The sequence below is a fragment of the Pseudomonas lundensis genome, assembly GCF_001042985.1.
GTDB classification, from domain to species: Bacteria; Pseudomonadota; Gammaproteobacteria; order Pseudomonadales; family Pseudomonadaceae; genus Aquipseudomonas; species Aquipseudomonas lundensis.
Map to the genome: position 1 here is coordinate 225801 of NZ_JYKY01000003.1, position 55957 is coordinate 281757.

At 59.8% G+C, this 55957-nt stretch carries 46 protein-coding genes and 1 pseudogene (1 of these 47 running past the window's edge); 30 read left to right on the forward strand and 17 right to left on the reverse strand.

Annotated elements, in window-relative coordinates; translation table 11 throughout:
• A protein-coding gene (locus TU74_RS04080; protein WP_048375220.1) for an ABC transporter permease crosses the window boundary here: on the reverse strand, positions 1-170 show its beginning. It extends 1429 nt beyond the left edge of the window; 170 of the gene's 1599 nt are visible here — the first part of the coding sequence; the start codon lies at positions 168-170; its stop codon lies beyond the left edge, outside the window.
• Positions 171-478: 308 nt separating this feature from the next.
• Here TU74_RS04080 and TU74_RS04085 point away from each other — a divergent pair, with 308 nt between their 5' ends.
• Together TU74_RS04085 and TU74_RS04090 are read left to right on the forward strand one after the other, a co-directional pair.
• Positions 479-1501 (forward strand): ABC transporter substrate-binding protein, encoded by a 1023-nt coding sequence (locus tag TU74_RS04085; RefSeq protein ID WP_047296431.1) that lies wholly within the window; start codon positions 479-481, stop codon positions 1499-1501.
• Positions 1502-1543: 42 nt separating this feature from the next.
• Positions 1544-2449 carry a TauD/TfdA dioxygenase family protein gene (locus TU74_RS04090; protein WP_047296429.1) on the forward strand — a complete coding sequence of 302 codons (906 nt, stop codon included), beginning with the start codon at positions 1544-1546 and terminating at the stop codon, positions 2447-2449.
• A 57-nt stretch (positions 2450-2506) separates the two neighbouring features.
• On the opposite strand, the gene TU74_RS04095 is transcribed toward TU74_RS04090, so the two are convergent.
• Together TU74_RS04095 and TU74_RS04100 are read right to left on the reverse strand one after the other, a co-directional pair.
• Entirely contained in the window at positions 2507-4114 is a 1608-nt protein-coding gene (locus TU74_RS04095; protein WP_048375221.1) for an alkaline phosphatase family protein, read from the reverse strand.
• 110 nt (positions 4115-4224) lie between these two features.
• Positions 4225-5172 carry a LysR family transcriptional regulator gene (locus TU74_RS04100; protein WP_048375223.1) on the reverse strand — a complete coding sequence of 316 codons (948 nt, stop codon included), beginning with the start codon at positions 5170-5172 and terminating at the stop codon, positions 4225-4227.
• A gap of 155 nt (positions 5173-5327) precedes the next feature.
• Here TU74_RS04100 and TU74_RS04105 point away from each other — a divergent pair, with 155 nt between their 5' ends.
• From TU74_RS04105 to TU74_RS04160, 12 genes are all read left to right on the forward strand, one after another.
• Entirely contained in the window at positions 5328-7700 is a 2373-nt protein-coding gene (locus TU74_RS04105) for a TonB-dependent receptor (RefSeq protein WP_047296424.1), read from the forward strand.
• A 19-nt stretch (positions 7701-7719) separates the two neighbouring features.
• A complete protein-coding gene (locus TU74_RS04110) occupies positions 7720-9063 on the forward strand; it encodes an aryl-sulfate sulfotransferase (RefSeq protein WP_048375225.1) in 1344 nt (447 codons plus the stop codon).
• An 18-nt stretch (positions 9064-9081) separates the two neighbouring features.
• A complete protein-coding gene (locus TU74_RS04115) occupies positions 9082-9885 on the forward strand; it encodes an energy transducer TonB (RefSeq protein WP_048375227.1) in 804 nt (267 codons plus the stop codon).
• Positions 9886-9920: 35 nt separating this feature from the next.
• Positions 9921-10634 carry a MotA/TolQ/ExbB proton channel family protein gene (locus TU74_RS04120; RefSeq protein WP_047278925.1) on the forward strand — a complete coding sequence of 238 codons (714 nt, stop codon included), beginning with the start codon at positions 9921-9923 and terminating at the stop codon, positions 10632-10634.
• Between the two features lies 1 nt (position 10635).
• Entirely contained in the window at positions 10636-11037 is a 402-nt protein-coding gene (locus tag TU74_RS04125; RefSeq protein ID WP_048375229.1) for an ExbD/TolR family protein, read from the forward strand.
• A 135-nt stretch (positions 11038-11172) separates the two neighbouring features.
• On the forward strand, positions 11173-11754 hold the full coding sequence (locus TU74_RS04130; protein ID WP_048375230.1) for an alpha/beta hydrolase: 582 nt from the start codon (positions 11173-11175) through the stop codon (positions 11752-11754).
• Between the two features lie 50 nt (positions 11755-11804).
• A complete protein-coding gene (locus tag TU74_RS04135) occupies positions 11805-12701 on the forward strand; it encodes a sigma 54-interacting transcriptional regulator (RefSeq protein WP_048375232.1) in 897 nt (298 codons plus the stop codon).
• A 159-nt stretch (positions 12702-12860) separates the two neighbouring features.
• Positions 12861-13643, forward strand: a complete 783-nt coding sequence (locus TU74_RS04140; protein ID WP_047278933.1) for a MetQ/NlpA family ABC transporter substrate-binding protein — start codon at positions 12861-12863, stop codon at positions 13641-13643.
• A 146-nt stretch (positions 13644-13789) separates the two neighbouring features.
• Positions 13790-14914 (forward strand): RHS repeat-associated core domain-containing protein, encoded by a 1125-nt coding sequence (locus TU74_RS23045; protein ID WP_053069957.1) that lies wholly within the window; start codon positions 13790-13792, stop codon positions 14912-14914.
• Between the two features lie 239 nt (positions 14915-15153).
• Positions 15154-16245, forward strand: a complete 1092-nt coding sequence (locus tag TU74_RS04150) for an efflux RND transporter periplasmic adaptor subunit (RefSeq protein ID WP_048375234.1) — start codon at positions 15154-15156, stop codon at positions 16243-16245.
• Entirely contained in the window at positions 16242-17309 is a 1068-nt protein-coding gene (locus TU74_RS04155) for an efflux RND transporter periplasmic adaptor subunit (protein WP_048375236.1), read from the forward strand. The genes TU74_RS04150 and TU74_RS04155 overlap by 4 nt, the downstream gene beginning before the upstream one ends.
• The gene (locus TU74_RS04160) at positions 17306-20371 is read left to right on the forward strand and encodes an efflux RND transporter permease subunit (protein WP_048375238.1); all 3066 of its coding nucleotides are present in this window, start codon (positions 17306-17308) and stop codon (positions 20369-20371) included. The genes TU74_RS04155 and TU74_RS04160 overlap by 4 nt, the downstream gene beginning before the upstream one ends.
• 428 nt (positions 20372-20799) lie before the next feature.
• On the opposite strand, the gene betT is transcribed toward TU74_RS04160, so the two are convergent.
• The 6 genes from betT to hemF form a co-directional block, all read right to left on the reverse strand.
• Entirely contained in the window at positions 20800-22761 is a 1962-nt protein-coding gene (gene betT / locus TU74_RS04165) for a choline transporter BetT (RefSeq protein WP_088500180.1), read from the reverse strand.
• 436 nt (positions 22762-23197) lie between these two features.
• On the reverse strand, positions 23198-23602 hold the full coding sequence (locus tag TU74_RS04170; protein WP_143517933.1) for a hypothetical protein: 405 nt from the start codon (positions 23600-23602) through the stop codon (positions 23198-23200).
• 190 nt (positions 23603-23792) lie between these two features.
• On the reverse strand, positions 23793-24359 hold the full coding sequence (locus TU74_RS04175) for a lipid II-degrading bacteriocin (protein WP_241485539.1): 567 nt from the start codon (positions 24357-24359) through the stop codon (positions 23793-23795).
• A gap of 400 nt (positions 24360-24759) precedes the next feature.
• Positions 24760-25086 carry a DOPA 4,5-dioxygenase family protein gene (locus tag TU74_RS04180; RefSeq protein ID WP_048375244.1) on the reverse strand — a complete coding sequence of 109 codons (327 nt, stop codon included), beginning with the start codon at positions 25084-25086 and terminating at the stop codon, positions 24760-24762.
• Between the two features lie 40 nt (positions 25087-25126).
• Positions 25127-25948 (reverse strand): shikimate dehydrogenase, encoded by an 822-nt coding sequence (gene aroE / locus TU74_RS04185; protein ID WP_047296409.1) that lies wholly within the window; start codon positions 25946-25948, stop codon positions 25127-25129.
• Between the two features lie 22 nt (positions 25949-25970).
• Positions 25971-26885 (reverse strand): oxygen-dependent coproporphyrinogen oxidase, encoded by a 915-nt coding sequence (gene hemF, locus TU74_RS04190; RefSeq protein WP_048375246.1) that lies wholly within the window; start codon positions 26883-26885, stop codon positions 25971-25973.
• Between the two features lie 160 nt (positions 26886-27045).
• On the opposite strand from hemF, the gene TU74_RS04195 reads away from it, so the two are divergent.
• Complete coding sequence (locus TU74_RS04195) at positions 27046-28023, forward strand: NADPH:quinone reductase (RefSeq protein ID WP_048375248.1); 978 nt, start codon at positions 27046-27048, stop codon at positions 28021-28023.
• Between the two features lie 62 nt (positions 28024-28085).
• Here TU74_RS04195 and tsaC read toward each other — a convergent pair whose 3' ends face one another.
• Positions 28086-28643, reverse strand: coding sequence for an L-threonylcarbamoyladenylate synthase type 1 TsaC (gene tsaC, locus TU74_RS04200; protein ID WP_047278952.1), 558 nt, complete (start codon positions 28641-28643; stop codon positions 28086-28088).
• A 36-nt stretch (positions 28644-28679) separates the two neighbouring features.
• Positions 28680-29786: a DNA-processing protein DprA gene (dprA, locus tag TU74_RS04205; protein WP_048375250.1), complete on the reverse strand. Its 1107-nt coding sequence runs from the start codon at positions 29784-29786 to the stop codon at positions 28680-28682.
• Positions 29787-30353: 567 nt separating this feature from the next.
• On the opposite strand from dprA, the gene def reads away from it, so the two are divergent.
• From def to TU74_RS04230, 5 genes are all read left to right on the forward strand, one after another.
• The gene (gene def, locus TU74_RS04210; RefSeq protein ID WP_047278956.1) at positions 30354-30860 is read left to right on the forward strand and encodes a peptide deformylase; all 507 of its coding nucleotides are present in this window, start codon (positions 30354-30356) and stop codon (positions 30858-30860) included.
• A gap of 156 nt (positions 30861-31016) precedes the next feature.
• The gene (gene fmt, locus TU74_RS04215) at positions 31017-31982 is read left to right on the forward strand and encodes a methionyl-tRNA formyltransferase (protein ID WP_048375252.1); all 966 of its coding nucleotides are present in this window, start codon (positions 31017-31019) and stop codon (positions 31980-31982) included.
• Positions 31979-33289 carry a 16S rRNA (cytosine(967)-C(5))-methyltransferase RsmB gene (gene rsmB, locus TU74_RS04220; protein ID WP_047278958.1) on the forward strand — a complete coding sequence of 437 codons (1311 nt, stop codon included), beginning with the start codon at positions 31979-31981 and terminating at the stop codon, positions 33287-33289. Before fmt ends, rsmB begins: the two co-directional genes overlap by 4 nt.
• A 21-nt stretch (positions 33290-33310) precedes the next feature.
• Positions 33311-34687, forward strand: coding sequence for a Trk system potassium transporter TrkA (trkA, locus tag TU74_RS04225; RefSeq protein WP_047278959.1), 1377 nt, complete (start codon positions 33311-33313; stop codon positions 34685-34687).
• 12 nt (positions 34688-34699) lie between these two features.
• Positions 34700-35005 (forward strand): hypothetical protein, encoded by a 306-nt coding sequence (locus TU74_RS04230; RefSeq protein WP_047279624.1) that lies wholly within the window; start codon positions 34700-34702, stop codon positions 35003-35005.
• A gap of 49 nt (positions 35006-35054) precedes the next feature.
• On the opposite strand, the gene TU74_RS04235 is transcribed toward TU74_RS04230, so the two are convergent.
• On the reverse strand, positions 35055-35942 hold the full coding sequence (locus TU74_RS04235; RefSeq protein WP_047279215.1) for a lysophospholipid acyltransferase: 888 nt from the start codon (positions 35940-35942) through the stop codon (positions 35055-35057).
• Positions 35943-36031: 89 nt separating this feature from the next.
• On the reverse strand, positions 36032-36589 hold the full coding sequence (locus TU74_RS04240; RefSeq protein WP_048375254.1) for a DNA-3-methyladenine glycosylase I: 558 nt from the start codon (positions 36587-36589) through the stop codon (positions 36032-36034).
• Between the two features lie 81 nt (positions 36590-36670).
• On the opposite strand from TU74_RS04240, the gene glyQ reads away from it, so the two are divergent.
• The 4 genes from glyQ (at position 36671) to TU74_RS04260 (ending at position 41067) form a co-directional block, all read left to right on the forward strand.
• Positions 36671-37624 carry a glycine--tRNA ligase subunit alpha gene (glyQ, locus tag TU74_RS04245; RefSeq protein WP_003437964.1) on the forward strand — a complete coding sequence of 318 codons (954 nt, stop codon included), beginning with the start codon at positions 36671-36673 and terminating at the stop codon, positions 37622-37624.
• Positions 37621-39675, forward strand: coding sequence for a glycine--tRNA ligase subunit beta (gene glyS / locus TU74_RS04250; protein ID WP_047279626.1), 2055 nt, complete (start codon positions 37621-37623; stop codon positions 39673-39675). The genes glyQ and glyS overlap by 4 nt, the downstream gene beginning before the upstream one ends.
• Positions 39676-39685: 10 nt before the next feature.
• Positions 39686-40219: a D-glycero-beta-D-manno-heptose 1,7-bisphosphate 7-phosphatase gene (gene gmhB / locus TU74_RS04255; protein WP_047278969.1), complete on the forward strand. Its 534-nt coding sequence runs from the start codon at positions 39686-39688 to the stop codon at positions 40217-40219.
• 77 nt (positions 40220-40296) lie between these two features.
• Positions 40297-41067: a lysophospholipid acyltransferase family protein gene (locus tag TU74_RS04260; RefSeq protein ID WP_047296403.1), complete on the forward strand. Its 771-nt coding sequence runs from the start codon at positions 40297-40299 to the stop codon at positions 41065-41067.
• A 178-nt stretch (positions 41068-41245) separates the two neighbouring features.
• Here TU74_RS04260 and TU74_RS04265 read toward each other — a convergent pair whose 3' ends face one another.
• Positions 41246-42868 carry an MFS transporter gene (locus TU74_RS04265; RefSeq protein ID WP_048375255.1) on the reverse strand — a complete coding sequence of 541 codons (1623 nt, stop codon included), beginning with the start codon at positions 42866-42868 and terminating at the stop codon, positions 41246-41248.
• Between the two features lie 90 nt (positions 42869-42958).
• Complete coding sequence (locus TU74_RS04270; protein ID WP_048375257.1) at positions 42959-44620, reverse strand: GMC family oxidoreductase; 1662 nt, start codon at positions 44618-44620, stop codon at positions 42959-42961.
• Between the two features lie 137 nt (positions 44621-44757).
• On the opposite strand from TU74_RS04270, the gene TU74_RS04275 reads away from it, so the two are divergent.
• The 6 genes from TU74_RS04275 to TU74_RS04300 all read left to right on the forward strand — a co-directional run bounded on the left by TU74_RS04275 (position 44758) and on the right by TU74_RS04300 (position 55304).
• Entirely contained in the window at positions 44758-45645 is an 888-nt protein-coding gene (locus TU74_RS04275; RefSeq protein ID WP_047278977.1) for a LysR family transcriptional regulator, read from the forward strand.
• Between the two features lie 175 nt (positions 45646-45820).
• Entirely contained in the window at positions 45821-48790 is a 2970-nt protein-coding gene (eprS, locus tag TU74_RS04280) for an autotransporter serine peptidase EprS (RefSeq protein ID WP_048375259.1), read from the forward strand.
• 133 nt (positions 48791-48923) lie between these two features.
• Positions 48924-51959, forward strand: coding sequence for an autotransporter domain-containing protein (locus tag TU74_RS04285; protein ID WP_048375261.1), 3036 nt, complete (start codon positions 48924-48926; stop codon positions 51957-51959).
• Between the two features lie 747 nt (positions 51960-52706).
• Complete coding sequence (locus TU74_RS04290; protein ID WP_153428583.1) at positions 52707-53108, forward strand: hypothetical protein; 402 nt, start codon at positions 52707-52709, stop codon at positions 53106-53108.
• A gap of 81 nt (positions 53109-53189) precedes the next feature.
• Positions 53190-54587: a hypothetical protein gene (locus TU74_RS04295; protein WP_223296393.1), complete on the forward strand. Its 1398-nt coding sequence runs from the start codon at positions 53190-53192 to the stop codon at positions 54585-54587.
• Positions 54588-54776: 189 nt separating this feature from the next.
• Complete coding sequence (locus tag TU74_RS04300) at positions 54777-55304, forward strand: hypothetical protein (RefSeq protein ID WP_012269855.1); 528 nt, start codon at positions 54777-54779, stop codon at positions 55302-55304.
• Between the two features lie 101 nt (positions 55305-55405).
• Here TU74_RS04300 and TU74_RS04305 read toward each other — a convergent pair whose 3' ends face one another.
• Both TU74_RS04305 and TU74_RS24085 read right to left on the reverse strand, forming a co-directional pair.
• Positions 55406-55729 carry a hypothetical protein gene (locus TU74_RS04305; protein ID WP_010951457.1) on the reverse strand — a complete coding sequence of 108 codons (324 nt, stop codon included), beginning with the start codon at positions 55727-55729 and terminating at the stop codon, positions 55406-55408.
• Between the two features lie 101 nt (positions 55730-55830).
• A pseudogene (locus TU74_RS24085) lies at positions 55831-55957 on the reverse strand (IS5/IS1182 family transposase); the annotation flags it as partial.

Consider the following 55957-nt stretch of genomic DNA (forward strand, 5'->3'; position numbering starts at 1 on the left):
GGCAGGATTTGCTCGCTCATCCATTGATTGCGGCTCGCCAGCCACCACAACGCCAGCAAGCTGAACGGCACAATCCAGGGCAATACCCGTTGATTGAAAGGGGGTGACCACACCTTGAACCCCAGCGGCGGGGCGGTCATCGGTGAATTGAGCAGCGAAGCCTTAGTCATCGCAGACCTCCGTTGTCGGCTGTGTGGGCGTTATCAAACCGGTTGTAGATATTTCCGTCTGATCTATAAAACGCTCAAAAGCTGCCTATCGGTGATAAGCACTGCTCTTTATGGCCTGTCTTTGCGCAGGCTTCCAATGCAATGCATGAATATTTTCAGTGCGATTCATGCATACCGGGCCAGCACCCGCAGGCTGCAACGCTTATTCCTTTTGGTTACTAAGTTGTGAACTCTTAGTATTTATTGTCCTGAAAATCTTCTGCCTACTTTTTGCTCCTCAAAGCCCGCCGCCTTCAGGAGCTGCAACCATGCCCATCCCGTTCAAACGCACTTTGCGCCGCCTCGCCGCCCCCACACTCATTGGCGTGCTGGGCTACTTGCCCTGGCTGGCGCAGGCTGAGGACCTGAAACACATCCGCATCGCCGTGCCCGACCTGAGCGCTGGCGCGCAACACAGTGGTGGCGGTATCAGCGACGTCCTGCGCAGCCAGCAACTGCTGGAAAAAGCCTTTGCCGAAGACGGCGTCACCATCGACTGGAAATACTTCAAAGGCGCAGGGCCGGTGATCAACGAAGCGTTCGCCAATGGCCAGGTCGACTTCGCTTACCTGGGCGATCTGGCGGCCATCATCGGCAAAGCCAATGGTCTGGACACCCGCCTGTTGAGCGCGGCGGCACGGGGCAACAAGCAATACCTGGCCGTGGTGCCAGGCTCGGGGATCAAAACCCTGCACGACCTCAAGGGCAAACGTGTCGGCCTGTTCCGAGGCACCGCGACCCAACTGTCGTTCGACGCCGCGTTGGCCAGCGTGGGCCTGAGCGAGAAGGACCTGAAAGTCATCAACCTGGACTTCAACGCCGCCGTGGCAGCCCTGGCCGCCCAACAGATCGATGCCTCGTGGGGCGGCTCCAACCTCAGCTCGCTGCAGGCCAAAGGCCTGGCCGAGATCCCGTTGACCACCAAAGATTTAAACAACGCAGGCAGCGTCCAAAGCGTACTGGTAGGCGCGGGCGCGTTTGTCGATGCGCACCCGCAAGCCGTGGCCAAACTGCTCAAAACCCAAGAGCAAGCGGTGCAATGGCTGACCAACGACGCCAACAAACCGGCCTACATCCAACTGGTTTCGGGACTGGCCAGCTACCCGCCGCAGATCCTTGAGCAAGACCTCAAGGACCAAACCTTCAGCGAGGTTTTCCCGTCGCAACTGGACCCGGTATTCCTGGCCACCCTGCAAGACTCAATCACCCTGGCCGCTCAACAGCGGCTGATCCGCAAAGCGTTTCACGTCAGCGACTGGGTTGCCCCGCCGCTGGCCGCCGCCACCCGCTAATCCCTTCGCCCCACCACCGTCAAACACGATGAGGTTCTTACGATGAGCACTGCCGCATTAGCTGTGAAAACTGACGTACACGCCTTGGACATCCATCCGGTCGCGGGGCGCATCGGCGCTGAAATCCGCGGGATAAAACTGTCCGGCGACCTCGACCCGGCCACCGTGGACGCCATTCAACAGGCGCTGCTGACCCACAAAGTGATTTTTTTTCGCAACCAGACCCACCTCGACGATCAACGTCAGGAAGCTTTCGCCCACCTGTTGGGTGAACCCATTGCCCACCCCACCGTGCCGGTGCGTGACGGCACCCAATACCTGATGGAACTGGATGGCGCTCAAGGTCAACGTGCCAACTCCTGGCACACCGACGTCACCTTCGTGGATGCCTACCCAAAAGCCTCGGTGCTGCGCTCGGTGCTGGCCCCGGCGTCGGGAGGCGACACCGTGTGGGCCAACACCGCCACGGCTTACGCCAAGCTGCCCGCAGACCTGCAAGAACTGGCTGACAAACTCTGGGCGGTTCACAGCAACGAATACGACTACGCCAGCGCCAAACCCGATGTCTCGGCAGAAAAGCTCGAACGTTATCGCAAGGTCTTTACCTCGACCGTGTATGAAACCGAACACCCCGTGGTGCGCGTTCACCCGGTGAGCGGTGAGAAAAGTCTGGTGCTGGGGCATTTCGTGAAACGTATCAAAGGGTATTCACAGGCCGACTCGGCGCACCTGTTCAACCTGCTGCAAAGCCACGTGACCCGTCTGGAAAACACCGTGCGCTGGCGCTGGAACACCGGCGACGTGGCCATCTGGGACAACCGCTCGACGCAGCACTACGCCATTGACGACTACGGCACTCAAGAGCGCATCGTGCGCCGCGTGACCCTGCGAGGGGATGTGCCGGTGAGCGTACAAGGGCACCGCAGCCAGACCACTAAAGGCGCCTGACCCGTTGCCATTCTTCCAACCCTCTCCCGATGGGAGAGGGTTTTTGTTTGCCCGGCGTTACCACACGCCGATCTGCACCACCTTCTGCGCCTGAGGTTCGCCATACCGAAAGCTCTCAGCGCGACGGTCCACTTCCTGATGGCTGATGGTGGTCCTGCGCTTGAGCCCGCGCAGCCAGTCGAACAAATACCCCGCATGCTGTTCACGCACCGCCGCATACGCCGGGTCAGCCCCCAGGTCGTTCAGCTCCTGCGGGTCGTTTTCCAGGTCAAACAACTGCGCTCGAAAGCCGTCATACGCCAAATACTTCCAGCGTTCGCTGCGCACCATGGTCATGCGGCAACGATCGATCGGCTGACCCAGCCGTTCGCGGGCCGGTGCCTGAAACGCGTAGTCATATTCGCTGATCGCATAGTCGCGCCATACGGGGTTCTGGCCGTGCAACAACGGAATCAACGAACGCCCCTCCAGACGATGCTCCGCTCCAGTCACCCCCAGCGCCTGCAAAAAGGTCGGCAACGCGTCGATGGTTTCAGCAAGTCGCGCGTCCACCGTGCCCCGCGTGACATCTGCGGCGGCCCGAGGGTCGCGCACAATCAACGGCACACCCACCGCGGGCTCCAGCAAAAACTCCTTTTCGCCTAACAAGTGATCACCCAAAAAGTCGCCGTGGTCACTGGTGAACACAATCAGCGTGTCGTCCCAGCGGCCCGTGCTGTGCAGCAGGTCGAACAGGCGTCCCAGTTGATCGTCGACCTGTTTGATCAGGCCCATGTAGGTCGGAATCACGTTCAGGCGCACGTCCTCGCGGGAGAAATTCAGGCTTTCCTCGTGCTGTCGAAACGCCGTGTAGACCGGGTGATCGCTGGGCGTTTGAGCACGGATCGGCGCCAGCACCTGCGCAGCGCCATACAGCGCGTGATAAGGCGCCGGAGCGATGTAGGGCCAGTGCGGTTTGATGTAGGACAAATGCAGGCACCACGGCTGCTCACCTTGCTCCTGAATGAAGTCGATGGCGCGGTCTGTGGTGAAGACGGTTTCGGAATGTTGCTCCAGCACACGGGCCGGCAGGTGGGCGTTGCGCATTTTCCAGCCGCTCAGGATCTCGCCCGTGGGCCCGGCCCCGGCATTGGCCCAGTCATGCCACGGGTTTGCACCGTCGTAACCCAGGTCGCGCAGGTAATGGGTGTACGGCGCCGCGTCACGCTTGTCATCGAACAGGGGGCTATCAGGGTAAATCCCGTCATGGCGCGCGTAGGCTTCAAAGCCCACCTCATTAAAGGCTTCTGCCTGCTGGCTGTCAGGGTCGATAGCCAGCCGCTGTAAGGCATCGACATTGGCCGTGGCGTGGGTTTTACCCACAAGAGCAGTGCGAATGCCGTGCGGACGCAGGTAATCCCCCAGCGTCAGTTCTTCCAGAGGTAATGGCACAGCGTTCCACGCCACTTGGTGGCTGCTGACGTAGCGCCCGGTGTAGGCCGACATGCGCGACGGCCCGCAGATCGTACCCTGGGTGTAGGCACGGCTGAAACGAACGCCCGCCGCGGCCAGCCGGTCGATGTTGGGCGTGTGCAAGTGCGGGTGGCCGTAGCACGACAAATAATCGCGACGCAGTTGGTCGCACATGATGTAGAGCACGTTTTTGACAGGTTGCAGCTGTGGCATGGGGGTTCACCTTTTGACAGATCAGGTGACCGATTTCGCGCGAGCACGGCGCCAGCGACAAGCGCATTTGGTGAATGGCATTGATGCACGGCGCGCATGCCCCGGCGGGCTCAGATGGCGAAATTCTCCAAGCCGCACACATCATGGTCGTCGCTGTCATCCAGCGCCTTGATCTGTTCGATCATGGCCTGGGCCAGTGGCGACAGGCGCACCGATGCACGACTGACGATACCGTAGCGGGTGTAAAGCGCGTCCTGATCGTCTGTCAGCTCATCGACGGCGATACGCACCAGATCGCCTTTGGCGTACAAAAAAACATCGCTGTACGCACCGCAAATACCGATGGCGTCGCTGCTCAGCACCACGCTCATCAGGCTGAACGGGCTTTCGCATTCCACATTCGGTGCGTAGTCGAGACGGCCACTGAGTTGCACCAGCACTTTGCGCAGGTTTGGCGGGCGGATGGTGACCGCCAGTGGATAACTCAACAGCTCGGCGGCACTGACGCTGTGGCGCCCAGCCAACGGGTGCCCCGCCCGGCAGCAGAAATGCCAGCGGCGCGGCCGTAAGCGCTGAGTGATGTAAGCCGGATCGGCCTCGAAATTGCGCGTATCTGCGACGAAAAACTCAAACTCTTCATCCTGCAAACGCTTGCTCAGGCGTTGCCAGTCGTCGACCTGAAAATGCACCCGCGCCTTGGGATAACGCCCGATGAAGCGTCCGATGGCGCGCGGTACCAGGCCAGACGCAGGCGCCGGGCCGCAGCCGAAATGCAGCTCACCCGCCTCCAGCCCATTGAACTGATTGATCTCATTGGCCATTTGCCGGGCGCCGCTGACCAGTCTGCGGGCGTGCTCCAGCAACACCTGACCCTGTTTGGTGGGCGCCAGGTCTTTACGCCCGCGATCCACCAGCGGGCAACCAACGCTGTGTTCCAGCGCCTGAATGCTCCGGCTGAACGCCGATTGCGACAGGTTTACCGCCTGCGCACCCGCAACAAAACTGCGCTGCTCAGCGAGGGCAATGAAGTGACGAAGTTGGCGCAGGTCGATATGCATTTTTCACATCAAAAATACCCGGGAAATGCATTGGCTATGCATTAGGTCGGTTCCTTATAAAGGCAATCTCTTATGCAGTAAATATCTGTCAAAACATAAACAAATAACTTTTAGGAATATGCAGTTGTGTGTATTTCGCCCCACAGGAGCCGTCCATGCGCCCATCCCCACTCGCCCTGCCGTTACCTTCGAGGCCTTTCAAGCGCTTGCCGCTGGCGTTGTTCATGGCGGGCTGTGCCAGCGGCTCGATGACCTGGGCGGCGGATGAAACCCCTGCGCCAGACGCCTCCCCTGCGATCAAGGCAAGCCCTGCCCACGCCGATGGCAGCCAGTTGCAAACGGTGACGGTCACGGCGCGGCGCCGCGAGGAAAGCGCGCAAAACGTGCCCACGCCGATGAGTGTGATCAGCGGCCAGACCCTGGAGGCGCAGCGCATCTACCGCATTCAGGATTTGCAGCAACTGGTGCCCAGCGTGAACGTGGCCTACATGCACGCCCGCCAGTCCAGCGTGTCGATCCGCGGCCTGGGCAACAACCCGGCCAGCGATGGCCTGGAGGGCAGCGTCGGTTTGTACATCGACAACGTCTACCTCGGGCGTCCCGGCATGGCCGTGTTCGACCTGATGGACATTGAACAACTGGATGTCCTGCGCGGCCCGCAAGGCACGCTGTTCGGCAAGAACACCACCGCCGGGGTCATCAACATCAGCACCCGCGCACCGAGCTTCACCCCGGAACGCAGCATCGAAACGTCGGTAGGAGAGCAGGGTTACTTTCAGACCAAGGGCACGATTTCCGGGCCGCTGACCGATGAGCTGGCCGGGCGCTTTTCGGCGTACCGCACCCGCAGTGACGGCGACATCAAAAACGAATTCGACGGCAACAAGCTCAACGGCGGCTCCCGTGAGGGCTTTCGCGGGCAACTGCTCTACAAACCGAACGAACATTTCAACCTGCGCTGGATCGGTGATTACAACGAAGAAGACTCCAGCGCCGGTACCCGTACGCTGTTCAGCACCGGGCCGACCATCAATGGGGTGAACCCCTACTCAGCGCGGGCCGCCGCCGTGGGCGCGACACTGGTCAACGGTTCACACCGCAAGGTCAACCTCGACAGCCAACAAGCCGTGACCGTGTTTCAGGGCGGCACCTCGCTGGAAGCCAACTGGACGCTGCCCAACGACTTCACCCTGACGTCGGTCAGCGCTTACCGCTGGTGGGATTTCACCCCCCGCAACGATGACGGCCTCGATGTGCCGGTGGCCTACAACGCTGGCGTTTCGGTGAAGGACAAGCAGTGGTCGCAGGAATTTCGCCTCGCGTCGCCGACCGGCGGCTTCTTCGATTACGTGGTCGGCGCGTACTACTTCGGCTCTGATCTGGATAACAAATCCTTCAGCTACTACGGGCCCAAGGCGGACATCTGGAACGGTACGCCGACGGGCGCGCTGGCCAATGTCTCGACCCTGGGCAAAGGCCATATCGACACCAACAGCTTTGCGCTGTTTGCCCAAGGCACCTGGCATTTGACCCCCAAGCTGGATTTCACCGCCGGGCTGCGCGGTACCTATGAGGAGAAAAGCGCTTCGGTGGAACGCAACGCGCCAGTGGGCGGGGTCGCCGTGACCGGGGCCGCTGCCACGGCCCGCCGGGCGAGGGTCGGCGCTTACGACTCCGGGGGCTTGAACCAGTACAGCACCAGCCCGTCAGGCTTGCTCAACCTCAGTTATCACTTCAACGACAACCTGCTGGGTTACGCGACCCTGAGCCACGGCGAGAAATCCGGCGGGGTCAACCTGACCGTGGGTTCGGCGCCCACGGCCGGGGCCGATTCGCTGTTGATCGGCGCCGAACGCGCCAACAATGCCGAGCTGGGTCTCAAGAGCACGCTGTGGGACCGCCGCCTGCAACTCAACGCCAACCTGTTCTGGACGCAGGTCAACGGCTACCAGACCACGGCCTATGACGACGCCACGCGGGCGCAATACCTGACCAACGCCGGGTCGGTGCGCTCACGCGGGGTCGAGTTCGAAAGCACCTTGATCCCTGTGCGCGGGCTGACATTGAACGTCAACGGTTCTTACAACGACGTGCGCTACCTCTCGTACAAGGACGCCCCGTGCCCGCCAGAAGTGAGCTTGCGTCCGGGGGCGCCTGCGTCCTGCGACCTGAGCGGGCATCAGGTGGTCGGCGCGTCGAAATGGATCGGCAACGTGAACGGCGAATACAAGTGGAACCTCAACGACGGACTCGAAGAGTACGTCACCGCCAGCTATGCCTATCGCTCCAAAGCCGTGGGTACCGTTGAAGACTCGGCCTACGCACAAATCCCGGGCTATGCCGTCGTCAACTTATCCACAGGCCTGCGGGGCGATTTCCACCAAGGGCAGTGGGACGTTTCGCTGTGGCTGAAAAACGCCTTCGACAAAACCTATTACACCACCCTGTGGAGCGCGGGCAACGGCGGCTATGAAGGCCTGCTGGGCTCGCCGCGCACCTTGGGCGTCACCGGCCGTTACGACTTCTAACTGACTCAGGACATTCATGATGAAAACCCTCTCTTCTGTGGTGTCGTTGTTAATTGCCGGCAGCTTGCTCAGTGCTGTCGCGCACGCCGCGCCCAGCGTGTACCCCACCGGCGTAACCCGTTATGACCCGGCCAAAGCCTACAACCAGTACGTCATTTTCAGCGGTGCCGATAAGCAAACGCACCTGATCGACATGAACGGCAACGCCGTGAAAACGTGGCCACACGCGGGCTTTCCCTCTGCGATCATCGACCCGACATTGGTGGGCGGCGAGCGCGGCCATGTGTTGTTGCAACTCAGCGACAAGGCCCCCGGCGCGCTGGGCTCGGCTGGCAACGGGCTGGGCAACCGCAGCGTGGGCGAGCTGGACTGGCACGGCAACGTGATCTGGCAGTGGGGCGATAAGGCCCCCGGTGGCGCGGCGCAGCAGCATCACGATCAACGGCGCTTGAGCAACGGCAACACGTTGGTGCTGGCAAACAAGGTGCATGCGGTGGCCGGGTTCAAGGTGCCACAGGTGATTGACGACGCGATCTATGAAGTCAGCCCCGACGGGGAAGTGACCTGGCAATGGCTGGCGTCCGAGCATTTGAATGAGTTTGGCTTCACCCCCGAACAGTTAAAACTGGTGTACGCCACGCCCAACCCAGACTACCTGCACATCAATAACCTGAGTGTCGTTGGCCCCAACAAGTGGTTCGACGCCGGCGACAAGCGCTTCGCGCCCGATAACCTGCTGATCGACTCACGCAACGCCAACTTCATCGCCATCCTCGATAAATCCAGCGGCAAGGTGGTGTGGAGCCTCGGCCCGAACCTGCCTGCCATCAACCCCAAAACCAGTCAGGCACTGCCTCGCCCGGTGGACCAGTTCGTCGGCCAGCATGACGCGCACCTCATCCCGGCCGGGCTGCCCGGCGCGGGCAATGTGCTGGTGTTCGATAACCAGGGATCGGCGGGTTACCCGTCTGCCACGCTGGGCCTTATCAGCGGTTCGCGGGTGCTGGAAATCGATCCTCAAACCCGAGAAATCGTCTGGCAATACACCGCGGCCGATTCCACACAGCCGGGCTGGGCGTTTTACAGCTCGTTCATCAGCAGCGCGCGTCGCTTGCCCAACGGCAATACGTTGATTGATGAGGGCATGAACGGGCGGTTCTTTCAGGTCACGCGCCACGGGGACATCGTTTGGGAGTACGTGAGCCCTTACCTGGGCAAGGCACCGGGCAGCGAAGCGATCAGTAACTGGGTGTACCGCGCCTTGCCGGTGAATTACGACTGGGTGCCACAAGGCACGCCGCGCGAGCAGACCGCCGTGCTTGCGCCCTCGGCCGTGCTGCAACCGACCAACGCCAGTCGCTAAGCGCGCAGGAGTCAGACCATGGGCAATCTCCAGACCGCCGAACAGACGTGGCCAACGGTGCCCGGCGCCGAGCTGCTGAACCTGGGTCGGGCGTACCGGCGGCCGTTGGGCCAGTTGCGTTTGCAGCGTGCGCCCACGGCAGTGCTGCGCCGTCGAGAAGCATGGGCCCTGGCGGTGGTGGCGCTGTTGCTGCACGGCGGGGTGCTGCTGTGGGTCAGCCTGAACCCCGCGCCTGCGCTGCCGATTGTGCCGCCCGAGGTGCCGCCGATGACGATTGAGTTTTCCCGACCGGCGCCACCGGTGGTACAGCCAGCACCGCCCGAGCCCGCGCCCGCGACACCGGTGGTTGAACCGCCGCCGGTGGAAGACGCACTGGCGAGCAAACCGCCACCGCCCAAACCGCTGCCAACCCCTCAGCCCAAACTCAAACTCAAACCCAAACCGGTGGCCAAACCCGTTGTTGCGCCTGCAACGCCCGCGCCGCAAACACCACAGCCTGTCGCGCCGCCATCACCGCCCGCTCCCCCGGCGCCTGCACCGGTCACGCCGGCCTCGGCCAACGCCGGGTATTTGAAAAACCCGGCGCCCGAGTACCCCTCGCTGGCGTTGCGCCGTGGCTGGGAAGGCACAGTGTTGCTACGGGTTCAGGTGTTGGCCAGCGGAAAACCGGGCGAGATTCAGGTTCAGAAAAGCAGCGGGCGCCAACAGCTCGATGACGCTGCGCTGAACGCCGTTAAACGCTGGAGCTTTGTCCCGGCCAAGCAGGGCGATGTCGCTCAGGTTGGCTGGGTCAGCGTGCCGATTGATTTCAAGATTCATTGATTGCCTGTCCCCCTTTTTTAGAGAGCGTATCGACCATGACCTTATTGGCATCCCCCCTCGCATCGATTGAAAGCGCCGTCATTTGGCTGTTGGTGATTTTTTCGCTGGCCACGTGGGGCCTGGCGTTGATTAAAGGCGTGCAGTTCTCACGGCTCAAGGCCCAGGACCGTGCCTTCCATAAGCGATTCTGGGCCGCTTCAAGCCTGGAGGCGGCCGCCGAACTGAGCGAGAGTTATCCCGGCGCGGCGGCCCGCGTGGCGCAGGCCGGTTATGCGGCTATTCAGGTGGGCGAGGGCGCTCAGGTCGACGACCTGAGCCACGCGATCAACCATCAGGACCGCCTGGAACGCGCACTACGCCAACAAATCGTGCGTGAACGGCGCTCGCTGGAAAGCGGCCTGGCGATAGTGGCCAGCATCGGCAGCACGTCGCCGTTCGTGGGGTTGTTCGGCACCGTGTGGGGGATCATGGAAGCCTTGAAAGGCATCAGCATCGCGGGCTCGGCAAGCCTTGAAACCGTGGCCGGGCCAATTGGTGCGGCGTTGGTGGCGACCGGCGTGGGGATTGCCGTCGCCGTGCCTGCGGTGCTGGTTTACAACTACTTTTTGCGACGCCTGAAGCTGACGGCGGCCGACCTCGACGACTTCGCGCACGACTTCTACAGCCTGGCGCAGAAAAGTGCGTTCCGGGTGCTGATTCATCCGGCAGCCCGCAAAACGGCCGCGCACCCTGTGAAGGAGGCCTCCTGACATGTCTTTTTCAACCCAGGACAACGACGAAGTGCTGAGCGAGATGAACGTCACGCCGCTGGTGGACGTCATGCTGGTGCTGCTGGTGGTGTTCATCGTCACCACGCCCATGCTGACCAACGCCATCCCGATCAACCTGCCCAAGACCGACGCCGTGGCCCCGGCGCCACAAAAAGACCCGGTGGTAGTGAGCATCAATGGCGCGGGGCAACTGTTCATCGACAAAGACCCGGTTGAGCCCGCGCGGTTAGAGTTCAACCTGCAAGGCGCCAAGGCCCGAGACCCTGACATCCGCGTGCAGTTACAGGCCGATGAAGGGGTGAACTACGGCGAAGTGGCGCGGGCCATGGCCTCCATTGAACGGGCGGGCATTACCAAAGTGTCGGTGATAACGGCGCGCTGAAATCCGTGCACAGCGCAGCAAAACGCGCCTGCTAAGCAGTTTTAGTTATTAATAAATAGCTTCTTATTCCTTAGCGAATCTAAAAGCCGTCCCTATACTGACCCGGTAACACACCCAAGCAGGAGGCGCACACCCATGGGCAACGAGTCGATTCGCTATCTGATAGTGCCGGGCTGGCAAGGTTCGTCCGACGATCATTGGCAAACCCACTGGCAGAACAGCCTGCCCAACGGTGCCCGTGTGGAACAGGCTGACTGGTTGACGCCACGTCGCGAAGACTGGATCGCGGCGCTGGCCGAAGCGATTGCCGCCGACAGCACGCCGGTGATTCTGATTGCCCATAGCCTGGGTTGCATCACCGTGGCGCATTGGGCCGAGCGGGCACCTGCCAGCCTGTTGAGCCAGGTGCGTGGCGCGCTGCTGGTGGCGCCGGCCGATGTCGAACGCCCGGCCTGTGCGCCCGCCCTGCGTAACTTTGCACCGATTCCAACGCGGCCTTTGCCGTTCCCGAGCCAGATCGTCAGTTCCGATAACGACCCGGCCGTGAGCGCCCCCAGGGCGATGGAGTTTGCCCGCCAGTGGGCCGCGGAGATCGGGATCATCAGCGGCGCCGGGCACATCAACGTCAAGTCCGGGCATCAGCGCTGGGAGCAAGGTTTCGCCTTTTTGTATCGCCTGCAAACCCGCATAGAGCACGACGCCCTGCGCCGCGCATGATTTTTCTGTAACGCCCGCGCCCTCCCTGCGGCGGCGGGCGGGAGCCTGCCATGAGCCTGCATGAAACTTTCGGTCAGCCGCTGCTGACGTTTCCCGACGCTGAAAAAAGCCCGCTGAGCATTCGCGCCAAGGCGCTGGTGTTTGTCGACCCGCGCTCACGCCAATTGCGCAACGACCTCGAACTGTTGGCGCCGCGCTCGCTGCCCGTGCTGATCCGGGGCGAGACCGGCACCGGCAAGGAACTGCTGGCCCGCCACATCCATCGCGCCAGCGACCGCACCGGTTTGTTCGTGTCGGTGAACTGCGGCGCAATCAGCCCGACCTACGCCGACGCCGAGCTGTTTGGTTACGCCGCCGGGGCCCACAGCAGTTCTGCCAGCAGTCGCGCTGGGTGGTTCGGGTCGGCCAATGGCGGCACCTTGTACTTGGACGAGATCGGGGATTTGCCGCTGGCGATTCAGATCAAACTACTGGCCGCGCTGGAAAACCACGAAGTCACCCGCGTGGGCGCGCATCAACCCAACCCGGTGGATGTGCGGCTGGTGGCCGCCACCAGCATCGATCTGGCGCAGGCGGTCACGGCGGGCAAGTTCCATGAACGGCTGTATCACTATTTGAGCGAAGGACGGCTGGACTTGCCGGCCTTGCGCGAACGGCCGGGGGATATTCTGTCGCTGGCCGAATACTTTTTAGGCATCTACAGCCAGCGGCTGAACCTGAGCGTGCCTTTTATCAGCGACAGCACACAGCGTGTACTGGAGCGCCACAGTTGGCCGGGCAACACCCGCGAGCTGGAGAACGTGATCCATTTTGCGTTGCTGGTGAGTGCCGGTGAGGAGATCCAGCCCGAGCATTTGAACCTGCCGGATGCGCTGAGCCAGATCGAACGGTTCATCAAGGGCGCCACCGAACAGGAACGGGCGGCGCTCAAAGAGTGGCTGCGGTAGGGCCAGCGCCGCCGCGTGCCTCAACCGAGACTGTAAATAACCAATTGATATAAGCGCCAGATTAAAAATTATTATTAGGGAATAAAGAATCTCGGTATTGTCGGCTCCGTCATCCAAATCAAGCCGTCATTCGAACGGCCACGTACGTAGGGGCATTGCATGAAAAAGGTTCTGTTGTTTACCGCATTGGCGGCTGCTTTGACGGCAGGCCTGGCACAGGCTGGCGAGAAACTGGTGGTGGCTGCAACCCCGGTTCCCCACGCCGAAATCCTTGAACTGATCAAACCGGCCCTCGCCAAAGAAGGCGTGGACCTGGACATCAAAGTCTTCACCGACTACGTGCAACCCAACGTGCAGGTCGATCAGAAGCGTCTGGACGCCAACTATTTCCAGACCCTGCCGTACTTGCAGAGCTTCAACGAAGGGAAAGGCACTCACCTTGAAACCGTGATCGGCGTTCACGTTGAACCGTTTGGCGGTTACTCAAAGAAAGTTAAATCGCTGGCCGAACTCAAAGACGGCGCAACCATCGCGATCCCTAACGAAGGCAGCAACAGTGGCCGTGCGTTGATCCTGCTGCAAAAGGCCGGCTTGATCGAACTCAAAGACCCGACCAACGCCGTCGCGACGCCGAAAGACATCGCCAAAAACCCGCACAACTTCAAGTTCAAAGAGCTTGAGTCCGCCATGCTGCCGCGGGTGCTGGATCAGGTCGACCTGGACATGATCAACACCAATTACGCACTGGAAGCAGGCCTGAACCCGGCTAAAGATGCCTTGCTGATTGAAGGTTCAGACTCGCCTTACGTGAACTACCTGGTGGCACGCCCTGACAACAAGAACAGCGAAGCGATCCAGAAGCTGGCCAAAGCCCTGACCAGCCCTGAAGTCAAAGCGTTCATTGAGAAGAAATACAACGGTGCCGTGCTGCCCGCGTTTTAACCCGCGCCGCGTCACCGCAAACGCCGACGGCTTGCACAGCGTCGGCGTTTTTTATGGTTTGTCACACACCCTAGCAACATCGATAGGTAGGCGACGTGTGTTTTAAGGTGAATGCTGCAGGTCTTTAAAACAAGCCAGCACACCCTATGACCTGCGTCCGCTATCGCTACGATCCTCTGGATCGCCTGATCACCAACCAAGTGGACACCACCCCGTCCGTGCAGCACTTTTATAACCGTGAGCGTTTAAGTACGCGGCTGCAGGGCGACCAGGGTCAGTCGGTCTTTCACTATCAAAACCAACTCTTGGCAACGGCAGACACCACCGGCGCACAACTGCTGGCGACCAACGTGCAACGCAGCGTTTTGCACACGCTCAGTGCTGGCGGCAGTCACGCGTCAGGGTATGGCCCTTATGGCTATCCATCAGCTCAACATGGCCAGCAGAGTCTGTTGGGGTTTAACGGAGAATTGCCTGACCCTGTTACCGGGCACTATCTGCTCGGCAATGGCCATCGGGCCTACAACCCCGTGCTCATGCGCTTCAACAGTCCGGACCGGTTAAGCCCGTTCAGTGCGGGGGGGATCAACGCCTATGCCTATTGCAAAGGGGACCCGGTGAATCGGGTAGACCCCAGCGGGCGAATGCCCCTGGACGCTATTCTTTCTATAGCACTCGGAACACTCGCCTTGGGTAACGGCATCAATGGGGCCGTGCCCGGTATCGGGTTTTGGAGCGCACTCAAAAACCTGAAAAAGAAACCCATCTCTGTCGCTGCCGTGGCGAAAGTCACCGGTACAACAGTGGGAATAATAGCCAGTGCCATCGGTTTGAGCCGGCAGGTGGTGACATCCAAGGGGGAGGGGGATGACGATAATGCACTGCTTTGGGCAACGCTGGGCCTCTCGGCACTGGGTTTAGCGGCAGGTATTGGTGCTAACGCGTTCGGCTGGAAAGCGATGCGCCAACAGGCCAGACAGGCCAGACTGGCAAAAGCCAAGGCGGCCTATGTGGATACCCTCGATGATCTTAATGAAATCCAACAGGGCTTCGGAACCCGATCATCCGTGTCTAACAGCGCTACGCCCGCCTCATCAGCAAGCGTCTCCAGATCCTCTTCGTCGGCAGGGGCTCGCCCTGAGCCTTCAGCACCGCCCCATGAGGAGGTTTTTCAGGACTCTGTCAGAAATATGGAAAGACAGAATCATGTGTTGAAAGAGCTGGCCAAGATCCAGACGACCGCTGGAAAGATCAGACGAAGCACCCTTTAATCTGCGCACTGCCCTCCCGGAAAGTCCCGCCGCCCTCCGAATCACCCACCCCATCATGTGTTCCCATCGATGGATAACGCGCTAACGGGTCAACGCCAGCGGCTTTCATATGGGTGACTTCCTACAAAGAAACAAACATGATTACCTGTCACCACACATAGAATCCCACGGACACTGAACCCTGTTCTACGCTGTCAGTCGTATCGTCAGCTAAAACAGCATCACGCAAAGGAGCCTGCATGGCTGGTCCACTAAGTAGGGGTATGTTGGGCGTCAGCCTGGTGGTATTGCTGACCGCGTGCGGTAAAGAAGCCCCCAAAGAGCCTCTGTCGCCACGGGTGTATGTACAGCAAGTGAACACGCGCGAATTTGCTCCCCCGATTCAACTCAGCGGTGACATTCAGGCGCGGGTCGAAACCCAGCTTTCCTTCCGCGTGGGCGGCAAGATCATCGAGCGCAGCGTGGACGTTGGCGATCACATTCAGGCCCATCAAGTGCTGGCGCGCCTGGACCCCAAAGACTTGAAAATCCAGGTCGCCACGGCTCAGGCCAGCGTCAGTGCCCAGCAGGCGCAAGTGGTGCAGACCCGCGCCGCATTTATTCGTCAGCAAAAACTGCTCCCAAAAGGCTATACCAGCCAAAGCGAATACGATGCCGCCAACGCCGCCCAACAGAGCGCGCAAAGTGCGCTGGCCGCCGCTCAGGCGCAGTTGGCCAACGCCCGCGAACAGTTGAGTTACAGCAACCTCGAAGCCGAAGCGCCGGGCGTCATCACGGCGCGGCAGGCCGAAGTGGGGCAAGTGGTACAGGCCACCATGCCGATTTTCACCCTGGCCCGCGACGGCGCCCGGGATGCGGTGTTCAACGTCTACGAGTCGCTGTTTATCGAACCGCCCAAAGACCCGACCGTGCAGGTCACGCTGTTGAGCAACCCGCAGATCAAGGTGAAGGGCCAGATCCGCGAAATCACCCCCACCGTGGCCGCCCAAAGCGGCACCCTGCAAATCAAGGTGCAGCTCGATGAACTGCCCAAGGGCATGGATTTGGGCTCGATTGTCACCGTCAACCTGACCCCGCCGCCGAGCCGCAGCATCGAACTGCCCTGGTCGGCGCTGACCAAAGACGTCAGCGAGCCCGCCGTGTGGCTGGTGGACGGCACTAACAACGTGCGCCTGCAACGGGTCAAGGTCGGGCGTTACCTGACCGGCAGCGTGATCATCAATGAAGGCCTCAAAGACGGAGAGCATGTGGTGGTCGCAGGCGGACAACTGTTGCACCCCGGTATGCAGGTCGAAATTGCCCCCACGCCAGCCGGGGGCACTCAACTATGAAGCCTCTGTGGATGGTGCCCCTGGCGGCCGCCCTGCTGGTCGGTTGCTCTGAAGAAAAAGCCCCCGAGCCGGTGCGCCCCGCGCTGTTCGTGGTGGTCCAGCCCGAGCTGACGGAACACTTCGGCCGCTTTGCCGGCACGATCGAAGCCCGCTACGAAAGCACGTTGGGCTTTCGTGTGCCGGGGCGCATTGTGCGGCGGTATTACGACGTGGGCGCGGTGGTCAAACAGGGCGATATTCTGGCCAACCTCGACCCCACCGATCAGCAGAACCAACTGCGTTCGGCGCAAGGCGATCTGGCCAAGGTGCAGGCACAGCTCATCAACGCGCAGGCCAACGCCCGGCGCCAGCAAGAACTGTTCGACCGTGGCGTCGGCGCCCAGGCGCAACTCGACACCGCCCAGGCCGACTTGAAAACCACCGCCGCGTCCATGCAACAGGCCGTGGCGGCGGTCAATCAGGCGCAAGACCAACTCAGTTACTGCAACCTGCGCGCTGACCATGACTCCGTCATCACCGACTGGAAGGCCGAAGCGGGCCAAGTGGTGAGCATCGGTGAAGAGGTCGTCACGCTGGCCCGCCCCGAAATCAAGGAAGCCGTGATCGACCTGCCGGGGCCATTGGCCGAGGCGTTGCCCAAAGGCATCGAATTTCAAGTGGCAGGGCAGCTCGATCCCAACGTGAAAACCACCGCCCGTGTGCGGGAAATCGCCCCACAGGCTGACAGCGCCACCCGCACCCGGCGTACCCGCCTGACACTGGATCAGACGCCACCCGCGTTCCGCCTGGGCAGTTCGATCAGCGTGACGGTCAGCAGCCCGATGGCCGAGCATTTCGAGCTGCCCGTCACCGCCCTGCAAGAAACCGACGGCAAAACCCGCGTATGGATCATTGACACGCCCTCGCACACCGTCAGCCCGCACGAGGTCACCGTGCTGCGCCGCGACGCACACACGGCGCTGTTGAGCGGCGGCCTTAAAGGCGGCGACAAAGTGGTCATCGCCGGGGTCAACAGCCTCACGCCCGGACAGAACGTCAGACTGGATAAGGAAAGCTCGCAATGAATGGGAAGAAGTTCAACCTGTCCGAGTGGGCCCTGAAGCATCAGTCGTTTGTCTGGTATTTGATGTTCGTCTCGGTGCTTGCCGGGATCTTTTCGTACATGAACCTGGGGCGCGCCGAAGACCCGAGCTTCGCCATCAAAACCATGGTGATCCAGACCCGCTGGCCGGGCGCCACGGTCGATGAAACCATGCTGCAGGTCACCGACCGGATCGAGAAAAAACTCGAAGAACTCGACTCCCTGGACTACGTACAAAGCTACACCCGACCCGGTGAATCCACGGTGTTCGTGTTCCTCAAGGACACCACCGAGGCCAAGGCGATCCCACAGATCTGGTACCAGGTGCGCAAGAAGATCGACGACATTCGCGGCGACTTCCCCCAAGGCATTCAAGGCCCGGGGTTCGACGACGAATTCGGGGATGTGTACGGCACGATTTACGCCTTCACCGGCGACGGCTTCACCATGCGCCAGCTGCGCGACTACGTCGAGCACGTGCGCACCGGGATTCGCGACGTGCCCAATCGCGGCAAGGTGATGACCATTGGCGAACAGGACGAAACGTTCTACCTGAACTTCTCGACTCGCAAACTGGCAGCGCTGGGGCTGGATCAGCAGCAAGTGCTGCAAAGCCTGCAAGCACAAAACGCCGTGACCCCGGCCGGGGTGATCGAAGCGGGGCCGGAGCGCATGTCGGTGCGCACCTCCGGGCAATTCCACACCACTGAAGACCTCGAAGCCGTCAACCTGCGGGTCAATGACCGGTTCTATCGCCTGGCGGACATTGCTGAAATCAGCCGGGGTTACGTTGACCCCGCCGAGCCGATGTTTCATTACAACGGCAAACCCGCCATCGGCCTCGCCATCGCCATGAACGATGGCGGCAACATTCAGGCGTTCGGGCAGCAACTGCAACAACGCATCGAAGACCTGACCGCCGAGCTGCCGCTGGGTGTGGACGTACACATGGTGTCGGACCAGGCCCAGGTGGTTGAAGTGGCCGTGGGCGGCTTCACCAGTGCGCTGTTCGAAGCGGTGATTATCGTGCTGGGCGTGAGCTTTATCAGCCTCGGCCTGCGCGCCGGGCTGGTGGTGGCCATCTCCATCCCGCTGGTGCTGGCGCTGGTGTTTGTGTTCATGGAGTTTGCTGGCATTGCCATGCAGCGGGTGTCGCTGGGTGCGCTGATTATCGCCCTCGGCCTGCTGGTGGACGACGCGATGATTACCGTGGAGGTGATGATTACGCGGCTCGAAATGGGCGAAAGCAAGGAGGAGGCGGCCACGTTTGCCTACCACTCCACGGCCTTCCCGATGCTCACCGGTACGCTGGTGACGGTCGCCGGTTTCGTGCCCATCGGGCTCAACAACAGCTCGGCGGGCGAATACACCTTCACCCTGTTCGCGGTGATTGCCGTCGCCATGCTGGTCTCGTGGGTGGTAGCGGTGCTGTTCGCGCCGGTGTTGGGCGTGCATATCCTCAGCGCCAAGGTCAAACCCAAGCCCGAGAAGCCCGGCCGTCTGGCCCACGCGTTTGATACGGGGCTGCTGTGGTGCATGCGCCATCGGTGGCTCACCATTGGCGCCACCGTGCTGATGTTCGTGCTGTCGGTGTTCGGCCTGGGGCTGGTGCAGAACCAGTTCTTCCCGTCGTCGGACCGACCTGAAATTCTCGTGGATCTGAACCTGCCGCAAAACGCGTCCATCGCTGAAACCCTCAAGGTCACTCAGCGCTTTGAGGACACCCTCAAGGGCGACCCGGACATCGTGCGCTGGAGCAGTTACATCGGCGAAGGGGCGATCCGTTTCTACCTGCCGCTGGACCAGCAATTGCAAAACCCGTTCTTTGCGCAACTGGTGATCGTCAGCACCGGGCTTGAGAGCCGCGATGCGTTGATGGCGCGACTGGAAAAACGCCTGCGCGACGATTTTGTGGGCGTCGGCACCTTCGTCCACACCCTTGAACTGGGGCCTCCCGTGGGGCAGCCGCTGCAATACCGGGTAAGCGGCCCGAACATCGATCAGGTGCGTAAACACGCGATTGATCTGGCCACGGTGCTGGATGCCAACACGAACGTGGGCGAAATCAACTTCAACTGGAACGAACCGGGCAAAGTCCTGCGCATCGACATTGCTCAGGACAAAGCGCGCCAGTACGGTTTGTCATCCGAAGACGTGGCGCGCGTGATGAACAGCATCGTCAGCGGCGCGGCGGTCAGTCAGGTCAAAGACGACATTTATTTGATCAACATTGTCGGCCGGGCGGTGGGCACCGAGCGCGATTCCCCGGAAACCCTGCTTAACCTGCAAATCACTACCCCGAGCGGCACCTCTATCCCGCTACTGGCCTTTGCCTCGGTGCGTTACGAACTGGAGCAACCGCTGATCTGGAGCCGTGACCGCATCCCGACCCTGACCCTCAAGGCTTCGGTACGCGGCAGCATGCAGCCGACCGATCTGGTAGCCGACCTCAAACCAGCGATTGATAAGTTTGCGGCCGACCTGCCGCGTGGCTACACGCTGCAAACCGGCGGCACGGTGGAGCAAAGCGCCAAGGCGCAAGGCCCGATCGCACACGTGGTGCCGTTGATGCTGTTTTTGATGGCGACCTTTTTGATGATCCAGTTGCAGAGCGTGCAGAAGATGTTTCTGGTGGCCAGCGTCGCGCCGTTGGGGCTGATCGGCGTGGTGCTGGCGCTGGTGCCGACCGGCACGCCCATGGGTTTTGTGGCGATCCTCGGGGTGCTGGCGCTGGTGGGCATCATCATTCGTAACTCGGTGATTCTGGTGACACAGATCGACCAGTTCGAGCGCGACGGCTACGACCCGTGGCACGCCGTGGTGCAGGCGACTGAACACCGTCGTCGGCCGATCTTGCTTACCGCTGCGGCCGCCAGTCTGGGCATGATCCCGATTGCCCGCGAAGTGTTCTGGGGGCCAATGGCCTACGCCATGATTGGCGGCATCATCTCTGCCACCTTGCTGACCCTGCTGTTCCTGCCCGCGCTGTACGTGGCCTGGTACAAAATCAAGGAGTCGAAGGAACCAAGCCCGGTCGCCACATAATCGAGGCAGGGGACGTGTTCGCGAGGCCTAAGGAGGGGCCAACGCCCCAACCCGCTACCGCAGAAAGAGGGTGGCAGCTGTGCGCGGGTGTGCAAGACCGGTTACCTACCCACCCGGCAGACCCTGGGGTCTCCCGCGCACAACCGCCATAACGCCAGTTGCAGGCGCGGAGCCTAGCAAGCGAAATGGAAAGTTGGAATCGGTAGGGACAGGCTTGCACACCTGATCGCTGAAAATTCAGCGACGGCGCGGACTATAGGCAGCCCGTAACGGCCATCACAATGGGGGCAAACGCGAGCAAGCCTGATCCCACAACAGTCAGGGAAAGGTCCGTAGAGCTGGCCGACCCCGCGTTGCCTGCTGATGAGCAACAAGGCCTAGCGCGCGCCCAACCACAAGCCCGCCCATGGCGGGCGGGCTTGTGGCCATCAACGCACCAAATGCAGGAACTGCATGTGGCGCTCGTACTGGTCGAGGATGTCGTTGATGATTTGCTCTTTGGTGTAGCCCGTCAGGTCGTAGTCCTGGCTGCCTTCACTCAAGTGCACTTCGGCGCGGTAGTAACGGCGGTTGCGCAGCTCTTTGGGCCCCATGCCACCCCGGGCGAACGACGGGGTGAAGTAGCCGCGCATCTGCACCTGGTACACGAACGGGTGTTCGTCACCGTGGCCGATTTCAAGGCTGACGTTGTCGTTGGCCGGGTCGGGCTGGGTGACCACGTTGAGGCCTTTCTCAAGGAACACTGCGCTCACTTCTTCAATCGCCGGGCGCACGGTGGTGTCCATGAAACGGTACACCTCGTCACGAGACGGGAAGTGCACGGCCTGACTCAAGCGCTGACGCCAGCCGCCACGCCCGCGGCGCGAAGCCGAGACCGGTGCCAGTGAGTGCATTTGCGCGATTTTCTTCTGCGACTCCAGATAGAACGCCTTGTGCAGGCCCCACATCATCAGCAACAGAATCAACGAGAACGGCAACGAGGTCAGCACCACCGCCGACTTCAGTGCATCAATGCTGCCGGAGAACAACAGCGCACTGGTGACCAGCGCCGTCATCGCCCCCCAGAACACGCGCAGCCATTTCGGACCGTCTTCGTCCGCGCTACCGCCACGGGCCGACAGGGTGGACAGCACCACGGTGCCGGAGTCGGCCGAGGTCACGAAGAACACAAAACTGATGAACACCGTCACGGCGATCACGGTTTTGCTCCACGGGTAGGTTTCCAGCAGCAAGTACAGGGTGCGCGACGGGTCGTCGATAGCCGACTGGCCTAGGGCAACCATGCCGTGGTTGAGCACTTGGTCGATGGCGCTGTTGCCGAAGATGGACATCCACGCCAGGGTGAAGCCCAACGGGATCAGCAGCACGCCAAACACGAACTCACGGATGGTCCGGCCACGGGAAATGCGCGCAATGAACAGGCCCACAAACGGCGACCATGCGATCCACCAGGCCCAATAGAACACGGTCCAGCCACCCAGCCAGTCGCTTGGCTTGTCGTAGGCGTACACGTCGAAACTCTTGGTCGGCAGCGAGCCGAGGTAGTCACCGATGTTTTGCACCAGGGTGTTGAGCAAATGCTGGGTCGGCCCGGCAAACAGCACAAACAGCAGCAGGGCGCAGGCCAGCAGCATGTTGATGTCGGACATCACCCGCACGCCTTTATCGACGCCAGCAATCGCCACCAAAATGGCAGCGCCCATCATCAGCGTGATCAGGCCCACCTGCACCCATTGGGTGTGCGGCATGCCAAACAGGTAGTCGAGGCCAGAATTGAGGTGCAGCACCCCAAAGCCCATATCGGCGCCCAGACCGAACACCGTGGCGATGATGCCGAAGCCATCCACGGCGTAGCCGATAGGCCCGTTGATACGCTTGCCAATCAGCGGGTAAAGCGCCGAGCGCAGCGCCGGCGGCAGGTTGTGGCGGTACGCAAAGTACGCCAGCGCCATGCCGACAAACGCAAACACACCCCAGCCGTGCAGGCCCCAGTGCAAGAACAGCAACTGCATGCCCTGACGCGCAGCCTCGGCGTTACCGGCCGGGCCTTGCGGCGGGTTGAGCATGTGCGTCAGGGGTTCTGAAACGCAGAAGAAAAATAGCGTGATGCTGATCCCGGCGGCGAAGAGCATGCCCGCCCAGGACAGGTAACTGAACTCAGGTTCGTCGTGGTCGGCACCGAGCTTGATCTTGCCGTAGCCGGACAAGGCGGTGACGACCACGAAGATCAGATACAGAGTCATCGCTAGCATGTAGTACCAGCCGACCGTATTGGCCGCCCAGTTTTGTGCTGCCAGCAGCCATTCACCGGCCGCGGCGGGCATGGCAATCACCACCACGCCAAAGATCAGGATAAAGATCGCCGCGAAGTAGAAAACCGGCGGGTTCATGCGGATGGGAGACGTCTCGGACGTCAGCGGTACACTCATCGGATGTGCACCTTATAGAGGTAAAACGTGAGCAAAAAGAGCGGGTTCGGCAAAGGTAAGCCTCCTGTTGTGAGCGGGCAGCGGACCACCGTTTTAAGTTGAACGAGGATTCAAGTTAAACATAGATGGCCTTTTAGAACTAATCGCTGACCACGCCTTCACGCCTAATACGTTAGCGCATGGCAAGGTATGACACATGGCCATGATCAACGTTCAGCCGTTGTCACAAGGGCCTATCAGCGCGATGCGGGTGCCTCAGGAAGGACGCGTTTTCGACGCTGAAAAAAAAGAAAAATCTTCGCCACGAACTGTTCAAAAAGCAATCAGCTTAGGAGCGTTCGATCATGCGATTAGGTGGTGCATGAAAACTCATGATCGAGCGTACTTTTTTGAGCGTTTAGACATTTCTTGGTACCGAAATTACCACGAGAGCGATTACCATCACGTAAATCGCCCCACCCAGCACACTGAAAAATGTGTCAAGTGTGTACCCGGAAAGTATTAAAATCCCCAGCAAGGAGGTCATTACCAACAAGCTATTAAAGAGCAGAAATACTATTACTTTAAACTTATATGAAGCGGTGGCGATCCGGGTAGAAATAAGTACTCCCAAGCTTGCCATCAAAACTGCAACAAACCCAATACAGAGTAGTATTGCAACGTAAGTCATTACTGCAGGAACACCTGTTGTGTCTGAAAGATTTGAAGGATTTTCAGCCACGTCGTGGGTTGCCATAAACGAACAAAAGCACGCAATCCCGAATAAAAAAATAGAAGCAATTGAGGTTTTAAACAGATTCATTTAAATATTCCACGCTCTTTTTAGCACTAGGGAATTGCAGTATAACTCTTTAGTAAAAATCCAGCGCATTTCACATTTTTCCACTCCAAGGGTAGCACGTTTTAAAATTGCCATTTTACTTCGCGCTGTCAACTCACCGTAACGTTCTCCAACAATGTCATCACGGTTCTTTCAATCTCAAGCCTATCAATTATTGACCTACCATATTTACCGAAATTTCGCCTGGCATTTCTATGGTGTATTCATATTGCATAACTTTACCAAGAGTTGAAGTGAGTGTTTCGCCTAACCAATTACGATGATTCGACGGATTCGCATCATATCTATCGTTAAATGCTCGTATTGCGCCATTGAAAGACCAACTACCGCTGGCATATTTGTCCACTTGGCCTACAATTCGTAAAGTGATATTCCCTAATACCAACCCAGAAGAAACACTGTCCTTTGTCACGTTATAGGGAAACTTTACGTCTAGCGTGCTCTTCCCAACTGGGTTAGCGCTGTGAATTGCGTTCATCACATCAGAAATCTGCGATAAATTCACCTTCAATCCAATGTTATTGATGGGAAAACTTACGGTTTCTCCCATCCCGTCTATTGCGTGCTGAAGGGCGTGCAACGCCGTTAGGGGCCCGCCTGAAAAGACTCTACCTTTGGTCGGGTATTTGATTATGTTTTCATTGATTTGCTGGCACGCTTTCAAATTACGGACAATCTTGTTTAGAACCATACTCAAATCGCCACCTTCTGCGCACATCTGATAATGCCTTTAATTCTATTTTTGCATATAAATGCCACCCAAAAGGCTTCACTACTTCTTGAAAAGTTTCCAAGTAATTAGGTCCCGCGTAATTGTTGATTCTTGACTCCAATGACACAGCAACCGGATTTGGCAAACCACGAGGGAAGCTCTGCCCAGAGTTAAGGGCTGGCACTGAGGGGGAATACTGACCTCCGGAATTAAATTCTGGATATGCCGTTACATAGATAGGAGGTAATGTAGTTGTCATAAATAGTCTTATAATTATTATGATGGATCATACAATTGTTAAACCTAGACTCACCTACCAAAAAAACCACAAGAAATATGTTCTGATTAGTGTCAGACACTTCTTAAAAACATTTATTCACTCATAAATTGATGTTGCCCTCACGTTTCAGAACACCGACAAATCCAGCGGCCGAATCGCCCCCATCCAGATCGCATGCTCGGTGTGATCCAGCAGGTCGTCGCCCGTTTCAGGGTGTAAACACACCACCAGCCCGTTGCGATGCAGCGCCAGCCACGGCAAGACCACGCCGATCAACTCAGGGCCAAATGCCAACTGGCAGCTCCAATCGGGGTGCGGGCCGACCGGTTTTTCGTGGACGCGTCCCATTTGCAGCTTGAAAAGGCGCGTGGCTTCTTCAGCGAGGGCGCGCGCCTGGTCGAGGGTCGTGGCGTCGAAGTAGAGGTGAGCGTGATAGCCCTTGATGCGTTGCATGAGTACCTGTTGAAGACGATGCCAAGGCTTGAGGTGTGCTTTACAGCGCCAGCAACCGGCGCAATTGCACCAGCGCGGGGGCCGTGTCCGGGCGCACACCGCGCCACAGGTAGAAGGCTTCTGCGGCCTGTTCGGCCAGCATTCCCAAGCCGTCCATGACCTGCCCCGCGCGGTGTTCGGTGGCCCACGCACAAAACGGCGTTGGCTCTTTGCCATACATCATGTCGTAGCACAGGGTGTTGCCTGGCTCGATCAGGCTGCTGGCAATGGGCGGGACTTCACCGGCCAGGCTGGCCGATGTCGCGTTGATGATCAGATCGACCGGTTCACGCAGCCAGTCAAAACCACTGGCGGCCACGGGGCCAAGGTCGCTGAACAGTTCGGCCAGTTGTTCGGCTTTTTCGACCGTGCGGTTGGCGATGGTCACTGAGGCCGGGCCTTGCGCCAAAATCGGCTCCAGCGCGCCACGCACCGCGCCGCCCGCGCCCAGAATGAGGATGCGCTTGCCCTTGAGGCTGAACCCCGCATTGACCGTCAAATCACGCACCAGCCCGGCGCCGTCGGTGTTGTCACCTAGCACACGGCCATCGGCCAGTTTGCTCAGGGTGTTCACCGCGCCAGCCCGGAGCGCACGAGCGCTCAACTGATGGGCAAAGCGGTAGGCCTGCTCTTTGAAGGGCACGGTGACATTTGCCCCGCGTCCTTGTGTGAAAAACGCGGTGGCGCAACCCGTAAAATCATCCAGCGGCGCCAGCAGGGTGTCGTACTGCATGGCCTGCCCGGTTTGCTCGGCAAACAGACGGTGCAGCACCGGCGATTTGCTGTGGGCGATCGGGTTACCAAAAACGACGTAACGGTCCATCAGGCAAATTCCTCGGGCAATGTCAGGCGTTGGCCAGCCAGTCTCGGTCTTGCAGGAAGTAGTCAGTCAAACGCGCTTCCGGGCTGCCAGGCTCGGCTCTCCAGTCGTAGCCCCAGCGCACCTGTGGCGGCAACGACATCAGGATCGACTCGGTACGGCCCCCGGACTGCAGGCCGAACAAGGTGCCACGATCGTAGACCAGATTGAACTCGACGTAGCGGCCACGGCGGAATTCTTGAAACTCGCGCTGCTGTGCTGTGTATTCATCCGCCTTGCGGCGCTGAACGATCGGCAGGTAAGCGTCGATATACGCATCGCCAATGGCACGAATGAAAGCGAAGCAGGTGTCGAAATCCCACGCGTTCAGGTCATCAAAGAACAGGCCGCCGATGCCACGGGGCTCGTTGCGATGCTTGATGTGGAAATAGGTGTCGCACCAGGCCTTGTAACGCGGGTACACCTCGGCGCCAAACGGCGCGCATGCCTGCTCGGCAATGCGGTGCCAGTGCACGCAGTCTTCTTCGACGGCGTAGTAGGGCGTGAGGTCGAAACCGCCACCGAACCACCAGACCGGCTCTTCGCCTTCTTTTTCAGCGATGAAAAAGCGCACGTTGGCGTGGGAAGTCGGCACATACGGGTTGTGCGGGTGGATCACCAGCGACACGCCCAGGGCTTCAAAACCACGGCCCGCCAGTTCAGGGCGATGCGCGCTGGCGGACGGCGGCAAACCGCTGCCGAAGACGTGGGAAAAGTTGACGCCGCCTTTTTCGATCACGTGGCCGTTTTCGATCACGCGGGTACGACCGCCACCGCCTGCCGGACGCTGCCAGGCGTCTTCAACGAAGCGCGCGCCGCCGTCTTCGGTTTCCAGAGCGGTGCAAATACGGTCTTGAAGGTCAAGCAGATAGGCTTTCACAGCCTCGGTGCGGGTAGTCATGACATCACCTTGAATAGGTCAAAGCTACGCGGCACTTCGTCAGAGCGGGGCCGGCGGCAAAGGGCCGCTAGCATACCACCGCGTCCCGCCTCCTCGCAGTTGACGAAGATCACGCTTAAGCGTTGGATGTAGCCTTCGTGAACCAGCGAGGACAGTGCAGATGGCTAAACGTATTCAGTTTCAGGCCCACGGCGGCCCAGAAGTGCTTGAGTTTGTTGACTACACCCCCGCCGAGCCAGGCCCGCAGCAGGTGCGGGTGCGCAATCAGGCCATCGGTCTTAATTTCATCGACACCTATTACCGCAGCGGTTTGTACGCGCTGCCCGAGCTGCCGTCCGGGCTGGGCAATGAAGGGGCGGGGGTGGTGGATGCCATCGGCAGCGACGTGCACAACGTCAAGGTCGGCGACCGCGTGGCCTACGGCACCGGCCCGCTGGGGGCTTACAGCGAGTTGCACGTGTTGCCCGCCGCGAATGTGGTGAAGCTGCCCGATGACATTTCGTATGAAGAGGCCGCCGCCGTGATGCTTAAGGGCCTCACAGTCCAGTACTTGTTGCGTCAGACCTATGAACTCAAAGGCGGCGAAACCATTCTGTTCCACGCGGCGGCCGGTGGTGTGGGTTCGATTGCCTGCCAATGGGCCAAGGCGCTGGGCGTGAAATTGATCGGCACGGTCAGTTCCCCGAAAAAAGCAGCATTGGCCAAAAAGCTGGGCGCGTGGGCAACCATCGACTACAGCCACGAAGATGTGGTCCAGCGGGTTCTGGAACTGACCGACGGCAAGAAATGCCCGGTGGTGTACGACGGCGTCGGTAAAGATACGTGGCTGACGTCTCTGGACTGCCTGTCGCCGCGGGGGCTGATGGTCAGCTTCGGCAACGCATCGGGCGCCGTGACGGGTGTGAATCTGGGGATTTTGTCGCAGAAGGGCTCGTTGTATGTCACACGGCCAACATTGGCGTCGTATGCCAATACCCCCGCGAACCTGCAAAAAATGGCAGACGAGCTGTTCGAGATGATCCGCAGCGACAACATTACGGTGGACATCAGCCAGCGCTTTGCCTTGAAAGACGCCGCCAAGGCACAGACCGAACTGTCAGCACGCCGCACGACCGGCTCGACCATTCTGGTGCCTTGATCTCAACCCGCCGGCAGCCGCTGGCGAAGGCCTCTCGGCCTGCGACAGCGGCCCCGCGTTGATCAGGCCGGGCGAACCACTTTGCCCGTCGCCAGATCGCGAATCAGGCTCGGGTTTTTCCGCCCACCCAGGTTGCCGCCCAACACATGGTCGATTTGCCCCCGGAAGTATTGCTCCACCTTCAGCCGCGTCCGCGCAGCCGGCAAACCCGCCGGGTTGGCAGACGTCGAGACGATCGGGCCCACCAATGAACACAGTTCGCGCACCAGCGGGTGATCGCTCACGCGCAATGCCACGGTGTCGTGCACGCCAGTAATCCACTCGGGCAACAAGCCCTGGTGCGGCACCAGCCAGGTGTTCGGCCCCGGCCAAGTGCTGGCCATGCGGTCGAGCCAGTCCTGGGGGAAGTCCTCAAACAGGAAGTCGAATTGGTGAATATTGTCGGCAATCAAAATCAGGCCTTTATCCACAGGCCGCGACTTGATGGCCAGCAGCCGTTCTACCGCGTCTTCATCCCATGGGTCGCAACCCAAACCCCAGACCGCTTCGGTGGGATAGGCAATCACCGCGCCCGCGCGAATGGCGGTTGCGGCTTGCTGTACGCGCCAGGTGCTGATCATTGAATGTCTCCAGATATGTGCTGTGCGCAAGTGTACTTAGCTGGCGCGAGCAAACCAACGTCCGCCCTCCAGGATCACGTGGCCTTCTAGCTCCAGCTCGGTCAGGGCGGCGAGCAGGGTGGGCAATGCCCATCCGCTGGCACGGGCCAGGCCTTCGCTGGTGTAGGGCGATGCCTGCAACAATTGCACGAGCGGATGACAACTTGGCGTGAACAATCCACCGGTGGACACCGGCATTGAGCGCCAGCCGCGCAGCCCTTCCAGAATGTGCTCAACGGTTTCCACCAGCGTAGCCCCGTCGCGGATCAATTGGTGACAGCCCCGCGCGCCGGGATGGTGGATGGACCCGGGCAGGGCGTACACCTCTCGCCCCTGTTCGGCCGCCAGCCGCGCCGTTATCAGCGAGCCGCTGGCCACGCTAGCTTCCACGACCAGTACCCCCAGGGATAAACCGCTGATGATGCGGTTGCGACGGGGGAAGTTGCTGGCGTGTGGCCCGGCGTCCAGCGGGAGCTCTGAAACAACGGCGCTGCCGCTCGCAATCATGGCCTCAGCCAAGGCCCGATGGCGCTGTGGATAAAGTTTTTGCAGACCGGTGCCGAGCACCCCGACGGTCTGCCCGCCGATGTCCAGCGCGGCCTGATGCGCGGCGCCATCAATCCCCAGCGCCAGCCCGCTGGTGATGACAAATCCGGCGCCCGCCAAAGCGCGGGAAAACGCACTGGCGGTGTCCAGCCCCGGCCGCGAAGCGCGTCGGCTGCCGACCATGGCCAGCTGTGGTTTTTCCAGAATCGACGGCGCGCCCGCCACAAACAACAGGGGCGGCGCATCGCTGAGTTCAGCCAGCAAGGCCGGGTAATCGGGTTGGTCGTGGAGCAGCAGATGCTGGTTGCAGCCCTCAAGCCAGCGCAATGCAGCGCTTGCGCCGTCGCGCACCTCAACACTGCGCCGGGCTTCGGCGCACACCGCCGGCAAGCCCAGCGACCGCCACGCACTGGCAGGCGCACTGAGCGCCGAGCTGGCTGAGCCAAAGGCATTGAACAGGGTGTAATAACGACGCGGGCCAACTTCAGGCAAGCGGTGAAGGCGCAGACGCGCTTCCAGCTCTGCCGGGGAAATACGCGAACATTCAGACAGCGACATAGGATCATCCTTGATCTGTTTCACCAGCGTTACGAAGTCAACAACCTGTGGATAACTCTGTTAACAAGTTGTTTGGGAAAATCGCCCGCCGGGACGGCAGGGCGGCGCGCTACCCTTGAAATACAAGCGGCATTCCCCACCTTAGTAGAACGATTCAGCCAGACAGCGAAGAGGCAAAAGGCCACTTGGCCGAATCGCATGAGAAGTGGGCATTACCCCTCAGGCCCTGCACGCATCCGACTCACAATCAACGCAGGCGGGGCCTGAGTTTCAGCGCAAAATGGCAGCGGCAAAACGCGACAGCGGGTGTCATACCCGCTGACAAACGAGCGTTCGGCGGCAGGTTACAAAGTGCTACAAGCGCCAGACCGCAAGGCGCGCGTACCGTGCAGCCCGGCAGCTAGTCGTTTCATCCGCGGGGGAATCCCTTTATTATGTGCGCTCGCGTGAAACGCTTGAGCCCGAGCGGGTTCTCTCTGAAAGAGACGTTTTGCACAGGTTGCCCGAGTCCTCAGGACCCACCTGACAACCGTTATTAATCTTTCATACAGTGCAGCAATTACGCCTATGGCCATCTTGAACATCCTCGAATTCCCAGACTCGCGACTACGCACCATCGCCAAGCCCGTGGAGGTTGTGGACGACGAAGTGCGTCAGTTGATCGATGACATGTTTGAAACCATGTACGAAGCGCCGGGCATCGGTCTGGCAGCGACCCAGGTCAACGTCCACAAGCGCATCGTGGTCATGGACCTGAGCGAAGACCGCAGCGCACCGATGGTCTTCATCAATCCGGTGTTCGAAACCCTGACTGACGAGATGGACCAGTACCAGGAAGGCTGCCTGTCGGTGCCGGGGTTCTACGAAAACGTGGACCGCCCGCAGCGCGTCAAGATCAACGCGCTGGACCGTGATGGCAAACCGTTCGAAATGATTGCCGAAGGCCTGCTGGCCGTGTGCATCCAGCACGAGTGCGATCACCTCAACGGCAAGCTGTTCGTCGATTACCTGTCTAATCTCAAGCGTGACCGGATCAAGAAGAAGCTGGAAAAACTGCACCGCCAGAACGCCTGACCGGCCCTGTGACCGCCGCCCCCGCACGAGGCGGCGATCCCGCGCGACGCGGCTTTGATCCGGGCAACACCGATAGGCCTCAAGCCCCCGCCACCGGGGCTATCGGTAGTTCCCGGGATTATTCCCGCGCATTCCCCCATTCCAAGTGAGTAATCCATGACTGAGCCACTGCGCATCGTCTTTGCCGGCACCCCAGAATTCGCCGCTGAACACCTCAAGGCACTGCTCGACAGCCCTTACGAGATCGTCGCGGTTTACACCCAACCGGATCGTCCGGCCGGGCGCGGGCAAAAGCTGATGCCAAGCCCGGTCAAGCAACTCGCGCTGGAACACTCTATTGCTGTCATGCAGCCGCCCACTTTGCGTGCGCCTGAGGCCCAGGCCGAACTGGCCGCGCTCAAGCCGGATTTGATGGTGGTCGTGGCCTATGGCCTGATCCTGCCGCAAGCCGTGCTCGATATTCCGCGTCTGGGCTGTATCAACAGCCATGCTTCACTGCTGCCACGCTGGCGCGGTGCGGCGCCGATCCAGCGGGCAATTGAAGCGGGCGACAGCGAAAGCGGCGTGACCGTGATGCGCATGGAGGCCGGTTTGGACACCGGCCCGATGCTGCTCAAGGCCGTTACCCCTATCACGCGTGAAGACACCGGCGGCAGCCTGCATGACCGTCTGGCCGAGTTGGGCCCGCCTGCGGTGATCGAAGCCATTGCCGGTCTGGCAGCCGGTACGTTGGTGGGCGAAGTGCAGGACGACAGCCTCGCGACCTACGCCCACAAGTTGAACAAAGACGAAGCACGCATCGACTGGCATCGTCCGGCAAGTGAGCTTGAGCGACAGATTCGTGCTTTTAACCCGTGGCCGATTTGTCACACCACGTTGAATGGCGAAACCATGAAAGTGCTCGCGGCAAAAATACCTTACGTGAGCCATGTGACGACGCCGGGGGAAGTGATAGGCGCAACCAAGGGCGGTCTTATCGTGAGCTGCGGGACAGGTGCTTTGTCGCTGACACGCCTGCAATTACCCGGTGGCAAAGCGCTGAACTTCAGCGACTTTTTCAACAGCCGCCGTGAGAAATTCGCAGTCGGCACCACCCTCGGTGAAACGGAAAAAGCCCAATGAACCCGCGTCTGGCCGCCGCCAAGGCACTGACAGCTGTTCTGAACGGCAAAGCGTCGCTTAACAGCTCGTTGCCATTACAGCTGGATAAAGTCGAAGTCCGCGATCGCGGCCTGACCCAAGACCTCGCATTCGGCACGGCGCGCTGGCAGCCACGGCTGTCGGCGCTGGCCAACAAACTGCTGCAAAAGCCCTTTAAAGCGGCAGACGCTGACGTTGAAGCGTTGCTGCTGGTCGGCCTGTATCAACTGCTCTACACCCGCATTCCCGCCCACGCCGCCATCGGTGAAACCGTGGGGTGCGCCGACAAGCTGAAAAAGCCGTGGGCCAAAGGGTTGCTCAATGCCGTGTTGCGCAATGCCCAGCGCGAAAGCGAGGCGCTGCTGGCCGAGCTGGAACACGACCCGGTGGTGCGCACTGCCCACCCGCGCTGGTTGCAAAAATCCCTGAAAGCGTTCTGGCCTGAGCAATGGGAAGCCATCTGCGCCGCCAACAACGCGCATCCGCCCATGATTCTGCGGGTCAATCGTCGTCATCACAGCCGCGACGCCTACCTGCAATTGCTGGCGGACGCGGGCGTCCAGGCGACGGCTTGTGCCTTCAGCCGGGACGGTATCGTGCTGGCCGAAGCCTGCGACGTACGTCACCTGCCAGGCTTTGCCGAAGGCTGGATCAGCGTGCAGGACGAAGCCGCACAACTGGCGGCCGACCTGCTCGATCTGGCACCCGGCCAGCGCGTGCTGGATGCCTGCTGCGCACCGGGCGGCAAAACCTGCCACATCCTTGAAGTTGAACCCAACCTCGCCGGCGTGGTGGCCGTGGATCTCGAAGCCAAGCGTCTGGTGCGCGTGCGCGAGAACCTTGAGCGACTGGGCCTGAGTGCCGAACTGATTGCTGCCGACGGCCGCGACACGGCCACATGGTGGGACGGCAAACCGTTCCAGCGCATTTTGCTGGATGCGCCTTGCTCAGCGACGGGCGTTATCCGACGCCACCCGGACATCAAGCTGACGCGTCAGCCAGACGACATCGCCGCCCTCGCGACCTTGCAAGGTGAGTTGCTGGACGCCATGTGGCCGACGCTCGACGTCGGTGGCATCCTGCTCTACGCCACGTGCTCAACGCTACCGACCGAGAACACCGAGGTGATTGAAGCATTCCTCGCCCGCACACCGGGTGCGCGAGAGCTGGACATCGCCGGGCAATTCGGTCTCAAGCAACCGCACGGGCGCCAACTACTGGCCCAGGAAGGCGGGCACGATGGCTTCTATTACGCCAAGTTGATCAAGATCGCAGCCGCTCGCGGCTAATCGAGAACAGGAAATGACGGCATGAAAATCATCATCCTCGGCGCAGGCCAGGTCGGTGGCACCCTGGCAGAGCATCTGGCCAGCGAAGCCAACGACATCACAGTGGTCGATACCGACGGCGAACGCCTGCGCGACCTCGGTGACCGCCTCGACATCCGCACCATTCAGGGCCGCGCTTCACTGCCCAATGTACTGCGTCAGGCGGGCGCCGACGATGCCGACATGCTGGTGGCAGTGACCAACAGCGACGAGACCAACATGGTCGCCTGCCAAGTGGCGTACTCGCTGTTCCACACACCCACCAAAATTGCCCGGGTGCGTGAATCGGCCTACCTGAGCCGGGGCGAAGAGCTGTTCGACAACGACGCGATTCCGGTCGATGTGCTGATCAGCCCCGAGCAAGTGGTGACCAATTACATCAAGCGCCTGATCGAACACCCCGGTGCCTTGCAGGTGATCGACTTCGCGGAAGGCAAGGCGCAATTGGTGGCGGTCAAGGCGTACTACGGTGGCCCGCTGATTGGTCAGCAATTGCGCCAACTGCGCGAGCACATGCCGAATGTGGATACACGGGTGGCGGCGATTTTCCGACGTGATCGGCCAATTACGCCCCGTGGCGACACGGTGATCGAGGCCGACGACGAAGTCTTTTTCATCGCCGCCCGCGCCAACATTCGCGCCGTGATGAGCGAAATGCGCCGCCTGGATGAAAGCTACAAACGCATCGTGATTGCTGGCGGCGGCCAGATCGGCGAGCGGCTGGCCGAAGCCATCGAAAGCCGTTATCAGGTCAAGATCATCGAGATGAGCGCTGCCCGTTGCCGCTACCTGTCGGACACGCTCGACAGCACCGTGGTGCTGCAAGGCAGCGCTTCGGACCGCGACCTGATGCTGGAAGAAAACATCGCGGATGCCGACCTGTTCCTGGCGCTGACCAACGACGACGAAGCCAACATCATGTCGTCGCTGCTGGCCAAGCGGCTGGGGGCGAAGAAGGTCATGACCATCATCAACAACCCGGCGTATGTAGACCTGATTCAGGGCGGCGAAATCGACATCGCCATCAGCCCTCAGCTGGCCACCATCGGCACCTTGCTGGCCCACGTGCGGCGCGGCGATATCGTCAGCGTGCACTCACTGCGCCGCGGCGCGGCCGAAGCCATCGAGGCCATCGCTCACGGCGATTCGAAGTCAAGCAAGGTGATCGGGCGGCGCATCGGTGAAATCCACCTGCCACCCGGTACCACCATCGGCGCAATCATTCGCGATGAAGAAGTGCTGATTGCCCACGACGCCACGGTGATCAATGCCGGGGACCATGTGATTTTGTTCCTTGTGGATAAAAAGCATATTCGCGACGTCGAGAAGCTGTTCCACGTAGGACTGAGCTTTTTCTAAGGAGCCAGACGGATGTTGGATTCACTGGAAAAGATGTTGGCCAAGGGTGTGGATAACGCATTGCTGCGCTTTGGCCTGGGCAAGGGTTATCTCGACCTTGGGGATCACCTCAAGGCGGTGCAGCACCTGCAATGCTGTGTGACCTTTGATCCCAAGTACTCTGCCGCGTGGAAGTTGTTGGGCAAGGCGCACCTGGCGGCTGGGGATCGGGCCGCAGCGCGTTCGGCGTGGGAGCAAGGGCTAGCGGCAGCGCAGGCCCATGGCGACAAACAGGCCGAAAAAGAAATGACCGTGTTTTTGAAAAAACTCGACAAGTAGTCGCCGCCGCAGCCTGCGGCAGCCACTACAAGGTCGGTCGGCGGGCGCGTTAGTACCAGCGCGCCTCGCCCGGCGGACGCTTTTTGAAGCGTTTCATGCTCCACATGTACTGGCTCGGGTAAGCCCGCACGTACTTTTCCACCACTTGGCTCATCGCTTTGCACGACGTTTCGGTGTCGGTGCTGTACATGGCTTCGGGCGCCGCTTCCAGAATCACTTTGAAGCCCGAGCCGTCAGGCAGGCGCAGGGCGTGCAGGAACACCCCCACGGCTTTGCCGCCCGCCAGCATGTTGGGCACAAATTTGCTGGTCAGGGCCTGAGTGCCGAGGAACGGCACGAAAATACCTGCCGATTCCGCGGGCTCGGGGTCGGCCGGGATACCGACCTGACCGCCTTTGCGCACTTCCTTGATGACACTCAAGATGCCTTCTTTGGTCGACGCGGCCACGCGATTGCCCAGTTGCACGCGCTGTTTGCGCAGCAGTTCGTCCACCGCCTTGAGCTTGGGCGGACGGTAGAAAATGATCGGCTTGCACTGGCTGCAATAGAAGTGATTGAGCACTTCCCAGTTACCCAAATGGCTGGTGATCCCAACCACGCCCTTGCCAGAGGCCAGCGCGTCCTTGAGCACCTGCAGCCCCTCGACTTCACGCACCAGGTCGATGGAGCGCTGGGCAGGCCAGATCCACGCGCAGGCACTTTCCGTCAGGCTTTTGCCGATGTCCTTAAGGCTTTGGCCCACCAGTTGCTCGCGGGCAACCGGGTCCATTTCCGGGAAACATTTCGCGAGGTTGATGCGCACCACTTCCCGCGAACGGTTCGGCAGTTTCCACATCAGCCAGCCGATGGCCGACCCCACACGTTGCACCGCGCCCCACGGGAGCATGGCAAACACGCGCAACGCCCCGACCAGCAAGGCACCTTTAAACTTTTCCACAGGGGGTTCCCATTCAATACAAAAACAGCGTTTGTCGTCGCTGACCAAGCACGAGGCGGCGACCACAGGGTTCAAGAGTGGCCAGCATTCTAACCGCCGTTTGCCAGCTCCGCGTAGCGGTAGCAGGTGGTGGCGTGGTCCATGACCATGCCACTGGCTTGCATGAAGGCATAGCAAATGGTCGGTCCGACGAACGTAAACCCGGCTTTTTTCAGGCCTTTGCTCATGGCTTCGGCCTCGGGGGTGACGGCCGGAAACTCATGCCGTTCGGTGAAGTGATTGATCTTGGGCGTCCCTTGCACAAACGACCACAAGAACGCCACCGGGTTGTCCAGCGCCAGCCAGGCCTGGGCATTGCGCCGGGCGCCCACCACTTTCAGGCGGTTGCGAATGATCCCCGGGTCTTGCAGTAACGTCTCTATCTCGGCGTCGCTCATCACCGCCAGACGCTGGGCATCAAAGCCAAACATGACCTGGCGATAGTGCTCGCGTTTCTTCAGAACCGTGATCCATGACAAGCCGGCCTGGAACCCTTCGAGCAATAACAACTCGAACAACCCGTGCGCATCGCGCAACGGTACGCCCCACTCCTGATCGTGATAGGCCATGTACAGAGGGTCATCCGAACACCAGAAACAACGTTCCATAAAGGCTCCAAGAGGTGGAGGCGCGACCGAATCGGGTATACTCCCGCTCTTTAAATCGCAGCCCAAGAAACAGGTGAATTTGTGAGCCAGCCTACGCCAGCAGTGCGTACCTTCCAAGACTTGATCCTCGCCCTCCAGCAATACTGGGCCGAGCAAGGTTGTGTGGTGCTTCAGCCCTACGATATGGAAGTGGGCGCCGGCACATTCCATACCGCCACTTTTTTGCGCTCCCTGGGCCCAGAAACGTGGAACGCCGCTTATGTGCAGCCCAGTCGTCGCCCGACTGACGGCCGCTACGGCGAAAACCCGAACCGTTTGCAGCACTACTACCAGTTCCAGGTGGTCTTGAAGCCAAACCCGCCTAATTTCCAGGAGCTGTACCTGGGCTCGCTGAAGCACATCGGCCTCGACCCGCTGGTGCACGACATCCGTTTCGTTGAAGACAACTGGGAATCGCCAACACTGGGCGCCTGGGGTCTGGGCTGGGAAATCTGGCTCAACGGCATGGAAGTCACCCAGTTCACCTACTTCCAGCAAGTAGGCGGCATTGAGTGCTACCCGGTAACCGGCGAAATCACCTACGGCCTTGAGCGACTGGCGATGTACCTGCAAGGCGTGGATTCCGTCTACGACCTGGTCTGGACTGACGGTCCGTTCGGCAAAGTGACCTACGGCGACGTGTTCCACCAGAACGAGGTCGAGCAGTCGACTTACAACTTCGAACACGCCAACGTCGACAAACTGTTTGAGCTGTTCGATTTCTACGAAAGCGAAGCCAAGCGCCTGATCGAACTCGACCAGCCGCTGCCGTTGCCAAGCTACGAAATGGTGCTCAAGGCATCGCACACCTTTAACTTGCTGGATGCGCGCCGCGCCATTTCCGTGACGGCCCGTCAGCAATACATCCTGCGTGTGCGTACCCTGGCGCGTTCGGTGGCTCAGGCGTACCTCGAAGCGCGCGCCAAATTGGGCTTCCCGATGGCACCCCCTGATTTGCGTGATGAAGTGTTGGCTAAGTTGGAGGCTGCACAATGAGTGCTCAAGATTTTCTGGTTGAACTGGGCACTGAAGAACTGCCGCCAAAAGCCCTCAGCACACTGGCCGACGCCTTTCTGGCCGGGATTGAAAAAGGCCTGCAAAACGCTGGTCTGAACTTCACCGCGAAAAAAGTCTACGCCGCGCCGCGTCGTCTGGCCGTGCTGTTGACGCAGCTCGACACCCAGCAACCGGACCGCAGCATCAACATCGACGGCCCGCCACGCCAGGCCGCGTTCGACGCTGAAGGCAACCCGACGCAGGCGGCTCTGGGCTTCGCCAAAAAGTGCGGCGTTGAGCTGAGCGAAATCGATCAGAGCGGCCCGAAACTGCGTTTCAGCCAGGTGATTGTCGGCAAGCCGACCGCCAGCCTGCTGCCGACCATCGTTGAAGATTCGTTGAACGACTTGCCGATTCCAAAGCGCATGCGCTGGGGCGCCCGCAAGGAAGAGTTCGTACGTCCGACCCAATGGCTGGTCATGCTGCTGGGCGACGAAGTGGTCAACTGCACGATCCTCGCGCAGACAGCCGGTCGCGACTCCCGTGGTCACCGCTTCCATCACCCTGAAAGCGTGCGTATCACCTCGCCGGCCAACTACCTCGAAGACTTGCGCAAAGCCTATGTGCTGGCCGACTTCAACGAGCGCCGCGAGTTGATTGCCAAGCGCGTGGCCGAGCTGGCGACCCTGCAGGAAGGCACCGCCATCGTGCCGCCAAGCCTGCTCGACGAAGTGACCGCACTGGTTGAGTGGCCTGTGCCGCTGGTGTGCTCGTTCGAAGAACGCTTCCTCGATGTACCGCAAGAAGCGCTGATCACCACCATGCAGGACAACCAGAAGTACTTCTGCCTGCTGGACGTGGATGGCAAGTTGCTGCCGCGCTTTATCACCGTGGCCAACATCGAGAGCAAAGACCCGCAGCAGATCATCTCGGGTAACGAGAAAGTCGTGCGCCCACGTCTGACGGACGCTGAGTTCTTCTTCAAGCAAGACAAGAAGCAGAAGCTCGAAGACTTCAACCTGCGCCTGCAAAACGTGGTGTTCCAAGCGCAGTTGGGCAGCGTGTTCGACAAAGCCGAGCGCGTGTCCAAACTGGCTGCGTTCATCGCGCCACGCATTGGCGGCGACGCCCAGCGTGCTGCCCGTGCCGGTTTGTTGTCCAAGTGCGACCTGGCCACTGAAATGGTGGGCGAGTTCCCGGAGATGCAAGGCATTGCCGGTTACTACTACGCCCTCAACGACGGCGAGCCGGAAGACGTTGCACTGGCGCTCAACGAGCAGTACATGCCACGTGGCGCAGGCGCTGAACTGCCAGGCACCCTGACCGGTGCGGCCGTGGCCATCGCTGACAAGCTCGACACCCTGGTCGGCATCTTCGGGATCGGCATGTTGCCTACCGGCAGCAAAGATCCGTATGCCCTGCGCCGTGCAGCGCTGGGTATCCTGCGCATCCTGATCGACAAAAAACTCGACCTCGACCTGACTGAAGCCGTTAATTTCGCGGTGACCGCGTTTGGCGCCAAGATCAAGTCGGCGGGGCTGGCGGATCAAGTGCTGGAATTCATCTTCGACCGCCTGCGTGCGCGTTATGAAGATGAAGGCGTGGACGTGGCCACTTACCTCTCGGTACGTGCCCTGCAACCGACCTCGGCGCTGGACTTCGATCAACGCGTGCAAGCCGTACAGGCGTTCCGTCAATTGCCGGAAGCCGCTGCCCTGGCGGCCGTGAACAAGCGCGTGTCGAACCTGTTGAGCAAAGTGGACGGCACCGTGTCGACCCACGTTGAAGCCAAGTTCTTCGACAATGCCAGCGAGTTCTCGCTGTACTCGGCCATTCAAAAGGCCGATGAAGCGGTGCAACCCATGGCCGCTGCCCGTCAGTACAACGAGGCCCTGACCCGTCTGGCGGCGTTGCGCGAGCCAGTGGATGCATTCTTCGAAGCCGTGATGATCAACGCTGACGACGCCAACGTGCGGGCTAACCGCTACGCATTGCTGGCGCGCCTGCGCGGTCTGTTCCTCGGCGTTGCCGACATCTCGTTGCTGGGCTAAGGGGCTGCTGTTGAAACTGCTGATTCTCGATCGGGACGGAGTGATCAATTACGACTCCGACGCTTACATCAAGTCTGTCGAGGAGTGGATCCCGCTCCCCGGCGCGATCGAGGCCATCGCGCAGTTGAGCAAGGCGGGCTGGACGGTGGCCATCGCCACCAACCAGTCCGGCATTGCACGCGGCTACTACGACATCGCCACCCTGAACGCCATGCACGACCGTTTGCGGGCGCTTGTGGCCGAGCAGGGCGGCGACGTCGGCCGGATTGAATATTGCCCGCACGGGCCTGATGAAGGCTGCGACTGCCGAAAACCCAAACCCGGCATGCTGCGCACGATTGCCGAGCATTACAGCGCCGATTTACATGAATGTTGGTTTGTTGGCGACAGTTTGGGTGACTTGCAGGCTGCAAAAGCCGTCGGTTCACAGCCAGTTTTGGTGAAAACCGGAAAAGGCGAAAAAACGCTCGAAAAAAATCTTCCGGCTACTACCCTGATTTTTAACGATCTGGCGGCAGTTGCCGCAAAACTTATCCACACATAAGGCATTTTTGAACACCTGCTGACATCCGTTGCCCAGGCCTGTTCACAAATGCGTTATCCGCAACGGTAAAAGCCTCTATGTCGATCCTGCAGGCCATCAGAACTTTTTTCTTTTACCTGCTGCTGGGCACCAGCTCGCTGCTGTGGTGCTCGCTGAGTTTTTTTGTCGCCCCCTTTCTGCCGTTTCGTGCGCGTTATCGTTTTATCAACGTGTACTGGTGCCGTTGTGCACTGTGGCTGACGCGGGTGTTCCTGAACATTCACGTTGAAGTGAAGGGCGCAGAAAACGTCCCGCAGCGTCCGTGCGTGATTCTGGCCAACCACCAAAGCACCTGGGAGACGTTTTTCCTCTCCGCTTACTTTCAGCCGCTGAGCCAGGTGCTCAAGCGTGAACTGTTGTATGTGCCGTTTTTCGGCTGGGCCATGGCCATGCTGCGCCCGATAGCCATCGACCGTGACAACCCGAAAGCGGCACTCAAACACATCGCCAAGAAGGGCGACGAGCTGCTCAAGGACAACATTTGGGTGCTGATCTTCCCGGAAGGCACGCGGGTGCCTTACGGCACGGTGGGCAAGTTCTCCCGAGGCGGTACGGCGCTGGCGGTCAATGCTGATTTGCCGGTGTTGCCGATTGCCCATAACGCGGGCAAGTACTGGCCAAAAGTGGGTTGGGCGAAAAAACCCGGCACGATCGAGGTGGTGATTGGCGAGCCGATGTACGCCAATGGCACCGGGCCACGCGCCATTGCCGAGCTGAACGACCGGGTTCAAGCCTGGAACGAACAGGCTCAACGCGCCATGGGTTCGCTGCCGCCAGTGACTGAACCGGTTGAAGCGATTGAGCGCTAGGCATTTTGTGGATAACGTGTGTACAAGTTTTGGATTTCTTCGTAAAAACGCTCGTAACTCGATGATTTGTTTACTTATTTCTCGGTATGACTTTTTAACGTAAAACGTGCATAAGTTTTTCTAAGGCTTAAAAAAACCGGCATTTTCGCCGGTTTTTTTGTGCCGCTTATACAGCCTCTTACACCTTATCGATATTCACGTTCCGAGTTTCCTTAAGGCACAGCATGCCCACCACCAGGCTGACCCCGGTAATCAGCACCGGATACCACAGCCCATAGAAGATATCCCCGGTGTACACCACCAGCGCGAACGACACGGTGGGCAGAAAACCACCAAACCAGCCATTGCCGATGTGGTACGGCAGCGACATGGACGTGTAGCGAATGCGGGTCGGGAACAGTTCCACCATCACCGCGGCCAACGGGCCGTAGGTCATGGTCGCAATCAACGTCAGCATGACCATCACCAGCACCACCATGGGCTGGTTGACAGCACTTGGGTCAGCCTTGGCCGGGTAGCCGGCGGCCGAGATGGCGGCACGCATGGCCGCTTCGTCGAAGCCCTGGATCTGCTGCTCGCCCACCGACACTTGCACGGGCGTGCCGGGCGCTGCCGACACAGAGGTGTACGGCAAACCCTGTTTCACCAGGAAGGTTTTGACCTTGTCGCACGGGCTGTCGAAGCGCGCCTTGCCCACCGGGTCAAACTGGAACGTGCAGGTCGAAGGATCGGCCATCACCACAATCGGTGACTGGCGGCTTGCCGCGTCGATCTGCGGGTTGGCGTAGTGGCTGAGGGCTTTGAACAGCGGGAAGTACAGCACGGTGGCCAACAACAAGCCCATCATCAGGATCGGCTTGCGCCCGACGCGGTCCGACAGCCAGCCAAAGAAGATGAAGAACGGCGCGCCAATCACCACGCTGATAATCAGCAGCGTGTTAGCCTGCGCCGGGTCCATCTTGAGCATTTGCGTGAGGAAGAACAGCACGTAGAACTGCGCGGTATAGAAGGTCACGGCCTGCCCGGCGTTGATGCCGAACAGCGCAATCAGCACGATTTTGAGGTTTTCCCATTTGCCGAAAGACTCGCGGATCGGCGATTTGCTGCTTTTACCTTCGGCCTTCATTTTCACGAAGGCAGGTGACTCATGCATGCTCATGCGGATCCACGTCGAGATGCACAACAGCACGATGGACAGCAGGAACGGCAGGCGCCAGCCCCACACTTCAAACTCGTCGCCCGTCAGGTAGCGACAGCCCAGCACCACCACCAGCGACAGCAGCAGGCCCAGGGTCGCGGTGGATTGAATCCAGCTGGTGTTGAAGCCGCGCTTGCCGGGCGGCGCGTGCTCCGCCACGTAGGTGGCAGCACCGCCGTATTCGCCGCCGAGCGCCAGCCCTTGAAGCATGCGCAGCAGCACCAGCAGGATCGGAGCCGCAATGCCGATGCTGGCATAGGTGGGCAGCAAACCGACGGCAAAGGTCGAAAGGCCCATCAGGACGATGGTCATGAGGAAGGTGTATTTTCGCCCGATCATGTCGCCCAAGCGGCCGAACACCAGCGCTCCGAACGGACGCACCAAGAAGCCTGCTGCAAAGGCCATGAGGGCAAAAATGAACGCAGTGGTGTCATTCACCCCGGCGAAGAACTGCTTGCTGAGGACCGTCGCCAGCGCGCCATACAAGAAAAAGTCATACCACTCGAAAACGGTCCCGAGGGATGACGCAAAAATGATTTTTCGTTCTTCTCGACCTGTCGGCGCTTTCGCGACGCCAGCCGTTTGTGCGATTGAGTCTGACATGTTCAATGTCCTCGGCCCTTGGGGCCACAGTGATTATTGTTGTTGTCCACTGTCGGTTCCGGATGACTGCGACCGGAACCACGATCACCTTCAGGCGACCGGTATTGCTGCTACGCGAGACGTATCCACCGCTTTTTCTGCCCGATTGACGGGTGGTTCAAGAATCAGTTGCGCAGCTTTTTCGCCAATCATCAGCGTAGGCGAACAGGTATTGCCCGACACGATATCGGGCATGATCGACGCATCGGCCACCCTTAATCCCACGACGCCATGAACCCGCAATTGGGCATCCACCACGGCATCTGAATCCTGCCCCATGCGGCAAGTGCCCACGGGATGGAAAATCGTCGTACCGATGCGGGCGGCCGCTTCATACAACTGTTGCTCAGTTTGCAGTTCAGGGCCAGGCAGATATTCCTCGGGGCTGAAGCCTTGCAGGGCAGGGCTGGCGACAATGTGGCGCGTCAGCCGGATGGCATCCGCCGCCACGCTTAAATCGTCGGGGTGGCTGAGGTAATTAGGATCGATCAACGGCGCGTCGTCCGGGTTGGCAGAGCGGATATCCACGCGGCCGCGACTCTTAGGCCGCAGGTTGCACACCGATGCGGTGAAGGCGGGAAAGGTGTGCAACGGCTCACCGAAGCGTTCCAGCGACAATGGCTGCACGTGGTACTGCAAATTCGCGGAAGGCTGCGCGGGGTCTGACTTCACAAATGCCCCCAACTGGCTGGGCGCCATGGCCAGAGGGCCGCTGCGGTCGTAAGCGTAACGCAGGCCCATGCCCAGTTTGCCCCACAGGCTATTGGCCACCTGATTGAGGGTGCGCGCTTTGCTCAGTTTGAAGATCAGGCGCAGTTGCAGGTGGTCCTGCAAGTTGCCGCCGACACCGGGCAGCTCGTGCTCGACCTTGATGTTCAGGCTTACGAGTAAGGGTCGCGGGCCAATCCCCGAGCGCTGCAAAATCCCCGGCGAGCCTATCGCGCCTGCGCACAGAATGATTTCACGCTGCGCGTTGAAGTCCTGTTCCGTGCCTTGCCAACGGGCGCGCACATGGGTGGCGCGGCCGTCGTCTAACAGCACTTTATTGACGTGAACGTCGGTGAGCACGGTCAAATTCGGCCGTTTGAGGATCGGCCGTAAAAACGCTTTGGAGGCGTTCCAGCGCACCCCGGCACGCTGATTGACCTGAAAGTAGCCACAACCCTGATTGTCGCCGGTGTTGAAATCGTCGACGGTTGGGATGCCGCTTTGGGCAGCGGCGGCGCGAAAAGCGTCGAGTATGGGCCAGGAATAACGCTGTTGCTCAACGCGCCATTCGCCGTCACTGCTGTGCATATCGGCATTGCCGCCGTAGTGTTTTTCGCTGCGTTTGAACAGCGGCAGCACGTCTTTCCAGGCCCAGCCCGGGTTGCCCTGTTCGGCCCAACGGTCGTAATCACTTGCCTGACCGCGCATGTAGATCATGCCGTTGATCGACGAACAGCCGCCCAGCACCTTGCCCCGTGGATAACTCAGGCTGCGGCCTTGCAAGCCGGCCTGCACTTGGGTTTTGAAGCACCAGTCGGTGCGCGGGTTGCCGATGCAGTACAGATACCCCACAGGGATGTGAATCCATGGGTAGTTATCGCGGCCGCCCGCTTCCAGCAGCAGCACCGAGTGGGCAGGGTTGGCCGACAAACGGTTGGCCAGCACAGAACCGGCAGGGCCTGCGCCCACAATGATGTAGTCATAGACCTGAGTCGCTGATGGCATGAAGCACCTCGCGCCTGTATTTATTTTTATTGTCCTGCCCCATCGTATTGATTAATTTCGAGTTGAAAACGCGCGATTTCGCCCATGGCCTGTGCGTTTTTGCACAACACCTCCTACAGCTGCGCCCGAGGACACTCATGTTCGACTGGAATGACCTGCGGTATTTTCTGGAGTTGCAGCGCAGCGGCCGCCTGCTGACCGCCGCCAAACGCCTCAATACCACCCACAGCACGGTGGCGCGGCACATTGAGACCATCGAACACCATCTGGGCACAGCGCTGTTCGTGCAGCATGCGCAAGGGTACGAACTGACCCCGGCCGGGCAAGCGCTGCTCAAGCACGCCGAGGCAATGGAAAACGTCGCGCTGCTGGCTCAGGAAGAAATCACCCAGGCCATGGCGCCGCTGGGCAAGATCCGTCTGGGAGTCACCGAAGGCATCGGCATCATGTTCATTACAGCCCGTCTGCGCGGCCTGTTTGAGCGCTATCCGGGGCTGGAGGTGGAGCTGGTGGCGGTGCCGCGCTTTGTCAGCATTCTCAACCGTGAGGCCGAAATCAGCATCCATCTGGAGCGACCCAACGCCGACCTGTTGATCACCCGCAAACTCACGGATTACACCCTCGGGCTTTATGCCAGCCCCACGTACCTGGAAAGAGCACCCGCGCTCAATGATCGCGATGACCTTGGCCAGCACGATTGGATCGGGTACGTCGATGACCTGTTGTTCAGCCAGGAACTGCTGTTCCTGAATACCTTCTGCCGCACCCCGACCGTGACGTTTCGCAGCACCAGCGTGATCGCTCAGCAACAGGCGGCAAGCGCCGGGTTGGGCATTGCCGTGCTGCCCAATTACATGGCCCGTCACGACCCGGCGCTGGTGCGGGTCTTGCCGCAGGAGTCGGTGCAACGCAGCTACTGGATCAGCACCCGTCGCGAGCTGCATAAGTCTGTGCGGTTGCGCGTGGTGTGGGACTTTTTGCTGGCGCTATGCACAGCCGAACAACCCGTGCTGATGGCCCCCTGACCGGCCCACGCGCGCGGGGCCCTGTGGATAACGTTTAAAAAAATAAAAACGCGAAACAGCCCACACCTTGTGCATAAATTCGGCAGCACATAAAACCCTGTTCTAGAGTCACGCCCTTAAATCGGGACTTCGCGATAGAAGCCCGCGCTCTAATAACGATAAGAAGTGAGCTTTTATGAACAGGGACGTTCGTCGTGGCAGCGCCGCGCCTATTGTTTGCGCCAGCCTGCTGGTGATGCTGTCTACCCCGGCCCGGGCGGTGTATCAGGAACAGGGCACCGCAGGCGATGCGGCCAGCTGGCGCTCCGCCGAGTATGGGCAGGATTGGGGCCTTGAGCGGATGTCGGCCAATGCGGCGTACGCGGCGGGTGTCACCGGGGCCGGGGTCAAGATCGGCGTCATGGATTCGGGGTTCGATCCGGGTCATCCCGAAGCCGCCCGCTTCCAGGCCGTTACGGCCAGCGGTCAGTCCGCAGACGGCACACCCTTTTCGGTCAGCGGCGTGCTCAACCCACGTAACGATTCCCACGGCACCCACGTCACCGGCACCATCGCCGCCGCCCGTGATGGCGTTGGCATGCACGGTGTGGCCTTCAATGCCGATCTGTATGTGGCCAATACCAACCAGAACGACAGTTTTCTGTTCGGCCCCCACCCGGATGCACTCTATTTCAAGGCCGCCTATAACGCGTTGGCGGATACAGGCGTGCGAGCGATCAACAACAGTTGGGGCAGCCAGCCCAAAGACGTGAACTATCAAACCCTCGGTGGTCTGCACGCGGCGTATGCACAGCATTACAACCAAAACACCTGGCTGGATGCGGCTGCCGACGTGTCGCGTCGTGGGGTGATCAATGTGTTCAGCGCCGGTAACAGCGGGGTGGCCAACGCCAGCGTGCGTTCAGCGTTGCCGTACTTTCAACCCGACCTTGAAGGACACTGGTTGGCGGTCTCCGGGCTGGATAAAAACAATCAGCAAAAGTACAACCAGTGCGGCATCGCCAAGTACTGGTGCATCGCCACCCCCGGCGCATTGATCAACAGCACTATCCCGGGCGATGGCTACGGGGTGAAGTCCGGCACTTCCATGTCGGCCCCGCACGCCACGGGCGCTCTGGCGCTGGTCATGGAACGCTACCCGTACCTGAACAACCAGCAAGCCCTCAACGTCTTGCTGACGACCTCCACCCAACTGGACGGCTCGCTCACTCAGGCACCGAGTGAGCGGGTGGGCTGGGGCGTGCCGGATCTGGACCGGGCAATGAAGGGGCCGGGCCAGTTGCTCGGGACCTTTGATGTGCAACTGAACAACGGGCAACACGATGTGTGGAGCAATAACCTGACGGATACCGCGTTGGCCGCCCGTCAGCAGGAAGACGCGGCCGAGCACCTGGCGTGGCAACACACCCTGATCGACAACGGGTGGACCCAGGGCCTTGCGAGCGGCACCAGCCAACAGGAACACACCGATTACGCCATTGGCATGGCCCGCGATGCAGCCGCTGCCCAACGCGAATACCAGGGCAGTCTGATCAAGTCCGGTGCAGGCAGCCTCACGCTGACCGGCGCCAACACCTATCGCGGCGCCACCACGGTCAATGGCGGCACCCTCAACGTGAACGGCTCGATCACCTCGAACGTGACGATCAACGACAGCGGCACACTCGGCGGATCGGGCAGTGTCGGCGGTTTGATCGCCAACACAGGGGCGAGTGTGGCGCCCGGTAACTCAATCGGTACGCTGAACGTCGCGGGCGACGTGACCTTCAAGGCCGGCTCGACCTACGCCGTGGAGTTATCCCCAACCCAAAGCGACCAACTGGTCGCGGGCGGCAAGGCCACGCTGGAGGGCGGTACTGTGACACTGGCGCTGGAAAACACCCCTGATCTGCTTACCCAGCCGCAAGCGCGCAGCCTGCTAGGCCGCCAGTATCAGATCCTGCACGCGGCGGGCGGCATTGAAGGGCAGTTCGCCAGCGTCATGCCCAATTTCCTGTTTATCGGCGCACACCTCGACTACTCGGCCAGCACCGTGCAGATGGCGATCGAGCGCACGGCCACCGCCTTTGCCGACGTCGGCGCCACGCCGAACCAGCGCGCTGTCGCCGCCGCCAGTGAACAATTGGGCGCGGGCAATGCGGTGTATGAAAGCGTATTAAGCGCTCCGTCGATCGCCGAGGCTCAACGCGCATTCCAACAGTTGTCGGGAGAAATTCATCCGGCACTGGGCACGATGCTGATCAACGACAGCCGTCAATTACGGGAGGCAGTCGGTGAACGCCTCAATTCGCCAGACGCCTGGCAGTCATCGCACGCAGCGCCCGAGGTGTGGTTCAAGGCACTCGGCGCGTGGGGCAAAACCGACTCAGGCCATGACACGGCGGATTACACGACCTCGATTGGCGGTGCAGTGGCCGGCGTGGATGGCGCACTCAATGACGAAACCCGGCTCGGCCTGCTGGGCGGTTACAGCGACAGTTCGCTGAATATGGGCACCGGCACGCATTCGCGGGCCACGGTGGACAGCTATCACGTAGGCGCCTACATCGGCCACGCGCTGGGGGCGGTTCGGGTCAGCGGCGGTGCAACCTACAGCTGGCACCGTGCCGATGTGAAACGCGACTTGCAGTACAACCACAGCAGCGCCAAACAAAAAACCAAACGTGACGCGCAAACGGTGCAGGTCTTTACCGAAGCGGCCTACCGCGTGGACTTGCCAGCGGTGGGGCTGGAGCCGTTCGCCCATCTGGCGTACATCCACCTCAACAGTGAGGGGTTCACCGAAAAAGGGGACGCCGCCGCACTCAAGGGCAGTCACGATCAACGCGACGCGGTGCTCGGCACATTAGGTCTGCGGGCGCTGAAAACGGTGCATATCGCCCAGCAACCACTGGATCTGGCGGGCAGCCTGGGCTGGCAGCACACCCTCAGCGCAGTCGATTCGGACACCCCTGTGCGATTCGCCTCGGGCGGGCCGAGCTTCACCGTTGAAAGTTCGCCGTTGGTACGGGATGCCGCCCTTGTCGGCGCGCACGCCAGCCTCGCGATCAACCGCGACTTGCGCGTCAACCTGGATTACAGCGGCCAACTGGCCAATCGGGAAAAAAGCCACGGCGTGGGCCTGAGCCTCAATTGGCAGTTCTGATTTCACGGCTTTCGTAAACACCCTGTGCCTTGGGCGCAGGGCTCTTCAGCACGTCACCAGGGAAGGTCATTAAATGGACGTAACACGTGGGCAACTCCTGCCTGTAGGAACGCTGCCGTTTAAAAAACGGGTCATGTCATTGGCATTGGGCATGGCATCAGTGGGCATGTTCGGACAATTGCACGCTGCTCCTTATGTAGAGGCCGGACGGGCAGGGCAGCCCGATAGCTGGCGCAGCCCGGAGTTCAAGGCGGACTGGGGCTTGGGCGCGATCAATGCGCAAGATGCCTACGCCGCGGGGTACAGCGGCAAGGGCGTCAAACTCGGGATCTTCGATCAGCCGGTCTACGCGCAGCACCCTGAGTTCAACAGCCCGAACAAAGTCATCACCCTGACCACCTCCGGCATTCGCGAATACGCCGACCCGTACATTCCGGTCAAAGCCGGTGACGCGTTCATCTACGACGGCAGCCCGTCGGCCGGGTCGGACGGCAAATTGGGCTCCCACGGCACCCACGTCGGCGGCATTGCAGGGGGCAACCGCGATGGCGGCCCGATGCACGGCGTGGCCTATGACGCGCAGATCATCATGGCCGACAACGGCGACCCCGGCCCGGAAGACGGCATTATTCGTGGCAATGACGGCGCGGTTTACAAAGCCGGTTGGGATGCGCTGGCCGCCAGCGGGGCGCGGATCATCAACAACAGTTGGGGCATTGGTATCACCGACACGTTTCGCCTGGGCGGACGCGACCCGGCTTACCCGCACTTCACCGTGGACGACGCGCAGAAGCAGTTCGATCAGATTGTGCCGCTGCTCGACACCAAGGCGGGTGGCGCTTACAGCGGCGCCATCGAATCGGCGCGCAGTGGCATCGTGACCATTTTCGCCGCCGGTAATGACTACAACCTCAACAACCCGGACGCCATTGCAGGGCTGGCGCATTTCGTCCCGGACATCGCCCCCAACTGGATCACGGTTGCCAGCTTGCAGCAAAACCCTGACACCACCAGCGCCATCCCTTACACCCTGAGTACGTTCTCATCCCGGTGCGGGTATGCGGCCAGTTTCTGCGTGTCCGCACCGGGCACCGGGATCTACAGCGCCGTGATCGGTGGCACCACGCTGGACAACATGACGGTCGGTTACGGCAATAAAAGCGGCACCTCAATGGCCGCCCCCCATGTGGCGGGCAGTGCAGCCATCTTGATGGAGCGCTTCCCGTACATGACCGGGGCACAGGTGGCAGGCGTGCTTAAGTCCACGGCAACCGACCTGGGCGCGGCGGGTGTAGACGAGCTGTATGGCTGGGGCATGATCAATCTGCATAAAGCCATCGACGGCCCCGGCATGTTCATCGCCGATGCCGATATCCCACAAGCCCTGCGCGTAGCAGGCTCGTACGGCGACGGCCAGTTTGTGGCAGACCTGCCGGGCGTGGGTGCGCTGATAGATGCCGGAAAACCCACGGAGCGACGCTGCACGGATGCCAGCTGCGGTTTGGATGTCTGGCGTAACGACATCGGCGGCCACGGCGGGCTGACCAAACAAGGCATCGGTACGTTGGTGCTGACTGGCGCCAATACTTACAGTGGGCCAACGGCGATCAATCAGGGCCTGCTGGCGGTGAATGGCTCGCTCAGCTCCGCCGTCACGGTGAACCAGAACGGCGTTCTGGGTGGCAGCGGCCAGGTCGGCGCACTGACTGCCAACGCGGGCGGTACGGTGGCGCCGGGCAACTCGATCGGCACGCTTAATGTGGCGGGTAACGTGACGTTCGAGCCGGGCGCCATCTACGCCGTTGAGTTATCCCCAACCCAAAGCGACCGAATTGTGGCGGACGGTAAAGCCACATTGAAGGGCGGCACAGTGACCCTGGCACTGGAAAACAATCCTGCGCTGTTGAGTCGCCAGCAAGCCGGCAGCTTGTTGGGCCAACAGTTCAGCATTCTCCAGGCCGCGGGCGGGGTAGAGGGGCGATTCGCCAGCGTCTTGCCCAACTACCTGTTCATCGGCGGGCAGCTGGATTATTCAGCCACGGCGGTGCAATTGGGCATCGAGCGCACGGCTGCATCATTCGCCAGTGTCGCGCTAACCCCTAACCAACGAGCCGTGGCCGCCGCAGCGGAAGGGCTAAGCGCTGGTAATGCGGTGTATGAAGGGATTTTGCTGTCCCCTTCGGTGACCAGTGCGCGTCAGGCGTATCAGCAATTGAGTGGTGAAATTCACCCTGCCATTGCCACCCAACTGATTAACGACAGTCGCCACGTACGCGACGCCGTGGGTGATCGTTTGCGCCAGCATGACCTGTACACCGCCGGTTCAGAGGCGGCTGGCCAGAACTTTGTCTGGGTCAAGGCCCTCGGTGCGTGGGGTAAAACCGATGCCGGCTCATCCAACGCGCAGTACACCACCTCGTTGGGCGGCATGCTGATCGGCGCGGACGGGCTTATCACCGAGGCCACCCGCGTCGGCCTGTTCACCGGTTACAGCCACAGCGGCCTGAACATGGGAGACGGCACGCACGCCAACGCGTCGACCGACAGCTACCACCTCGGCGCCTACGTAGGGCATGAAATCGATGCCCTGCGCCTGAGTGCGGGTGGCGCTTATAGCTGGAACCGGACCGACGTGAAACGTGATGTGCAATTTGCCGACATCGATGCCAAACAAAAAACCAAACGCGATGCTGGCACTGCGCAGGTCTTCACCGAAGCCGCCTACCGTATCCAACTCCCGTCGCTGGCGCTGGAGCCTTTCGCTAACCTGGCGTATGTACACGTGAGCAGCGACAGCTTCCATGAAAAGGGCGGGGCCGCAGCACTCAAAGGACGCCGCGATAATCGCGAAGCCGTGTTATCGACCCTCGGCCTGCGGGCTGCCAAAACCTTCACCTTAAACAGTGACCAAAAAATGGACGTGGCGGGCAGCCTGGGTTGGCAACACAACTTGAATGCTGTGGGCTCGGATGAGGACTTGAGCTTCGTGGCGGGCAGCACGCCCTTCAGCGTTCACAGTGTTTCATTGGCCCGCGATGCAGCGGTGGTAGGTGCTCAAGTGGGCGTGGCACTGGGTAAAGACACGCGCCTGGAACTGGATTACAACGGGCAGTTGAGCAACAAGGACAAGACGCACGGGGTAGGGTTGAACCTGAGCTGGCAGTTCTGACGACCGCGCTTTCTGCGCGCATAAAAAAAGGCCAACGCTCGCGTTGGCCTTTTTCGTGGTGCATTTACATCCGCTGTAGGTTCACAAAATAGGTGATAGGCCAGACCCCGTGAAATTGGAATCTTCGCCATTTTTTTTGTGAAATGAAGGGGTGCTTTTCACAGAAAAGCCGAGAAATCCCTACTCACCAATCACAAAAGTTGATTGGCCTGGAAAGGGCCGTTTACGACCGACGCGTGACTTTTCGGTAAGGGATGAGGAGTAGTCGCAGCGATCCTTTAGCTCCTAGTCTGGCGACCTTGGGTTCAGAATCCGACTGGCAATGCCCGCCGTCACTACTTCAGAGGAACCAGCTTCCTCTGCTGCCAAAATTGCGGGGGCTCATGCTGGTACCCAGGCCCGACAAATGCGCAGTTGCAGCCCTCAATTGCAAGGCTATCCAAAGCGGCACGCGTGTCAATCAAGATCTGATGCATGACGATGGCCGGCCTCACGGAGGTGAAACCGGAGATTCAGAATGACTAAACCGACCCCGTAGACACCAACCTCCACGAAGGCCGCTATCGACCCAAAGCTGTCCTTCAAGAAAGGCAGCTAACGGCGAGAAGCGGTCATTTTGTATCTACAGGTTTCGGGGCGATTCACTCGTCTGATGCTCAGGAGCACCAGGATGGGCGTCAAGGAGGTGGTCATCTTGAGGTGGACTATGCTGACCAGTTGCTCTCAAATCTAATCGTGAGGTCCTCCATGGCAAACCCCAATCTGCTGGCTCTATTCAGAGATGAAGTCCTTCTGACCGGGCCTGAAAGCTCCCTACCTAGCAACCTATCTCAGTTCTGGCTTGAGGAGCTCCAGAATCATCTGGAGAGGTATTTCGACGGTTTGAACTCGGAGTCAGATGCAGAAGAGAAGGATCTCGACATCTCCCTCCCACTCGCAGCGATCATCCACATCTTGTTCGCAAAAAATGGTGGGGAGGAGATATCCGAGAGCTCTGAAAAGCTGTACGAGTATTTCCAAGACTACCGGCTCGAACTGGCCCTTGAAGAGATCACGCGAAAGACTCATGTGGCTGCCGAGGCTGCAACCATTGAGACCATCTTCACCAACCGAGACGTCCTGGTGGAGCAAAGCCCCCTTCTTCAATAGGTACCTCCACCGATGCCATCGCCGGCGGGCACGCTCCGAGGCATTGATGGAATGCATTTTGACGACTGCCGAGATCAGCGAATGAAAGAAATTGCTGCGCCGATGTTCGATCTAATCGCTTTGTCGCTTCCACGAGGGTTGGGGTTTGGGGACAGCCCGCCAGTAGGGGCATGGCTTAGTGAGGACGGAATTTCTTGTGCCGCTCTAACCCGAAATATCAATTCCGGCAGCTTCGGAATTGTCACCTTGCGGCGTCGTGTCGATAGCGTGTGGGTGCTCCTCAGCCATGGTGAGTGCACCACTGGCGAGTCCGAAGCCCGCGCCTCAATCAGCCATTTTCTCTATACCCAAGCCCATCCGCTTCCACTCCCTTCAGGTGAACGACGACGTGCTCCTCTAAGCAGAATGGGTAAGCGCACACCAAGCGTGGTGTTCAAATCACTATTTGATCCAAGCCGCCGTATTGGGGCGTGGGCGCTGAATCAACTGTATCTCGCACTGCCATCCCCAGACAGAAATTGGGTTCCCGATTGCCAGACTGAGAATTTTCACACCCGCCTCTGGGAAGCCCACCTATTAGCGATTTTTCGTGAACAGGGACTCTTGGTCACCCAGCCTAAAGAATCACCCGATTTTCACATCGAGAATAGGCTGGGAGATGAGGCCTGGGTTGAAGCAGTGACAGCCAACCCGGAAGAGCGGTATGAGCATTTTGGCGCCTCGCCGGTCCCCCCACCCGCTGACCGACATGAGCGTTTCTTAGGAGCGGCTGCAGAAAGGTTTGCGAGGACCATCCAAAACAAATTGGACAAGCGTTACGAATCCCTACCGCACGTGGAGGGTAAGCCGCTCATTCTGGCCTTAGCCGATTTCCATGCGCCCAGTTCAATGCTGTGGAGCAGGGAGTCGCTCATCAGCTATCTCTATGGCTTTGCAGTTCACTCATCTGCGCATCGTGGTACGCACCTGATAACTGTGGAGGAAGAGACATCTCTGCTATCAGGGCGCCCCAACGGCCTATTTACGCTAATGGAAAATGCCCATCTTTCAGCGGTCATTTTCACCAATGCCTGCACAGTGCCAAAGCTCAGCCGAGTGCCGATCTCAGGTGGAGCTCATCTAGACGGGTACCGATACTTGCGGTTTGGTGAGTTTTTCGACCGTTCTCCGGGAGCATCACGAGGTATCCCATTTCTGTTGGATGTAGCGTCCAGCGACTACGGTCAGCTCTGGCCGCAATATGGCTACGAGCCGTGGTCTGCTGAAGTGGAGGTATTCCATAACCCTATGGCACTATACCCGGTGCCTAATGAGTTGATACCAGAAGTCACCCACTGGAGAGAAGTAAACGGAAGAGTCGAGTGCGAATCTTTCTTTGATGTATCCATACTCCGATCCAGAACACTCGTCCTCAGTGCAAACGCTAAGGTTCCGTCACTCGATGAGTTGCTGACAGCAGCCAGTCCTCCAGAGCTCTGACGGCGGCGGGGTGGCCGCATCGTTGCCACGCAGGTAGATGAGAATTTCTCAGCAAGCTACCCAGCCAGGGGAAGGACATGAGATCCCCTGCGCAATTCAGGACCGTTGAAGCGTCACCTCTCTTCGGGTAAAAGCATGACCGTCATACAACGCTACAACAGCGTCATACCCGAGAGCATAGGAAGAAAAATGTCGATCCAAGGACTAAAACGATACTTTGGAAACAAGATTCACGCAGTGATAATGATGGCCCCGCTTAAGCGGGAAATGATACGCCTCGGCATATGCACCCTTATGGCGATTATTCTGAATATCATCTTGTATACCGGCGTTGAAGTAGACGGCACCATCAAGCCGTGGGCAGAAACCCCGATAAAACTGTTTGCATCGTCGATGTTATTCGCCTTCATGATCAAGGCTTTTCTGCCAGTTCTCGGCTGGACGATACTGAAAGCAATGCTGTTGAGTGCGAACAATGCCTTCAGCGGCATACTGAGTTTTTTGGGCAATCAGTTCACAGGCGTCATGTACTGTACCGGAATTATTATGGGTTCTATCACGATTAAATTGTATATGGTTTCCGGGGTTTTAGACTCTGAGTTTGCTTATCTGTCCGCAATCGTATTTGCTTCCGGGGTTTTATATTTCTATGTGCTGCAATGCGCCATTCAAAAAACAATGAGTCCGGCCCTGCGTACACCAGCAGTACCGCGTTAAACCACTAGGCTGTGACTATTCATCTCTGGTGCTCAGTAGGCGCTCGCTCTGCTGAACCCTCACCCATACACAACCATTAATGGACTGGCCCGCCTTCGACTTTATGAAGAAGGCGAGCGAGCACGTGACTGATTGCGCATGTATTCCGAGATGAGACTTTCGAAATTGATGTCCGCCTCCTCAACGAGAATATTGACGTGACAGTACAGCTCTTCAGGACCTCTGAGATAATTGAAAATCCTTGATCTAACGATGCCGCAAACCCCTTCTTTGACCGCCGTAGAGGGGAGGTTGATAACATCGCCAACGCACGGGATAAGAGCTAGGCCATGGTCGCTGTTGAAGACAATGTCAGCTGGACAGGCATCAATGCTGGCATCGGATTGTCCTTGCGAAACCTGCTGATAATCAATGCTATACCTCATGTACAGCCTACCTCATTTGTTGAGTGAGGAATCAGCGCCGCGGATCGTAAACAGAAACCTCAAGTTCGCAAGCGACGGGAGCATGTAGCGGATTTTCGGTACTAGGCTCTGTACGTAAAGTATTGTCGCAAGCACCGCATAGCGCAGGCCAATGAGACCATCGCCGCAAAACTTGTTGCGAGCTTGTCGAAGCGCGTCACGATGCGACGGTTCTCCTTCAGCCAGCCA

What these genes read in the sequence shown, in the direction of transcription:
- TU74_RS04085 (WP_047296431.1), top strand. Translation starts at nt 479, where the DNA reads ATGCCCATCCCGTTCAAACGCACTTTGCGCCGCCTCGCCGCCCCCACA.
- TU74_RS04090 (WP_047296429.1), top strand. Translation starts at nt 1,544, where the DNA reads ATGAGCACTGCCGCATTAGCTGTGAAAACTGACGTACACGCCTTGGAC.
- TU74_RS04095 (WP_048375221.1), bottom strand. Translation starts at nt 4,114, where the DNA reads ATGCCACAGCTGCAACCTGTCAAAAACGTGCTCTACATCATGTGCGAC.
- TU74_RS04100 (WP_048375223.1), bottom strand. Translation starts at nt 5,172, where the DNA reads ATGCATATCGACCTGCGCCAACTTCGTCACTTCATTGCCCTCGCTGAG.
- TU74_RS04105 (WP_047296424.1), top strand. Translation starts at nt 5,328, where the DNA reads ATGCGCCCATCCCCACTCGCCCTGCCGTTACCTTCGAGGCCTTTCAAG.
- TU74_RS04110 (WP_048375225.1), top strand. Translation starts at nt 7,720, where the DNA reads ATGAAAACCCTCTCTTCTGTGGTGTCGTTGTTAATTGCCGGCAGCTTG.
- TU74_RS04115 (WP_048375227.1), top strand. Translation starts at nt 9,082, where the DNA reads ATGGGCAATCTCCAGACCGCCGAACAGACGTGGCCAACGGTGCCCGGC.
- TU74_RS04120 (WP_047278925.1), top strand. Translation starts at nt 9,921, where the DNA reads ATGACCTTATTGGCATCCCCCCTCGCATCGATTGAAAGCGCCGTCATT.
- TU74_RS04125 (WP_048375229.1), top strand. Translation starts at nt 10,636, where the DNA reads ATGTCTTTTTCAACCCAGGACAACGACGAAGTGCTGAGCGAGATGAAC.
- TU74_RS04130 (WP_048375230.1), top strand. Translation starts at nt 11,173, where the DNA reads ATGGGCAACGAGTCGATTCGCTATCTGATAGTGCCGGGCTGGCAAGGT.
- TU74_RS04135 (WP_048375232.1), top strand. Translation starts at nt 11,805, where the DNA reads ATGAGCCTGCATGAAACTTTCGGTCAGCCGCTGCTGACGTTTCCCGAC.
- TU74_RS04140 (WP_047278933.1), top strand. Translation starts at nt 12,861, where the DNA reads ATGAAAAAGGTTCTGTTGTTTACCGCATTGGCGGCTGCTTTGACGGCA.
- TU74_RS23045 (WP_053069957.1), top strand. Translation starts at nt 13,790, where the DNA reads ATGACCTGCGTCCGCTATCGCTACGATCCTCTGGATCGCCTGATCACC.
- TU74_RS04150 (WP_048375234.1), top strand. Translation starts at nt 15,154, where the DNA reads ATGGCTGGTCCACTAAGTAGGGGTATGTTGGGCGTCAGCCTGGTGGTA.
- TU74_RS04155 (WP_048375236.1), top strand. Translation starts at nt 16,242, where the DNA reads ATGAAGCCTCTGTGGATGGTGCCCCTGGCGGCCGCCCTGCTGGTCGGT.
- TU74_RS04160 (WP_048375238.1), top strand. Translation starts at nt 17,306, where the DNA reads ATGAATGGGAAGAAGTTCAACCTGTCCGAGTGGGCCCTGAAGCATCAG.
- betT (WP_088500180.1), bottom strand. Translation starts at nt 22,761, where the DNA reads ATGAACCCGCCGGTTTTCTACTTCGCGGCGATCTTTATCCTGATCTTT.
- TU74_RS04170 (WP_143517933.1), bottom strand. Translation starts at nt 23,602, where the DNA reads ATGAATCTGTTTAAAACCTCAATTGCTTCTATTTTTTTATTCGGGATT.
- TU74_RS04175 (WP_241485539.1), bottom strand. Translation starts at nt 24,359, where the DNA reads ATGTGCGCAGAAGGTGGCGATTTGAGTATGGTTCTAAACAAGATTGTC.
- TU74_RS04180 (WP_048375244.1), bottom strand. Translation starts at nt 25,086, where the DNA reads ATGCAACGCATCAAGGGCTATCACGCTCACCTCTACTTCGACGCCACG.
- aroE (WP_047296409.1), bottom strand. Translation starts at nt 25,948, where the DNA reads ATGGACCGTTACGTCGTTTTTGGTAACCCGATCGCCCACAGCAAATCG.
- hemF (WP_048375246.1), bottom strand. Translation starts at nt 26,885, where the DNA reads ATGACTACCCGCACCGAGGCTGTGAAAGCCTATCTGCTTGACCTTCAA.
- TU74_RS04195 (WP_048375248.1), top strand. Translation starts at nt 27,046, where the DNA reads ATGGCTAAACGTATTCAGTTTCAGGCCCACGGCGGCCCAGAAGTGCTT.
- tsaC (WP_047278952.1), bottom strand. Translation starts at nt 28,643, where the DNA reads ATGATCAGCACCTGGCGCGTACAGCAAGCCGCAACCGCCATTCGCGCG.
- dprA (WP_048375250.1), bottom strand. Translation starts at nt 29,786, where the DNA reads ATGTCGCTGTCTGAATGTTCGCGTATTTCCCCGGCAGAGCTGGAAGCG.
- def (WP_047278956.1), top strand. Translation starts at nt 30,354, where the DNA reads ATGGCCATCTTGAACATCCTCGAATTCCCAGACTCGCGACTACGCACC.
- fmt (WP_048375252.1), top strand. Translation starts at nt 31,017, where the DNA reads ATGACTGAGCCACTGCGCATCGTCTTTGCCGGCACCCCAGAATTCGCC.
- rsmB (WP_047278958.1), top strand. Translation starts at nt 31,979, where the DNA reads ATGAACCCGCGTCTGGCCGCCGCCAAGGCACTGACAGCTGTTCTGAAC.
- trkA (WP_047278959.1), top strand. Translation starts at nt 33,311, where the DNA reads ATGAAAATCATCATCCTCGGCGCAGGCCAGGTCGGTGGCACCCTGGCA.
- TU74_RS04230 (WP_047279624.1), top strand. Translation starts at nt 34,700, where the DNA reads ATGTTGGATTCACTGGAAAAGATGTTGGCCAAGGGTGTGGATAACGCA.
- TU74_RS04240 (WP_048375254.1), bottom strand. Translation starts at nt 36,589, where the DNA reads ATGGAACGTTGTTTCTGGTGTTCGGATGACCCTCTGTACATGGCCTAT.
- glyS (WP_047279626.1), top strand. Translation starts at nt 37,621, where the DNA reads ATGAGTGCTCAAGATTTTCTGGTTGAACTGGGCACTGAAGAACTGCCG.
- TU74_RS04260 (WP_047296403.1), top strand. Translation starts at nt 40,297, where the DNA reads ATGTCGATCCTGCAGGCCATCAGAACTTTTTTCTTTTACCTGCTGCTG.
- TU74_RS04265 (WP_048375255.1), bottom strand. Translation starts at nt 42,868, where the DNA reads ATGTCAGACTCAATCGCACAAACGGCTGGCGTCGCGAAAGCGCCGACA.
- TU74_RS04270 (WP_048375257.1), bottom strand. Translation starts at nt 44,620, where the DNA reads ATGCCATCAGCGACTCAGGTCTATGACTACATCATTGTGGGCGCAGGC.
- TU74_RS04275 (WP_047278977.1), top strand. Translation starts at nt 44,758, where the DNA reads ATGTTCGACTGGAATGACCTGCGGTATTTTCTGGAGTTGCAGCGCAGC.
- eprS (WP_048375259.1), top strand. Translation starts at nt 45,821, where the DNA reads ATGAACAGGGACGTTCGTCGTGGCAGCGCCGCGCCTATTGTTTGCGCC.
- TU74_RS04285 (WP_048375261.1), top strand. Translation starts at nt 48,924, where the DNA reads ATGTCATTGGCATTGGGCATGGCATCAGTGGGCATGTTCGGACAATTG.
- TU74_RS04290 (WP_153428583.1), top strand. Translation starts at nt 52,707, where the DNA reads ATGGCAAACCCCAATCTGCTGGCTCTATTCAGAGATGAAGTCCTTCTG.
- TU74_RS04295 (WP_223296393.1), top strand. Translation starts at nt 53,190, where the DNA reads ATGAAAGAAATTGCTGCGCCGATGTTCGATCTAATCGCTTTGTCGCTT.
- TU74_RS04300 (WP_012269855.1), top strand. Translation starts at nt 54,777, where the DNA reads ATGTCGATCCAAGGACTAAAACGATACTTTGGAAACAAGATTCACGCA.
- TU74_RS04305 (WP_010951457.1), bottom strand. Translation starts at nt 55,729, where the DNA reads ATGAGGTATAGCATTGATTATCAGCAGGTTTCGCAAGGACAATCCGAT.